General features: G+C 33.6%; 49 protein-coding genes and 2 tRNA genes (1 of these 51 running past the window's edge). 25 read left to right on the top strand and 26 right to left on the bottom strand.

The window, feature by feature from the left end; all coding sequences use genetic code 11:
- Positions 1–338 precede the first annotated feature (338 nt).
- Positions 339–411 (bottom strand) — tRNA-Gln (locus KW502_RS08560).
- 152 nt (positions 412–563) lie between these two features.
- On the opposite strand from KW502_RS08560, the gene KW502_RS08565 reads away from it, so the two are divergent.
- Both KW502_RS08565 and KW502_RS08570 read left to right on the top strand, forming a co-directional pair.
- A complete protein-coding gene (locus tag KW502_RS08565; protein ID WP_219040140.1) occupies positions 564–3,893 on the top strand; it encodes a glycosyltransferase family 117 protein in 3,330 nt (1,109 codons plus the stop codon).
- 5 nt (positions 3,894–3,898) lie between these two features.
- Entirely contained in the window at positions 3,899–4,543 is a 645-nt protein-coding gene (locus tag KW502_RS08570) for a polysaccharide deacetylase family protein (RefSeq protein ID WP_219040141.1), read from the top strand.
- On the opposite strand, the gene KW502_RS08575 is transcribed toward KW502_RS08570, so the two are convergent.
- Entirely contained in the window at positions 4,503–4,811 is a 309-nt protein-coding gene (locus KW502_RS08575; protein ID WP_219040142.1) for a thioredoxin family protein, read from the bottom strand. The two genes, KW502_RS08570 and KW502_RS08575, sit on opposite strands and share 41 nt — an antisense overlap.
- A 104-nt stretch (positions 4,812–4,915) precedes the next feature.
- Positions 4,916–6,133 carry a metallophosphoesterase gene (locus KW502_RS08580; protein ID WP_219040143.1) on the bottom strand — a complete coding sequence of 406 codons (1,218 nt, stop codon included), beginning with the start codon at positions 6,131–6,133 and terminating at the stop codon, positions 4,916–4,918.
- A gap of 162 nt (positions 6,134–6,295) precedes the next feature.
- Here KW502_RS08580 and KW502_RS08585 point away from each other — a divergent pair, with 162 nt between their 5' ends.
- The 17 genes from KW502_RS08585 to KW502_RS08665 all read left to right on the top strand — a co-directional run bounded on the left by KW502_RS08585 (position 6,296) and on the right by KW502_RS08665 (position 29,468).
- Positions 6,296–6,667, top strand: coding sequence for a hypothetical protein (locus tag KW502_RS08585; protein ID WP_219040144.1), 372 nt, complete (start codon positions 6,296–6,298; stop codon positions 6,665–6,667).
- 85 nt (positions 6,668–6,752) lie between these two features.
- A complete protein-coding gene (gene polA, locus KW502_RS08590) occupies positions 6,753–9,596 on the top strand; it encodes a DNA polymerase I (RefSeq protein ID WP_219040145.1) in 2,844 nt (947 codons plus the stop codon).
- Positions 9,597–9,722: 126 nt separating this feature from the next.
- Positions 9,723–10,352 (top strand): hypothetical protein, encoded by a 630-nt coding sequence (locus KW502_RS08595; RefSeq protein ID WP_219040146.1) that lies wholly within the window; start codon positions 9,723–9,725, stop codon positions 10,350–10,352.
- Between the two features lie 171 nt (positions 10,353–10,523).
- Entirely contained in the window at positions 10,524–10,979 is a 456-nt protein-coding gene (gene rplM / locus KW502_RS08600; protein WP_219040147.1) for a 50S ribosomal protein L13, read from the top strand.
- Positions 10,980–11,366, top strand: a complete 387-nt coding sequence (gene rpsI / locus KW502_RS08605; protein ID WP_219040148.1) for a 30S ribosomal protein S9 — start codon at positions 10,980–10,982, stop codon at positions 11,364–11,366.
- Positions 11,367–11,527: 161 nt separating this feature from the next.
- Positions 11,528–12,406, top strand: coding sequence for a 30S ribosomal protein S2 (gene rpsB / locus KW502_RS08610; RefSeq protein ID WP_219040149.1), 879 nt, complete (start codon positions 11,528–11,530; stop codon positions 12,404–12,406).
- A gap of 99 nt (positions 12,407–12,505) precedes the next feature.
- A complete protein-coding gene (tsf, locus tag KW502_RS08615; RefSeq protein WP_219040150.1) occupies positions 12,506–13,471 on the top strand; it encodes a translation elongation factor Ts in 966 nt (321 codons plus the stop codon).
- Positions 13,472–13,900: 429 nt separating this feature from the next.
- Complete coding sequence (locus KW502_RS08620) at positions 13,901–14,800, top strand: ABC transporter ATP-binding protein (RefSeq protein WP_255554183.1); 900 nt, start codon at positions 13,901–13,903, stop codon at positions 14,798–14,800.
- 4 nt (positions 14,801–14,804) lie between these two features.
- On the top strand, positions 14,805–18,458 hold the full coding sequence (locus KW502_RS08625; protein WP_219040151.1) for an ABC transporter permease/M1 family aminopeptidase: 3,654 nt from the start codon (positions 14,805–14,807) through the stop codon (positions 18,456–18,458).
- A gap of 94 nt (positions 18,459–18,552) precedes the next feature.
- Positions 18,553–19,260, top strand: coding sequence for a UMP kinase (pyrH, locus tag KW502_RS08630; RefSeq protein WP_219040152.1), 708 nt, complete (start codon positions 18,553–18,555; stop codon positions 19,258–19,260).
- 37 nt (positions 19,261–19,297) lie between these two features.
- Positions 19,298–19,852 (top strand): ribosome recycling factor, encoded by a 555-nt coding sequence (frr, locus tag KW502_RS08635; protein WP_219040153.1) that lies wholly within the window; start codon positions 19,298–19,300, stop codon positions 19,850–19,852.
- 87 nt (positions 19,853–19,939) lie between these two features.
- Positions 19,940–22,390 (top strand): DUF5686 family protein, encoded by a 2,451-nt coding sequence (locus KW502_RS08640; protein WP_219040154.1) that lies wholly within the window; start codon positions 19,940–19,942, stop codon positions 22,388–22,390.
- A gap of 61 nt (positions 22,391–22,451) precedes the next feature.
- Positions 22,452–24,854 (top strand): efflux RND transporter permease subunit, encoded by a 2,403-nt coding sequence (locus tag KW502_RS08645; protein WP_219040155.1) that lies wholly within the window; start codon positions 22,452–22,454, stop codon positions 24,852–24,854.
- An 82-nt stretch (positions 24,855–24,936) separates the two neighbouring features.
- A complete protein-coding gene (gene asnS, locus KW502_RS08650; RefSeq protein ID WP_219040156.1) occupies positions 24,937–26,379 on the top strand; it encodes an asparagine--tRNA ligase in 1,443 nt (480 codons plus the stop codon).
- 92 nt (positions 26,380–26,471) lie between these two features.
- Positions 26,472–27,323, top strand: coding sequence for an RluA family pseudouridine synthase (locus KW502_RS08655; RefSeq protein WP_219040157.1), 852 nt, complete (start codon positions 26,472–26,474; stop codon positions 27,321–27,323).
- Positions 27,324–27,395: 72 nt separating this feature from the next.
- Positions 27,396–28,853, top strand: coding sequence for an RNA polymerase factor sigma-54 (rpoN, locus tag KW502_RS08660; RefSeq protein ID WP_219040158.1), 1,458 nt, complete (start codon positions 27,396–27,398; stop codon positions 28,851–28,853).
- Entirely contained in the window at positions 28,854–29,468 is a 615-nt protein-coding gene (locus tag KW502_RS08665) for a hypothetical protein (protein WP_219040159.1), read from the top strand.
- Here the strand turns inward: KW502_RS08665 and KW502_RS08670 are convergent.
- The 8 genes from KW502_RS08670 to KW502_RS08705 all read right to left on the bottom strand — a co-directional run bounded on the left by KW502_RS08670 (position 29,463) and on the right by KW502_RS08705 (position 34,697).
- Positions 29,463–30,185: a porin family protein gene (locus tag KW502_RS08670; RefSeq protein WP_219040160.1), complete on the bottom strand. Its 723-nt coding sequence runs from the start codon at positions 30,183–30,185 to the stop codon at positions 29,463–29,465. The two genes, KW502_RS08665 and KW502_RS08670, sit on opposite strands and share 6 nt — an antisense overlap.
- Positions 30,186–30,273: 88 nt before the next feature.
- The gene (locus KW502_RS08675; protein ID WP_219040161.1) at positions 30,274–30,756 is read right to left on the bottom strand and encodes an ExbD/TolR family protein; all 483 of its coding nucleotides are present in this window, start codon (positions 30,754–30,756) and stop codon (positions 30,274–30,276) included.
- Positions 30,757–30,778: 22 nt separating this feature from the next.
- Entirely contained in the window at positions 30,779–31,381 is a 603-nt protein-coding gene (locus KW502_RS08680; RefSeq protein ID WP_219040162.1) for an ExbD/TolR family protein, read from the bottom strand.
- A 7-nt stretch (positions 31,382–31,388) separates the two neighbouring features.
- The gene (locus tag KW502_RS08685; protein WP_219040163.1) at positions 31,389–31,826 is read right to left on the bottom strand and encodes a hypothetical protein; all 438 of its coding nucleotides are present in this window, start codon (positions 31,824–31,826) and stop codon (positions 31,389–31,391) included.
- 19 nt (positions 31,827–31,845) lie between these two features.
- Positions 31,846–32,640, bottom strand: coding sequence for a MotA/TolQ/ExbB proton channel family protein (locus KW502_RS08690; protein WP_219040164.1), 795 nt, complete (start codon positions 32,638–32,640; stop codon positions 31,846–31,848).
- Between the two features lie 77 nt (positions 32,641–32,717).
- Positions 32,718–32,805, bottom strand: a tRNA-Ser gene (locus KW502_RS08695).
- A gap of 84 nt (positions 32,806–32,889) precedes the next feature.
- Complete coding sequence (locus tag KW502_RS08700; RefSeq protein WP_219040165.1) at positions 32,890–33,921, bottom strand: asparaginase; 1,032 nt, start codon at positions 33,919–33,921, stop codon at positions 32,890–32,892.
- 5 nt (positions 33,922–33,926) lie between these two features.
- Positions 33,927–34,697 carry a TatD family hydrolase gene (locus tag KW502_RS08705; RefSeq protein WP_219040166.1) on the bottom strand — a complete coding sequence of 257 codons (771 nt, stop codon included), beginning with the start codon at positions 34,695–34,697 and terminating at the stop codon, positions 33,927–33,929.
- A gap of 120 nt (positions 34,698–34,817) precedes the next feature.
- On the opposite strand from KW502_RS08705, the gene KW502_RS08710 reads away from it, so the two are divergent.
- Positions 34,818–35,255 (top strand): retropepsin-like aspartic protease, encoded by a 438-nt coding sequence (locus KW502_RS08710; RefSeq protein WP_219040167.1) that lies wholly within the window; start codon positions 34,818–34,820, stop codon positions 35,253–35,255.
- Positions 35,256–35,348: 93 nt separating this feature from the next.
- Here the strand turns inward: KW502_RS08710 and odhB are convergent, their stop codons facing one another.
- The 3 genes from odhB to KW502_RS08725 form a co-directional block, all read right to left on the bottom strand.
- Complete coding sequence (gene odhB / locus KW502_RS08715; RefSeq protein WP_219040168.1) at positions 35,349–36,611, bottom strand: 2-oxoglutarate dehydrogenase complex dihydrolipoyllysine-residue succinyltransferase; 1,263 nt, start codon at positions 36,609–36,611, stop codon at positions 35,349–35,351.
- 33 nt (positions 36,612–36,644) lie between these two features.
- Entirely contained in the window at positions 36,645–39,434 is a 2,790-nt protein-coding gene (locus KW502_RS08720; RefSeq protein ID WP_219040169.1) for a 2-oxoglutarate dehydrogenase E1 component, read from the bottom strand.
- A gap of 159 nt (positions 39,435–39,593) precedes the next feature.
- Positions 39,594–40,568: a polyprenyl synthetase family protein gene (locus KW502_RS08725; RefSeq protein WP_219040170.1), complete on the bottom strand. Its 975-nt coding sequence runs from the start codon at positions 40,566–40,568 to the stop codon at positions 39,594–39,596.
- A gap of 136 nt (positions 40,569–40,704) precedes the next feature.
- Between KW502_RS08725 and KW502_RS08730 the strand changes: the two genes are divergently transcribed.
- From KW502_RS08730 to KW502_RS08745, 4 genes are read left to right on the top strand one after another with little or no spacing between them, the layout of a single operon-like run.
- On the top strand, positions 40,705–41,310 hold the full coding sequence (locus KW502_RS08730; RefSeq protein ID WP_219040171.1) for a TetR/AcrR family transcriptional regulator: 606 nt from the start codon (positions 40,705–40,707) through the stop codon (positions 41,308–41,310).
- Entirely contained in the window at positions 41,307–42,677 is a 1,371-nt protein-coding gene (locus KW502_RS08735; RefSeq protein WP_219040172.1) for a TolC family protein, read from the top strand. Before KW502_RS08730 ends, KW502_RS08735 begins: the two co-directional genes overlap by 4 nt.
- A 3-nt stretch (positions 42,678–42,680) precedes the next feature.
- Entirely contained in the window at positions 42,681–43,850 is a 1,170-nt protein-coding gene (locus tag KW502_RS08740; protein ID WP_219040173.1) for an efflux RND transporter periplasmic adaptor subunit, read from the top strand.
- A complete protein-coding gene (locus tag KW502_RS08745; protein ID WP_219040174.1) occupies positions 43,840–47,307 on the top strand; it encodes an efflux RND transporter permease subunit in 3,468 nt (1,155 codons plus the stop codon). The genes KW502_RS08740 and KW502_RS08745 overlap by 11 nt, the downstream gene beginning before the upstream one ends.
- 82 nt (positions 47,308–47,389) lie before the next feature.
- On the opposite strand, the gene KW502_RS08750 is transcribed toward KW502_RS08745, so the two are convergent.
- From KW502_RS08750 to KW502_RS08800, 11 genes are all read right to left on the bottom strand, one after another.
- Positions 47,390–48,334 carry a DUF3078 domain-containing protein gene (locus tag KW502_RS08750; RefSeq protein WP_219040175.1) on the bottom strand — a complete coding sequence of 315 codons (945 nt, stop codon included), beginning with the start codon at positions 48,332–48,334 and terminating at the stop codon, positions 47,390–47,392.
- Between the two features lie 83 nt (positions 48,335–48,417).
- A complete protein-coding gene (locus KW502_RS08755) occupies positions 48,418–48,927 on the bottom strand; it encodes a DUF2480 family protein (protein ID WP_219040176.1) in 510 nt (169 codons plus the stop codon).
- Positions 48,928–48,973: 46 nt separating this feature from the next.
- Entirely contained in the window at positions 48,974–49,300 is a 327-nt protein-coding gene (locus tag KW502_RS08760; RefSeq protein ID WP_219040177.1) for an SUF system Fe-S cluster assembly protein, read from the bottom strand.
- A 3-nt stretch (positions 49,301–49,303) separates the two neighbouring features.
- A complete protein-coding gene (locus tag KW502_RS08765) occupies positions 49,304–49,729 on the bottom strand; it encodes a SufE family protein (protein ID WP_255554184.1) in 426 nt (141 codons plus the stop codon).
- Position 49,730: 1 nt separating this feature from the next.
- Positions 49,731–50,144, bottom strand: a complete 414-nt coding sequence (locus tag KW502_RS08770) for an META domain-containing protein (RefSeq protein WP_219040178.1) — start codon at positions 50,142–50,144, stop codon at positions 49,731–49,733.
- A gap of 52 nt (positions 50,145–50,196) precedes the next feature.
- Positions 50,197–51,420, bottom strand: coding sequence for an aminotransferase class V-fold PLP-dependent enzyme (locus KW502_RS08775; RefSeq protein ID WP_255554185.1), 1,224 nt, complete (start codon positions 51,418–51,420; stop codon positions 50,197–50,199).
- 53 nt (positions 51,421–51,473) lie between these two features.
- Positions 51,474–52,787, bottom strand: coding sequence for a Fe-S cluster assembly protein SufD (gene sufD, locus KW502_RS08780; protein ID WP_219040179.1), 1,314 nt, complete (start codon positions 52,785–52,787; stop codon positions 51,474–51,476).
- Between the two features lie 45 nt (positions 52,788–52,832).
- Positions 52,833–53,588: a Fe-S cluster assembly ATPase SufC gene (sufC, locus tag KW502_RS08785; protein WP_219040180.1), complete on the bottom strand. Its 756-nt coding sequence runs from the start codon at positions 53,586–53,588 to the stop codon at positions 52,833–52,835.
- Between the two features lie 14 nt (positions 53,589–53,602).
- Positions 53,603–54,010 carry a hypothetical protein gene (locus KW502_RS08790; RefSeq protein WP_219040181.1) on the bottom strand — a complete coding sequence of 136 codons (408 nt, stop codon included), beginning with the start codon at positions 54,008–54,010 and terminating at the stop codon, positions 53,603–53,605.
- 16 nt (positions 54,011–54,026) lie between these two features.
- Positions 54,027–55,475 carry a Fe-S cluster assembly protein SufB gene (sufB, locus tag KW502_RS08795; RefSeq protein WP_219040182.1) on the bottom strand — a complete coding sequence of 483 codons (1,449 nt, stop codon included), beginning with the start codon at positions 55,473–55,475 and terminating at the stop codon, positions 54,027–54,029.
- A gap of 19 nt (positions 55,476–55,494) precedes the next feature.
- Positions 55,495–55,824 (bottom strand): HesB/IscA family protein, encoded by a 330-nt coding sequence (locus KW502_RS08800; protein WP_219040183.1) that lies wholly within the window; start codon positions 55,822–55,824, stop codon positions 55,495–55,497.
- 304 nt (positions 55,825–56,128) lie between these two features.
- Here KW502_RS08800 and thiL point away from each other — a divergent pair, with 304 nt between their 5' ends.
- Positions 56,129–57,187 carry a thiamine-phosphate kinase gene (gene thiL / locus KW502_RS08805; protein WP_219040184.1) on the top strand — a complete coding sequence of 353 codons (1,059 nt, stop codon included), beginning with the start codon at positions 56,129–56,131 and terminating at the stop codon, positions 57,185–57,187.
- Between the two features lie 273 nt (positions 57,188–57,460).
- Here thiL and KW502_RS08810 read toward each other — a convergent pair whose 3' ends face one another.
- Positions 57,461–57,671 carry the final stretch of a hypothetical protein gene (locus tag KW502_RS08810; protein WP_219040185.1) on the bottom strand. The gene runs 446 nt beyond the window's last position, so only the last 211 of its 657 coding nucleotides appear in the window; its start codon lies beyond the right edge, outside the window — the gene reads right to left on this strand; its stop codon occupies positions 57,461–57,463.

A 57,671-nucleotide genomic window follows, 5' to 3' on the forward strand; every position in this document is an offset into this window, starting at 1 on the left:
CCTTTAATGCCAAAGTAAAGGCTTTTAGATCACAATTTAGAGGAGTGAGGAATACCGAATACTTCTTATATCGATTGATTAAATTATATTCTTAAAATCGTAAAAACCCAGATTTTAGACTTGATCCATTATATTCTTAAAATCGTAAAAACCCAGATTTTAGACTTGATCCATAAAAGCATTCAGAAGTCAGTTTAGAGGAGTGAAAAATGTAGAATTTTTCCTGTACAGATTAATCACAATTTTTGCATAAACACAACAATTAGGATTGATCCGATTAAATTACTAAAAGTACTAAAATAAAAAAAACCGAATTGATTTATCAATTCGGTTTTTAGTTGGCCTACTAGGGCTCGAACCTAGACTCTTCTGTACCAAAAACAGACGTGTTGCCAGTTACACCATAGGCCAATAATTATTTCGAGTGCAAATATAAAACAAACTTTCATTCACACAAAAAAAAATAAAAAAAATTTCAAAAAAATTTTCAATACAAAAGCTTGGTCATACATTCGGCATTTATTCTTAAATTCGCTACCATTTAAAGACCTTAATAGCGCTATATGATAAATTTTGATTTTCAGAAGTGGAATAAAATTTTAGGATGGTTTGTTTTCATCATCTCTTTAATTGCTTATATGTGTACTGTAGAACCTACAGCCAGCTTTTGGGATGCAGGTGAGTACATATCGACCGCGTCAAAACTTCAAGTAGGTCACCCACCAGGAGCACCTCTTTTCCAAATGATGGGCGCCTTCTTTTCTATTTTTGCTTCAGATGCAGATCAAATAGCACTTATGGTGAATTTAGTTTCTAGCTTTAGTAGTGCTTTTACCATATTATTTATGTTCTGGTCTATTACCATTTTGGTAAGAAAAATTGCAGGTCAAGAAGAAAGTTTATCAACTTCAAGTAAAATAGCAGTTTTAGGAAGTGGCTTGGTAGGCTCTTTGGCATTTGCTTTTACCGACAGTTTTTGGTTTAGTGCTGTTGAAGCTGAAGTTTATGCCATGGCTAGTTTTTTAATGGCTGTTCTTTTCTATGTAGGTCTACTATGGGAAAGAGATATGTTTAAACCTAGAGGAAACCGCTGGTTAATCTTAATTGCCTTGATTATTGGGTTATCGTTTGGAGTTCATTTTATGGCATTGCTAACTATCCCAGCCATAGGGTTTCTATATTATTTTAAAAATACTGAAAAAATTACAGTTAAAAATTTCATTTTAGCGAATGTTATCGTGGTGGCTATTTTAATGTTTATTTTTAAATTATTACTACCATACAGCTTAACCTTTTTTGCCGTTGCAGAAGTTTTCTTTGTAAATAGCGTAGGGCTTCCTTTTAATTCAGGAACAATAATAGCCGCTTTAGCACTAATTGCTGTATTTTATTTTGGCTTAAACTTCACGAGAAAGAAAAATTACATTCACGCTAACACGTTAATACTTTGCATTCTTTTTATTTTTATAGGGTTTTCAAGTTGGATTATGCTACCTATTCGATCAAATGCAAATACTGTTATTAACGAAAACAGTCCTGATAATGCACGTGAATTATTAGCTTATTACAATAGAGAACAATATCCAGAAACAAAACTGTTTTACGGTCCTCAGTTTACTGATATTTACGGAGGTTTAGATGCGGACAACCCTTATATTGATGATAAACCAAAATATGAAGATGATGAAAAAACAGGGAAATATGTGATTGTAAACGAATGGAAAAATACCAAACAAAATTCTAGCGCAGAGCATAAAACATTTTTACCAAGAATGTGGAGTACAGAACATATTGCCAATTACATGCAATATACTGGCGCTATAGATTTTACCATAAAACCAGAGTACCAAAGTGAACAACAACTTATACAAACGGTTAACGATTTTAGAAATGCATACAACCAAGGCCAAATCTCTAATGAAGATTACGCTAATTTCCTAACGCAATTTGCCCCATATATAAATGTAGAAAAACCCTCTACTGCTTCAAACTTCAAGTATTTATTTGAGTTTCAAATGGGCTATATGTACTGGCGTTATTTTATGTGGAATTTTGTTGGTCGCCAAGACGATATTCAGGGCCATGGAGACATGCATGGAAATTGGATTAGTGGCATAGATTTTATAGACGAAATTTTCAGGTTTTCTCAAGACAACCTTCCTAGTGATGTAAAAAACAATAAAGGAAGAAACACCTACTTCTTCTTACCGCTTATTTTAGGGCTAATTGGTTTCTTTTTCCACCTTAATAGAGATAATAAAAACTTCTGGGTCTTACTGGTCTTTTTCTTATTTACTGGTATTGCCTTAAAGATATATTTAAACGAACGACCTTTTGAACCTAGAGAACGTGATTATGCCTTAGTAGGTTCATTTTACGTGTTTGCCATTTGGATAGGTTTCGGGGTTTACGCGCTTTTTGAAGCACTCAAGAAATACCTAACTCCTAAAATATTAGCGCCTCTAGTAACCGTAGTTTGTTTACTTGCGGTTCCTGGTGTTTTAATCGCCAATAACTGGGACGATCATGACCGCTCAAATAAAAGAACAGCCACTTCAATGGCAAAAATGTACTTAGATTCTGTAGATGAAAACGCTATTTTATTCACCATTGGAGATAACGATACTTTTGCGTTATGGTATGCGCAAGAAATTGAAGGTTACCGTACTGATGTACGAGTTATTAACACTTCGTTATTTGCTACAGATTGGTATATCGATCAAATGAAGCGAGCTGCTTACGAAAGCCCTGCTGTTAAAACCTCTTTAGAGCATAGAAATTATAGTTATGGCACCAACGATTATGTACGTTATTATAAAGACCCTAGAGTAAAAGATACAATGTTGGTCGATAACTGGATTAAATACATAAAAAGTGACAACCCTAGTACTAAAGTAGAGATGCAAAACAACCAAAGCATTAATACCTTTCCTACAAAAAATATAAGGCTTCCAGTGAGCGCTACCAATGCAATTAAAAGTGGTATCGTAAAAGAAAAAGACAGAGATAAAATTGCACCTTATATAGATATTACTATTAATGGTGACGCCATTTATAAAAACCGACTTTTAATGTTAGACGTTGTCGCTAATACCGATTGGAAACGACCTATCTATTTTACCGGCGGAAGCTTTAATGACTCTGACTATTTATGGATGAAAGATTACCTTCAGCTAGATGGCGTTTGTTATAAATTAGTTCCTATAAAAACCAAAATAGATCCAAGAAACCCATACAATATGGGAAGAATAGATGCAGATAAAATGTATGATATTGTAATGAATTGGGATTGGGGAAATTCTGGAAATGATAATTTATATTACGATCCAGAAACTCGCAAAAACTCTATCACCTATCGCGGAAATTTAGCGAGATTAGTAGAAGAACTCATTGCAGAAAGAGACACCATAAGAACGAAAAAAATATTAGACTTAGGCATGGAAAAAATGCCAGTAGATAAATTTGGCTATTACACCTTAGTAGAACCATTTATTAGCGGATATTATGAAATTGGTGAAATTGATAAGGCTAGAAAAATCTGGGAAGAAGTAGCTACTAAATATCACGAAAACTTAGACTATTTCAGTAAATTACCTTTAAGAGATCAATATAGATTAGGAGATGAAATTATCACTAATATTGAGCGTTACAGAAGCCTGGTCGATATTCTAATTATTCAGCAAGATGAAAAACTGATGAAAGCTAAAGCTGAAGAGTTTAATAATTACCTGAAAAAATTTAAACATTTCTATGATAGCGAAGAAGGTTTTGACAGTGAAGAACCGCTAGAAAATGCTTTAGAGCAAAACAACCCCGATATAGATGGTTTAAATAACGAATTAAGACAACCAAGCACCATAAATGACAGCAGTAGTCTACCTCCAAACCAATAAGTTTTATGAAGTGGTTTAATCGTAGTGTTTTCCTCTTAAAAAAATTATACCCAAAAAGAGTTTGGTCTATAAAAACATCATCAAAAGTAATTTATCTTACTTTTGATGATGGACCAATCCCTGAAGTCACTCCTTGGGTGCTAAAGATGCTCACTAAATATAATGCCAAAGCTACGTTCTTTTGTATTGGCGAAAATGTTGAAAAAAATCGTGGTATTTTCAATCAAGTAAAAGCTAATGGTCACAGTATTGGCAATCACACCTATAATCATTTAAATAGCAAAAAAAACAATACTAAGAATTACCTCAACAACATTAAACTCTTTGAAGATCTTAAACTAAAAACGAATCTTTTTAGACCACCATACGGAAATTGCAAAACCTCTGAAGCTAGACAACTTTTAAATAGAGGGTATAAAATTATAATGTGGAGTGTGATTAGCGAAGATTACGATAAAGATGTGAATCCACAGCAATGTTTACAAACAGTTACATCACTTTCTAAAGCCGGAAGCATTATTGTTTTTCATGATAGCTTAAAAGCAGAAAAAAACCTTCGGTATACACTACCAAAGGTCTTAGAATATTATAGTAAAAAAGGATTTACATTTAAAGCTCTTCCTGTAAATGCTGCTGCATTAAAGCGGTAAGTGTTTCAGAATTTTCAACACCACTTTTTCTCCAAATCATTTCTCCCTTTTTATAAAGTACCAACGTAGGTAATACTTTTACACGAAGCGCCTGAGCTAAACGCTGATTTTTTTCTACATCAATTTTAATCACTTTACCTTTATTTCTTACCGCATGAGATACCTCTTTTAAAACCTCATGCATATCTACAGTATTTGTATTTCTGTAGGCATTAAAACTTAAAAGAACAGGAAATTCCTGATCGATGATCTCTCCAAATTTTGACATATCTTTTTTATTCTAATAAAAATAATTAAGCTAAGATTTTCCTACAAACAATTAAGAATTTATTAAGATTCAAGAAAATAATGAAAATCTATAAACTGATCTATTTAAGATTTCTTCTTTAACTTAATGACTGTAATTTCTGGCCAAATCCCTACCCTTCCTGGGTAGCCTAAATAACCAAAACCTCTATTTACGTTAATATAATTACCAAATTCTTTATAAATTCCTGCCCAGTTCTTGTAACGATATTTTATTGGACTCCATTTAATCCATCCTGGTATCTCAATCCCAAATTGCATTCCGTGGGTATGTCCGCTTAACGTCAGTTGATATTTTTTAGGATCGTTTTTTAGCTTTTCTTGCCAGTAAGAAGGATCGTGGCTTAGCATTATTTTAAAATCTTTTGATGAAAGCCCTTCCGAAGCCTTATCTGCATCACCGTGTTTTACAAAACCGCCAGCTCCCCAATTTTCTACTCCCACAATCGCAAGCTGGTCATCACCTCTTTCTAATATTTTATGTTCATTAAGCAATAAATTCCACCCCATTTCTCTTTGAAGTTCTTTAAGTTGCAAAAGGTTTTCTGCTTTTGCCTTATTACTTTCCCAATCTACATAATCACCATAATCGTGATTTCCTAAAATAGAATATACACCATCTTTTGCCGTTAAAGTTGAAAAAAGCGCCTTCCAATCGTTCATTTCGGTAGCCATATTATTCACCAAATCACCGGTAAAGAAAATCATATCACTTTTCTGTTCATTAACCAAATTTACAGCATATTCAATTTCAGGATGGCTATCAAAACTTCCGCTATGCACATCACTTATTTGGGTAATTTGATAACCGTCAAAAGCATCAGGTAAATCATCAAACTCTAATTCGTATTTTAACACTTGAAAATTATACTTCCCTTTATACATACCGTATAGTAAAGAAGCAAATGGAATAGCGGCAATACCTAATGCTATTTTACTCACAAAGCCTCTTCGCGACGGGATCATCTTTTCAGCTTGATTATCAGTTATTTTTCTCACTCCGCCAATCACCAACCTAACTAAATCTTCCCCAAACAAGAAAAGCACCAATATAATCTTAGCAGAAAGTACCGATAGTAAAAATCCGAACGCATAACTTTTTGATACAGAAAGCACTCTACCTTCTCCACTTTGTAAAAACTGAAAAAGAAAATTACCCAACACCAATACAGAAATACCTAAATACAAGTAATGTACCCAGCTTATTTTAGTTATTGTTTTTATAGCTTGAAAAGCATAAATATCAACTAAGACATAAATGACAATAAAAATTATCCAGCGCATCGTTTATTTTTGCGCAAAGATAATTCTCTTTTTAGGTTTATATAAGTAATCAATAGTTTTAACGCAATTTGTTTATTTAACGCTCTACTCAAAACAACTAATCGCATTTCTTATATAGCTAAATGAAAAGTTTAATTATTTTTGAAATAAATGTTATTTTACATGTATCGAATAAAAAATAAATACACTTGTATTCTCATTGTTTTATGTTTCGCCTTAGTTACATCTTGCCAAAAAGAAGAAGAAGCTTTTGAAGGGATTTGGGAGAATTCTGGCTATTATGGTACTTTAAGATTAGAGATTAATAAAGAAGGAGATCATTACTCTGTGTTACATAGCCACATTCCTCCTAAGAAAGACCACGCCCATGATCATGAACACAGCGACGAGAAGAAAAACACCAAGATAAATGCTCGTGAAGAAAATCAAGTTTTACTTTTAGAAGTAGATGGCAAGCAACAAAAAGCTATACTTTCTAAAGATAAAACTTACCTTACCGCTTTTGACAGAAAATATTATAAAAAAATTAATTAGAAAATTAAAGTTTGAGCAATTCACACGAATCACTTTTCAACTTAATTGAATCTAACCAATTGTTTAAAATTAGAAAACCCATTATATGACTCCACAAAAAAGATTGTTTCTTCTCGATGCTTATGCACTTATTTTTAGAGGTTATTACGCACTTATCAAAAACCCGAGAATAAATTCTAAAGGCCAAGACACTTCTGCCATTATGGGTTTTATGAATTCTCTATTTGATGTCATTAAAAGGGAAAATCCAGATCATTTAGCCGTTTGTTTTGATAAAGGTGGTAGCCATGCCAGAAAAGAATTATTTGAAGATTACAAAGGCAATCGTGATGAAACGCCAGACGTAATTAGACAATCAATACCAATTATTCAAGACATTATTAAAGCCATGCACATCCCGTGTGTAGAGCTTGAAGGTTTAGAGGCAGATGATATTATTGGAACATTAGCCAAGCAAGCCGAAAAAGAAAACTACCAAGTATTTATGGTAACGCCAGATAAAGATTTTGCGCAATTAGTTTCTGAAAATATTTTTATGTATCGCCCCGCAAGAATGGGTAACGGCATTGAAGTTTGGGGAATCCCAGAAGTGCAAAAACGATTTGGGGTAGAACGTCCCGAACAGGTGATTGATTACCTAGGGATGATGGGAGATGCGTCAGATAACATTCCTGGCTTACCAGGTGTTGGCGATAAAACCGCTAAAAAATTTATCGCACAGTTTGACAGTATGGAAGGTTTGCTCGAAAATACAGATCAGCTCAAAGGTAAGATGAAAGAAAAAATCATTGAAAATGCCGAACTAGGAATACTTTCAAAAAAACTGGCTACGATTTTCATTGATTGTGATGTTACTTTCGACGAAGAAAAATATGAGCTATCAAAACCTGATGCCGAAAAAGTAATTGAAATTTTTAAAGAACTAGAGTTTAGAAGACTAACCGAGCAGTTCATGAAAATGTTTAATGAAGGTGAAAGTTCTGGCAAAGGCTTAACCACTCCTTCTGCCAAAAATGCTAAGAAAACCGAACAACCTACCGCAGGAGCAGGGCAATTTTCGCTTTTTGGTAACGATACCGATAGTGCTAATATTTCCGCAGAAAATATACAAGGCTATTTAAGTTTAGATAAAATTTCTCATTTATACCAACATATTCAACCAGGTATGGCGACTGAGCTTTTTCTGAAAAAATTAATGAAGCAAACTTCAGTTTGTTTCGATACAGAAACCACTAGTTTAAATACACATCAAGCGCAATTAGTAGGAATCGCTTTTAGCTGGGAGAAAGGTAAAGGTTACTACTTCCCTATTCCAGAAGATGCTGAAAAAGCTCAAGAAACGGTAGAGCTACTACGCCCATTTTTTGAGGCTGAAGAAATAGAAAAAATAGGTCAGAACCTTAAATACGATATTAAAGTGATGGGCAATTACGATATCGAAGTAAAAGGTCCGTTGTTTGATACGATGCTAGCGCATTATATTATCAATCCCGATATGCGCCACAATATGGATGTTTTGGCAGAAACTTACCTCAACTACCAACCCGTCCCTATTGAAAAACTAATTGGTAAGAAAGGTAAAAACCAAAAAACCATGCGTGACGTTGCTTTAGAAGAGCAAACCGAATACGCCGTAGAAGACGCCGACATCACTCTTCAACTAAAACATTTTTTTTCAGAAGAATTAAAGGACGCTAACAACGAAAAGTTATTTAATGAAATTGAAGTTCCGCTACTCCGAGTGTTGGCAGAAATGGAAATGGAAGGGATTCGCCTCGACAAAGACTTTCTAAAAACACTTTCTAATGCGTTAGAAAAAGATATTCTTCAACTAGAAAAAACGATTTATAAAGAAGCCGGAGAAGAATTCAATATTGGCTCACCTAAACAATTGGGCGAAATTCTTTTTGGGAAATTAGCTTTGGTTGAAAAACCTAAAAAAACAAAAACAGGACAATATTCTACCGCAGAAGATGTACTTTCTTATTTAGCCAACGATCACCAAATTGTTGCTGATGTACTTACGTGGCGTGGACTCGTAAAACTAAAAAACACTTATGTCGATGCCTTGCCAGAACAAATTGAAGCAAAAACTGGACGCATACATACCGATTATATGCAAACGGTAGCAGCCACAGGAAGGTTAAGTTCTAACAATCCTAACTTACAAAACATTCCGATTAGAACCGAGCGTGGCCGCGAAGTTCGAAAGGCTTTTATTCCGCGTGATGAAAATTATGTGTTACTCGCTGCCGATTATTCTCAAATAGAATTAAGAATTATTGCTGCTTTAAGTAAAGAAGAAACCATGATGAAAGCTTTTAAAGATGGTGAAGATATTCATGCGACTACTGCGGCAAAAGTATTTGATGTTCCGCTAGAAGAAGTAACTCGCGAACAACGTAGCAATGCAAAAACAGTAAACTTCGGAATTATTTATGGGGTTTCTGCTTTTGGCCTGAGCAATCAAACCGATTTAAGCAGAGCTGAATCTAAAGAACTTATCGAAACCTATTACAAAACCTACCCAAAACTTCGTGATTATATGGATGAACAGGTAGAGTTTGCTAGAGAAAATGGTTATGTTTCTACCGTAATGGGAAGACGCCGTTACCTTAAAGATATTAACGCAGGAAACGCTATGGTTAGAAGTGGCGCCGAACGTAATGCTGTAAATGCTCCCATACAAGGTAGCGCGGCAGATATTATTAAAGTGGCGATGATTAACATTCAGAAAAAATTAAAAGCTGGTAATTATAAATCGAAAATGCTACTTCAAGTACATGATGAATTGGTTTTTGATGTTCATAAAGATGAATTAGAAGAATTAAAACCGATGATACAGTCTGAAATGGAAAACGCCTTTACGATGGATGTTCCGTTAGATGTAGAATTAGGTGTGGGACAAAATTGGTTAGAAGCGCACTAAGATTTTCTAGCCTTTAGCTACGAGCTTTTAGCGCTTATAACTTTTAAAAAATTTCACAGAATGCTATTTTATTCATCCTGAACTTTGTTCAGTACTTCATCTAAATTATTTTAAACTAAAAAAATTATGAAATTTAGTCCTGAATTCAAAGAAGCTGTTCTTCATTTATCTGAAAAGGAAAAAGATAAGCTGCTAATTCGTTTACTGAAGAAAGATGAAAATCTTGTCAATCGGCTTTATTTTGAATTGATAGACGACCAAACGGTTGATGACCATCGTTTAAAATTAGAAGCGCATGTTACTGAAAGAGCTAAAGAAATTACCGGTTATGCAAAATCACTCAATCACTTAAAAATGATCACGCGTTATTTAAGCGGAGAGATTAGTGAACACGTAAGAATTAGAAAAGATAAGTATGGTGAGGTTTCTCTAAATATTTTAATGCTGAATACACTGCTTCAACACAGTAAAAAACTTTATAAGAAATCTAGTGCAAGGCAAGCGGTAAAATTCAATTTATATGTAATCCAAAGAACTTACAGAACTTTAATTCTTATCACTAAAATGCATGAAGATTTGCATATGGAATTCGAAGATAGCTTAACTGAATTAGGCAATTTAATTGGCAATGAACCTAGCTTAATGAATATAGCGATGCAAAACGGACTCGATGTAAACTGGCTTACTCAAAACGAAATTCCTGAAGACATAGACCAGCATCATAAAGATTTAAAAGCGCAAGGATTTTTGAAGTGAATAAACTACTATAAAAAATCATAAATAAAGGACACAAACAGCTGGATAAGAGAACAGTTACTCAAAAAGCATATACATTAGCTTGCTAACTAAATTTATAATCGTACATTTGCAGCCCGTTTCTCATTTTGGGAAAGGGAATGGAATGTTTAATAATTAAAATTTTTTAGTGTGGACACATTAAGTTACAAAACAGTATCTGCTAACAAAAAGACCGTGAATAAAGAATGGGTCGTGTTAGATGCTGAAGGACAATCGCTTGGTCGTCTATCTTCAATAGCTGCAAAGTTTATTAGAGGTAAATACAAGCCAGACTACACCCCGCACGTTGATTGTGGAGATAACGTAATTGTTATTAATGCAGAAAAAATCAACTTAACTGGTAAAAAATGGGACGAGAAAGAATACATCCGTCACACAGGTTTCCCAGGAGGGCAAAGAAGCTTAACAGCAAATGAATTATTCGGTAAAGATCCAGCAAGACTTATCGAGAAATCTGTAAAAGGAATGCTACCTAAGAATAAATTAGGAGCTGCTCTTTTCAAAAACTTAAAGGTTTATGTAGGTTCAGAACATGATCATGAAGCGCAAAAGCCTAAATCTATTAACCTAAACGAACTTGTGTAAATGGAGACAATTCACAAAATTGGTCGTAGAAAGACTGCAGTAGCTCGTGTTTATATTTCTGAAGGAAAAGGAAATATTACCGTAAACAAAAAAGAGCTTAACAATTACTTCACTACAGGTACACTTCAGTACAAAGTTAACCAACCTTTAATGTTAACTGGTAATGAAGGTAACTTTGATTTAAATGTAAGAGTTCACGGTGGTGGTATTACAGGACAAGCAGAAGCTGTACGTCTTGCTATCGCTAGAGCAATGTGCGAATTAGATGAAGAAAACAGATTAGCACTTAAACCAGAAGGTTTACTTACTAGAGATCCAAGAATGGTTGAACGTAAGAAATTTGGTCAGAAGAAAGCTCGTAAGAAATTTCAATTCTCTAAACGTTAAGAGGTATTGGAAGAGTATTCTTTCAAAAATTAATAATCTTAAAAAGTATTGTTGTTATTCATTAGTCACTAATGAAGTTAGTTTAGCATCTAAATAAACAAGGCCGATACATCGCCACTTGTTTATTGCGCTATCTCAACAGAACGTAAACTATTACAAAAATGGCAAATAAAGTAGAAGTTAAAGAATTACTTGATGCAGGTGTACATTTTGGACACTTGACAAGAAGATGGAATCCAAATATGGCTCCTTACATTTATATGGAGCGTAATGGTATTCACATCATCAACTTATATAAAAGTGCTGCAAAAATGCAAGAAGCCGCAGAGGCACTTAGCAAAATCGCAGCCAGCGGTAGAAAAATATTATTTGTAGCTACCAAAAAACAAGCTAAAGAAATTGTTTCTGAAGAAGCAGCTAAAGCAAACATGCCTTACATCACCGAACGTTGGCCTGGTGGAATGTTAACCAACTTTGTTACCATTCGTAAAGCTGTTAAAAAAATGGCTGCCGTAGACCGTATGAAGAAAGACGGTACATTTAACTCTCTTTCTAAAAAAGAGCGTCTTCAAGTAGACCGTATGAGAGCTAAGTTAGAAAAAAACTTAGGTTCTATTTCAGATATGACTCGTTTACCAGGAGCATTATTCGTAGTAGATATTACACGTGAACACATTGCTATTAAAGAAGCTCAAAAATTAAACATTCCAATTTTTGCTATGGTTGATACGAATTCCGACCCAAGAGAGGTAGATTACGTTATTCCAGCAAACGATGATGCTTCTAAATCGATCAAGAAAGTAATGTCTTACGTTTCTGATTCTATCGTTGAAGGCTTAACAGAAAGAAAAGCAGACAAAGCTGCTAAGAAAGATCAAAAAGCCGCTCCTAAAAAAGAAGAAAAAGCTGCAGAACCAAAAGCAGAAGTTCCTTCTAAAGACGCTGAAGATCAAAAAGCAATGAAAGAAGCTAAAAATGACGTTACATTAGAATCTAAAAGTGAAACTTTAGAAAAAGCTGATTCTAAAGACGACAAATAAGATAACAATTTTATAAATTTAATGATAAGTCGTTTAGCTCTTTTATTCTTAAAATCGTAAGCTAAACGACTTATTTTTTTAACCATAAAAACAAATAACATGGCAAAGATTTCTGCTGCTGAAGTAAATAAATTAAGAAAGGCTACCGGAGCCGGAATGATGGACTGTAAAAAAGCTTTAGTTGAGGCTGAAGGTGATTTTGACGGTGCTATCGAAGTACTACGTAAAAAAGGTCAAAAAGTTGCTGCTAAAAGAGCAGATAGAGAATCTTCTGAAGGTGCTGCTGTAGCAAAAATAAATGCAGATCAAACCAAAGGAGTAGCAATCGTTTTAGGTTGTGAAACTGATTTTGTTGGTAAAAACGAAAACTTTATAAAGTTAGCTAACGAATTAGGAGATTTAGCATTAAACTATAATTCCAAAGAAGAATTTTTAGCTGCAGATTTTGGAGGAATGACCGTTGCAGATAAATTAGTAGAACAAACAGGAGTAATTGGTGAAAAATTAGACATCAATGCTTTTGAAACTGTAAACGCTGCATTTGTAGGTGAATATGTACACATCAATAAAATTGCTGCAATTGTAGGTTTCTCTGCAAAACCAGATAACGCAGAAACTTTAGGAAAAGATGTAGCTATGCAAATTGCTTCTATGGGAGCAAGTTCTCTATCTTACAAAGATTTAGACCCAGCATTTGTTGCTTCTGAAACTGAAGCTAGAATTGCTGAAATTGAAAAAGAAAATATTGAGCTTGGACGTTTAGGTAAAACGAAAAAGAACGTTCCTCAATATATCTCTATGTCGCAAATAACTCCAGAAGTTAAGGCTAAAGCAGAAGAAGATGCTAAAGCAGAATTACAAGCGGAAGGAAAACCAGAAAAAATCTGGGATAAAATTTTACCAGGAAAAATGGAACGTTTCTTATCTGACAATACAACTTTAGATAAAGAATTATGTCTATTAGACCAGACTTTTATTAAAGACGAAAAGAAAAATGTAGCAGATTACGTAGCCTCTTACGGAGATGTAACCATTACAGAATTTAAAAGAGTAGCTTTAGGATAGTCTTAAAACTTGAAAAAAAAAAGCTTGCAGCATTTATTGTTGCAAGCTTTTTTTTTGTCTAAAATCAAAATTTTGTTCTGATGTGATGAATTAAATAGTTTTATTTAAACTGAATCTTCACGTTCGTAAAGTAACATACAACAGATTCTAAATCTCAAAGCATCAATATTTCTTAAGATGATATTGTCATCTGTTTCCGTTTATAAAATAAAAAGCCTTCTATATTATATTTATTTGGAATCAAATTATCACATTAACACTTATTAGAAAATTTCACCAAACATAATTTATAATTTTACGCTTAAATCTTCCAAAATATAAAAATATTACACAAAACTGTAACAAAAAACATACCATGAAGTCTAACCAACAATACAAATAACTTCTTAGTTATATTTTTTTAAGAGTAAACGACCTAAATAAAATATTATGATTGAGCTCAACCTTACACAAGTTTCTAAAACATACCCTAATGGCGTAAAAGCTTTGGATAATATAAATTTAAATATCAAAGCAGGAATGTTTGGTTTACTTGGCCCTAATGGCGCAGGAAAATCTACCTTAATGAGAACCATAGCCACTCTCCAAGAGCCCGATGCTGGAAAACTCTTTCTAGAAGATATTAATATTTTAAAAAATAAAATGAAGTTGCGTCAAGTGCTAGGTTACCTACCGCAGCAATTTGGTGTATACTCAAAAATGTCTGCTGAAAAATTACTGTATTACTTTGCAGATCTAAAAGGCATCGCTTCTGCTTCAGAAAAAAAGAAAATGGTAGCTTATGCATTAGAAGTAACCAACCTTACCGAAGTAAAGCATAAACACGTAGCGGGGTATTCTGGAGGAATGAAACAGCGATTTGGCATTGCTCAATTATTGCTCAACAACCCAAAACTTATTATTGTAGATGAACCAACAGCAGGTCTTGACCCCGCAGAGCGACATCGATTTTTAAACGTTCTTCGAGAAATAGGAACCAATAATATTGTGATTCTTTCTACCCATATTGTTGACGATGTAAAAGAGTTATGTACCGATATGGCAATTTTAAACGGAGGCAAAATTCTAAGTAAAATGTCGCCAACAACTGCGGTTCAAAATTTAGAAGGTAAAATTTGGACTACCATTACCGATCGTGATGGTGAAGTAGAATTGGCTAAAAACTATAACGTAATTTCTTCTAGCTTTAATCAAGATAACAGCTTAAACGTACGTGTATTCTCAGAAGTAAAACCGCATGAAAATTTCACCCTTGCTACAGCAGATTTAAATGATGTATACTTTGTTCACCTTAAAGAAAATGAAGACGCTACAACTTTAAAAGCTTAAGCTTATGTTTGGTAAAATACTAAAATTTGAAATTGCATATTGGTTTAAAAGCCCGTTGTGGTATATTTATGCAGCAGTTGTATTTTTCGTTTCTGTATTAATCACTGCGCTTGCTGTTGGAGTTTTCGACAGCAATACGGTAACGGTTACAGGTACCACAAAAATTAATTCGCCATTAGCATTAACCGGACTTCTTTCGGTTTTTACTTTTTTAATATACTTTTTGATTCCTTCGATTATTGGGAGCTCCATATATAAAGATTATAAATCTGAAATGTATCAGGTACTATTTTCTTATCCATTTAGTAAAGCACAATACTTACTAGCTAAATTTGTAAGTAGCTTTTTAATGACACTCCTAATCGTATTTTTTGCAATATTAGGTATTATAATGGGCTGCTATTTACCAGGTGCCAATCAAGACATGATTTTAGAATTTAATATTCTAAATTACCTGCAACCCTTTTTACTTATCGTAATCCCTAATATATTATTTTTCGGTACAGTTGTCTTTGGAGTAGTAACGTTTTCAAGAAACATATTTATCGGGTTTATTACAGTGTTAATCTTAATCGTCATACAAGGCATTGCGAGTTCGTATTTGGGAGATTTAGACACGAAGACTTTGGCGGCATTATTAGACCCGCTAGGAACTTCTGCGATTTCTTTTGAAACAGAATATTGGACGGTAGAAGAACAAAACAATAATTTCATTCCATTTTCAGGCTATATTCTCTACAACCGTATATTATGGTCATCAATCAGTTTACTGCTTTTTTTCGGCATTTTCAGTGCGTTTAAATTCAATCACAATCCGCTAAGCCTAAATCTATTTAAAAGGGAAAGCCAACGTGTGACTAAACGAAATTTTGGCGGGTATAAGATACACCGGACTCCTAAAGTTCAACTAAATTTCTCAAAGCTTAAACTTATAAAGAACGTTTGGGGTTTTACCTCTTTCGAATTAAAATATATTTTAAGGAATTGGGCTTTTATCTCAATTTTTGCCGTAGGGATTCTTATGGTTATCTTACGATTATCATTAGGATATCAAATACAAGGCACCGATACGTTACCAGTTACCCGAATTATGATTAGCCTAAGTAGAGGAGGAATAGGTCTCTTTCTAGCGGTGCTTATATTTTTATTTTCAGGAATGCTTATTCATCGTGGTAACATTTCTAAAATGAATCAACTTATAGAAACCACCGCACAACCTACGTGGGTGTTTATGGCTTCTAAGTTTTTAGCCATTCTGCAAATGATTGCTATTATCTTCTTTTCGGTAATCGCGGTTTGTATAGGCATGCAAATTTATCAAGGTTTTTACGATTTTCAAGTTGGTCTGTATTTGTTTGATTACTTTTTAATTCAGTTTCCTAATTGGATTGTGTATACCATGCTTGCATTTTTTGCACACAGTCTAATTAAAAATTACATTGTAGGTTTTATAAGCCTTTTAACCTTTACCATTTTTATTGGTTTTTTCCCACAATTTGGAATAGAACAAAATATTTTTAGGTTCAATCAACTTATGAGCGTATCTTTTTCTGATATGAATGGCTACGGTCACGGCTTAGCCATCTTCTATATTTATAAAATTTACTGGGGCCTTTTTGGCATCGCGTTACTCATTGTAGGCTCACTTTTTTACCAACGCGGTCTCACTACAGGAATAAATAGTAGATTATCACAGGCAAAAGAGCGTTTTTCTAATCGACGCAAATTACTATTAGCGACAAGCCTTTTACTATTTGTTGGCCTAGGCAGCTATATTTATTATGTAGATAATATTGAAAACGAACGCTACTCAGGAAAAGAGATAGAAGAAAAACGGGCGAAGTATGAAAAAGAATTTCGTCACTATTCATACATGGAAGTTCCTAGAATCATTGGTACTCAAATAGATTTAGCACTTTATCCTGAAGAAAGAGACTATGAAGTAAATGGCATTTTTCAATTAAAAAATAAATCTGAAAAGGCCATCGATTCGATTTTAATACAAATTAGCGACGATCTTGTAACATATGATTTCGACGTGCCTACACAAGTAAGTTTAGTTAATGATGAATTCGATTTTGAAGTGATTCATTTCAAAAAACCCATAGCTCCAGGGCAAGAAATTAACTTCAGTTTTAAAATGAAGAATGAAGAAAACTCTTGGCTCAGAGATAACTCTCCAGTACTTCATAATGGCACATTTTTAAATAATAGTATGCTTCCTAGTTTTGGTTACAGCGAAAATTATGAGATTAGCACTGAGGAAATAAGAGAAAAATACGATCTACCTCATAAAGAGCGACTGGCATCACCACACGACTCTACGGCGCTAGGCAACACTTACATATCAACTACCGCAGATTGGATAGATTTTGAGGCTACTATAAGTACAAGTCCAGAGCAAATAGCAATTGCACCTGGTTATTTACAAAAAGAATGGACAGAAAACGGCAGACGTTACTTTCACTACAAAATGGAAGATAAGATGCTGAATTTCTATAACATCATGTCTGCGGAATATGAAGTAATTGCTGAAGAACACGAAGGCATCGATATTCAAATTTTTTATCATAAAAATCACGATTATAACTTAGAAAGAATGATGGATGGCGCCAAGAAATCGCTTTCTTATTACCAGAAAAATTACAGTCCGTACCAGTTTAACCAGTTGCGCATTCTAGAATTTCCTTCTACTTACGGATCGTTTGCACAATCGTTTGCCAATACGGTTCCTTTTTCTGAAGGTATAGGTTTTGTTGCCAATGTAGATGAAGAAAATGATGGTGTAGATTACCCATTTACGGTAACAGCACATGAGGTAGCCCACCAATGGTGGGCACATCAGGTAATTGGTGCCGATGTACAAGGCTCGACCTTAATGTCTGAAAGTCTATCTGAATATTCCGCATTAAAAGTTCTCGAACAGCGCTATGGTGAAAAGAAAATGCGACGATTTTTAAAAGATGCTTTAGACAAATATTTAAGCGGAAGAAGTCTTGAGACCCATCAAGAAGAGCCATTAATTTATAATAAAAACAAACCTTACATTCATTACAATAAGGGATCGTTAGTTTTGTACGCTTTGAGCGATTATATAGGCACTAAAAAATTTAATGCGATGCTATCTAATTACATTGATGAAGTAGCTTTTCAAGACGCACCTTACACTACCTCTTTAGAATTTACAAAACATCTCAAAAAAGCAACCCCAGATTCATTACACTATTTAATTCGAGACATGATCAAAACCATCACCCTCTATAATAATAAAATGGTAGATTATGAGGTCAAAGAACTAGACAATGGCAAATTCAAAATAAAACTTACGGCACTAGTTTCTAAATACCGCACTACTGATTATGGTGAAAAGAATTACGAAAACTATGAAAATTGCGAAATTACCTATACCGAAAATGATCACGAAGAAAGTGCAATCGTTCATTCGCTTCCTTTAAAAGATTATATTGAAGTGGGAGTTTTTACTGAAGACGAAAATGGTAACGAAGAGGTTTTATACCTTAAAAAACACAAGATCACAGAAATTTATAATGAATTTTCTATTGAAGTAGAAAAACAACCAACCTCAGTAGGCATTGATCCTTATAACAAGCTAATTGATAGAAATTCTAACGACAACAGAATGCATGTAGACCTTTAAATAAATCAATTTTCACAGATGAACATCGAATTTTAGTACATTACTTTCTTAAATTAAGAATATCGCTATATTTGCACAACTCTATACATAAGCTATGCAATACAAAAGAATTCTTTTAAAACTATCTGGAGAAGCACTAATGGGTGAACGCCAATACGGTATAGACCCAGATCGATTAGCAGATTACGCTAAAGAAATAAAAACAGTAACAGATCAAGGAATTCAGGTAGCCATCGTTATAGGTGGTGGTAATATTTTTAGAGGAGTTGCAGGAGCAAGCAAAGGCATGGATCGTGTACAAGGTGATCACATGGGTATGTTAGCTACGGTTATTAATGGGTTAGCGCTACAAAGCGCATGTGAAGACGCAGGGATAGAAACCCGTTTACAATCTGCAGTTAAAATTAACGAAGTAGCAGAACCTTTTATTAGAAGAAAAGCACTTCGCCATTTAGAAAAAGGAAGAGTCGTTATTTTTGGAGGCGGTACAGGAAACCCCTACTTCACCACAGATTCTGCAGCTGTTTTAAGAGCAATTGAAATTGAAGCTGATGTGATTTTAAAAGGAACTCGTGTAGACGGAATTTACACTTCAGATCCTGAAAAAAACAGAGAAGCCACAAAGTTCGATTTTATTAGTTTTGATGATGTGCTAAGAAAAGGGCTTAAAGTGATGGATACAACCGCTTTTACGTTAAGTCAAGAAAACGAGTTACCAATTATTGTCTTTGATATGAATAAAGATGGAAACTTATTAAAAGTTGTTTCTGGAGAAAACATTGGTACCAAGGTTAATCTATAAGAAAAATAAAAAAACAGGTTTTTTAAAATTCAACGCTATGGATGAAGAATTAAAATTTATTATAGACTCTGCAGAAGAATCTATGGAAAAAGCAATATCGCATTTAGAAAGACAATTGGCTAATATTAGAGCAGGTAAAGCAAGCCCTAGTATGGTGCAAGGAGTTATGGTAGAATATTACGGCTCAAATACACCGCTTAACCAAGTAGGTAACGTAAACACACCAGACGCAAGAACTATTTCGATTCAGCCATTCGAACGGTCATTAATTCCAGAAATTGTAAAAGCAATACAAGCGGCAAACCTTGGGTTTAACCCGATGAACAATAGTGATAGTGTTATTATAAATGTACCACCATTAACAGAAGAGCGTCGTAAAGAATTAGCAAAACAAGCTAAAGCAGAAGCAGAAGATGCTAAGGTTGGCGTTAGAAACGATAGAAAATCTGCCAACAACGATATCAAGAAAGCAGATGTTTCTGAAGATGAAAAGAAAAATGCAGAAGTTGATATTCAAAAACTTACAGACAAGCATATTGCTAAAATAGAAAGCATATTAGAAGTGAAAGAAAAAGAGATCATGACTGTTTAAATTAAGATCTTTTATTAAATTTTAATTAAAGCGACAGTTACTGTCGCTTTTTTTCATTTCCTTAGGCTAAACTATAAACAATCACTAATGACTAAACCTCAAGTTGGTTTAATTTTATTGTTCTTTCTGTGCATTATTACATTTACTTCTAATGCACAACAAATGATTAATGGTGTTGTTAAAAATGCTGTTAACGGAGAATATTTACCTTACGCCTCTGTAGTTTTAAAACCTTCTAACGAAAGTTTTTTAAGCAAAGTAGACGGTTCTTTTGAAATAGAAATTTCAGAAACTACAAAAAGTTTTCAGATTAGTTATATTGGGTATAATACTAAAAATGTAGTTATCACCAACGCCGATTTTTATCAAATTCAACTACAACCCAATCCTGAACAATTAGCAGAAGTTCATATTCAATCTGAAACTAATAAAGCAGAGGCAATTATTAAAAGAGCTATTGCTCATAAGCCGCAAAACAATCCAAAAGAAAAATTTAAAAGCTACCAATATAAAACTTACAACAAGTTTATCATTGATAACGAAAAATCTGCCTTAAACCTAAGAGCAGATTCTACCAAAAATAGAGTAAAAGCAATTTTAGAAGATGGTCGCAATTATCTTTCTGAGAAAAGCAGCCTCATTGAATATGACGTTAAAAAAGGAGAAAAAGAAACAATTACCGCTACTAGAACAGCTGGTTTCAAAGAACCTGTTTATGAGCTTTTAGCCACTAATGTGCAATCTAATAGCTGGTACGAAAAGTATTATGTAATCTACGGCGCCCAGTACAGCTCTCCGTTATCAGACAAAGCGCTAAAAAATTATAACTATAAAATTTTAGACACCACAAGCCTAGAAGGTCGTGCCGCTTATGCTATTTTATTTCAAGCTAAAAAGAAAAGTAACATTGCTACCTTAGAAGGCTTACTGTATATAGATACTTTAAATTTCGGAATTCAAAAAGCTATTGGGCAATTAAAAGGTAAAGCTAACTTAGAAGCGGTTCAAGAATTTTCTTACTACCCAGAAAAAGACATTTGGTTTCCTAAGAAAAACACCGTTACCATAAAACCTGGCTCTATAGATAAAGATATTTCAATTTTTGGAGGAAACGTAGCCATTGGTAGGCTTCCTGAAAAAAATAAAGAAAACGAAAAACTATATTTAAAATCAATAAGTACCTATCAAGAGGTTAAATTTAATCGGCCCGTTCACTTTAAAAAGAGCAGTAGTAAAATTACTTTGCTTCCCAATGCTATAAAAACATCAGACAGTACTTGGCAAGAATTGAGAACTATACCTTTTACTAATCGAGACCAGCAAACATTTCAAAAAGTTGATAGCATTATAAAAAAAGAAAACCTAAATAGGAAAATTGAAGTTATACAGCATTTTAATAACGGGTATTATCCGTTAGGTTTTTTCGATTTTGATTTAAGAACTCTTATTAAATACAATCAATATGAAGGTTTAAGGTTAGGGCTTGGTGGTGTAACCAACGAGAAACTTTCTTCTAAATTTAGGCTGCAGGGTTATGGTGTTTATGGTTTTAAAGATCATACTTTTAAGTATAGTATTGGAGGCGGAATTTCTCTAAAAAAAGAATCAGGAACGTGGCTAAACTTTTTATATACCGATGATATTGCAGAAGTAGGAAGCTTCCAATACCTTACCGATGCCCGCGTTTATTCTCTCTTTGAACCTAGATTGGTAAACATTAATTATTACTACAAATACAAAAAAACTAACTTTAGTCTTCAACATCGTTTTACGCCAAAATTACTGAGTGAATTTCAAGTTTCAAGAAATGAAATCTCTCAAACTAAAGGTTACTTTTACGAAACCCAAGGCAACAATTATAGCGATTACACCATTTCTAAAGCTACAGCATCTTTTAGATGGTCACCATTTAGTGATTATTTAAAATCTACAGAAAGAAATATTGAAGTTAAAGAAGGATTTCCACAGCTTTCTTTTCAAGCCACCCAAGCCTTTAAAAATGTATTAGGTAGTGATTTCAACTTTACAAAACTTGGTGCTAAAATAAATTACACTTACGAGCGTCTTAACCAAACAAGCACAGAAGTTATTCTAGAAGGCAATTATGGTTTTGGAGAAATTCCTTTAAACCATAGTTTTCACGCTTACCCCAACAACCCTCAAAAAGAAAAAATTATGCAACGTTTTTCTGTAGCGGGAAGAAGAACTTTTGAAACTATGTATTTTAGTGAATTTTTTAGCGATCGTTTAGCAAACATTCAAGTTAAACATTTTTTAAAACGGTGGGATTTAGGTAAATATTCTAATCCGCAATTAGTTTTAATTACTCGCCACGCCATCGGTAACATGAGTGACCAAAATAAACATTACGGTATCAAATTCAACACTTTAGAACATGGTTATTCAGAATCTGGATTCGAAATCAATAATATTGTCACTGGTTTTGGTTTAAATTTTGCTTATCGCTATGGAGCCTACCATTTACCAAAATTTGAAGATAACATCGCTTTTAAGTTTACATTTTATTTCAAGCTTTAATTTAATTTTTCAATAGTTTATTAGTAAGCATTTTATACCTTTGCGCCCGTAATTTTTTGATATGTCTAAGATTTTTAGTTTCGGGTTTTGGAACACCATCGCAGGGGTTATTCTAAGAAACCGAACCCTTATATTGATTCTCATTGCTGGAATCACCATTTTTTTAGGGACCCAATGGAAAAACATGCGCTTCTCTTATACAGAAGCTAATTTACTCCCAGACCACCACGAAGTTAACCAAGAATATCAAAAATTCTTAAATCAGTTTGGTGAAGAAGGTAATGTTCTTTTAATAGCCACTAACGACCCTACACTTTTTACTCCTGAAAAATTTAATGCTTGGAATCGCTTAGCTGAAAAATTAGATTCTTTTCCAGAAGTAGATTATACCATAGGAATTGGCAAACTTAAAAAGCTTCAAAAATTCACCAATCCATCACGTTTTGAATTGGTAGATTTAGTTAAAGAAGAACGTGTTAATCAACAACAAGCTTCTAACTACAAAAAAGTTCTCTTTGATAGTTTACCTTTTTACGAAGGCTTAGTATATAGTAAAAACTCCAACACCGTCCAAACTGCGGTTTATATAAAAAAAGACATTGTAAACTCTAAAAGAAGAAAAATCTTTATTTTAGATGTAATTCAACCTCTACTTCAAGATTTCGAGAAAAAGAATGACATTGAGCTTCATGTTTCAGGAATGCCCTACATCAGAACCTTAAACTCTCAAAATATTATTGATGAAATTGGGCTTTTTGTAGGTGGCGCTTTACTGGTTACCTCTTTAATTTTCTTTTTCTTTTTTAGATCGTTTAGAGCCACACTTATTTCTATGTTCACCGTTATTATTGGTGTAATGTGGTCTTTTGGATTCTTAGGGTTAATGCATTATGAAATTACTGTACTAACCGCGATTATTCCGCCATTAATTATTGTTATTGGCATACCCAACTGTATTTTCTTGATTAATAAATACCAACAAGAAATAAAAAATCATGGCAATAAAGCCAAATCATTACAACGAGTAATCACCAAAGTAGGAAACGCTACCTTGATGACTAACGTAACTACAGCTTCTGGTTTTGCCACATTTATCATTACAGAAAGTACGCTATTAAAAGAATTTGGTATTGTAGCTTCTATTAATATTCTTGCCATTTTTGTACTTAGCCTATTAATTATTCCTATTATTTATAGCTATATGCCTAGACCAAATGAAAAGCATTTGCGTCACTTAGGAAAAACTTGGATTGAAGGCTTTGTAGATTGGATTCAGCAAACGGTAAAAAACAGAAGAATTACCATTTATATATGTGCTGTGGTATTTCTTGCAGTAAGTATTATTGGTATTTATCAGATTAAAGTTTCAGGAAGCTTGTTAGAAGATATGCCAAAAGATGCTGAATTCTTCAAAGACATCGAATTTTTTGAAAATGAATTTGATGGAATTATGCCGCTAGAAATTCTTATCAATACCAACAGAAAAAAAGGAGTATTAAAACTCTCTACGCTAAAAAAAATGCAGCGATTAGAAGATTTAATTCTAGATGCTCCAGAACTTTCTCAACCAGTTTCTGTAGTCAACCTTGTTAAATATTCTAAGCAAGCTTACTATAACGGTAATCCTAAATATTACCAGCTCCCTACATCGCAAGAACGAAATTTTATTTTTCCATATTTAAAGTCATTATCAGATGGCACCAGTGATCAATTAAATGCTTACGTAGATTCTACAGGGCAATTTGCAAGAATGACTGTTTTTATGAAAGATGTAGGAACTGAAGAAATGGAACGCATTGAAGCCAACCTCTGGCCTAAAATTCACGAAATTTTCCCAAAAGATCGCTATGAAGTAACAATGACGGGGAAGGCTTTAGTCTTTCAAAAAGGAACCAATTACTTGGTAAAAAACTTAGTAATGTCACTCACTTTAGCGATTGTATTGATTGCTATTTTTATGGCCTGGATGTTCCGTTCATTTAGAATGATTATCATTTCATTGGTACCTAACTTACTTCCGCTCTTAATTACCGCTGGTATGATGGGCTTTTTAGGTATTCCTATTAAACCATCCACCATTTTAGTATTCAGTATCGCCTTTGGTATCTCGGTAGATGACACCATACACTTTTTAGCAAAATACCGACAAGAATTAAAAGCTAATAATTGGAAGATTAAAAAATCGGTATATCCCGCATTGCGCGAAACCACAGTAAGTATGTTTTACACATCTATTGTATTATTTTTCGGATTTTCGGTATTTATGATTAGTAGTTTTGGAGGTACGAAAGCTTTAGGTGGTTTAGTTTCTGCAACGTTATTGTTTGCGATGCTTTCAAACTTGTTATTATTACCATCGTTATTACTTTCTTTAGAAAAAAATATCGCCAATAAGAAAACGCTTAAGGAGCCTCATTTACAGATCTTATCTGATGATGAGGATTTAGAGGAAGAGAAAGAGTAATTTCAAAAAGTGCTGAAATTATAATGACTTATTTTTTAAGCTATGTCGAAAAATTTATATTTGCCTTTCAAATAAAATAAAAATGAAACATACTAAAATTGCTGAATTATTAAAAAGCGACCACTTTTTACAAGATTTTACCGCTAAAGGTTGGGTTCGCGCCTTTAGAAGTAATCGTTTTATTGCTTTAAACGACGGTTCTACCATCAATAATTTGCAATGTGTGTTAGATTTTGAAAACACTCCGGAAGAAATTCTTAACGAAATTAATATCGGAGCAGCCATCTCGGTAACCGGAACTTTAAAAGAAAGTGAAGGTAAAGGGCAGCGCGTAGAAATTGAAGTTAAAAACATCGAAATTCTAGGGAAAGCCAATCCAGAAGAAGTAAAGAAAACCATTCTTTCGCCTAAGCGCCACACCTTAGAAAAATTAAGAGAACAAGCACATTTACGCGTGCGTACCAATACATTTAGCGCGGTAATGCGTGTACGCTCACAATTGTCGTTTGCGGTGCATCAATATTTTAATCAAAACGGTTTTAATTACGTAAACACGCCAATTATTACCGGTAGTGATGCTGAAGGTGCTGGAGAAATGTTTAAAGTCACTAATTTCGATTTAAACAATGCTCCTAAAAACGAAGACGGTTCGATTAATTATAAAGAAGATTTCTTCGGAAAAGAAGCCAATCTTACGGTAAGCGGACAATTAGAAGGAGAAACTTACGCCTTAGGTTTAGGACAAATTTATACCTTCGGGCCTACCTTTAGAGCTGAAAACTCCAACACTTCTCGTCACTTAGCAGAGTTTTGGATGATCGAGCCTGAAGTTGCTTTCTGCGACTTAGACGGTAATATGGATCTTGCTGAAGATTTTATCAAGCACGTGATCAATCACGTATTAGAAAATTGCGATGATGATCTAGCCTTTTTAGAAGATCGTGTTATTCAAGAAGATAAATCTAAACCTCAGGCAGATCGTGCGCCAATGGCATTGCGAGAAAAACTTCGATTTATTGTAGACAATAACTTTAAACGTGTTAGTTATACCGAAGCGATCGATATTTTAAAGAACTCTAAACCTAATAAAAAGAAAAAATTTAATTACATAATAGAAGAATGGGGCGCAGATTTACAAAGTGAACACGAACGTTATTTAGTAGAAAAACACTTTAATTGTCCAGTAATTTTATTTGATTATCCGGCCAACATCAAAGCATTCTATATGCGTTTAAATGAAGACGGTAAAACAGTTCGTGCGATGGACATTCTTTTTCCTGGTATTGGAGAAATTGTTGGTGGTTCACAACGAGAAGAACGTTTAGATGTACTTCAAACCAAAATGCAAGAATTAGGAGTAGATGAGAAAGAATTATGGTGGTATTTAGACACTCGAAGATTTGGAACTTGCGTACATAGTGGTTTTGGTTTAGGCTTTGAGCGCTTAGTATTATTCGCTACTGGAATGACAAATATTCGCGACGTAATACCTTACCCAAGAACACCTAAAAACGCCGAATTTTAATCTATTTTTTTTATAACTTTAAAGGTTGTCTGTACTGTTTTAAATTAAACAATAGACAACCTTTTTTTTGGTTTAAACTCTAAAACTTTAATTTGAAAATAATAGAAAAACACCAAGTTCCAGAAATTAAAGAACCAATTAGATTACAAGAATATGCGGCTTCAGTTTTTAAGACGCTTTCTACACGTAGCGGAATTAAAAAAGCAATCAAAAAAGAGCTTATTCTATTAAACGGAAAAACAGCGAATACTGGCGATTGGATAGTAGAAGGACAAGTTTTAGAATTACTACAAGAAGAACTTCTGCAGAAAAAAATATTTCAACTAAAACTGAAAGTACTATTTGAAGATGAATACCTCGCAGTTATCGAAAAACCTTCAGGTTATCCTACCAACGGAAACTACTTTAAAACCATTGAAAACGCACTTCCTTTCAACTTAGAAACCTCTTCAGAAAAAGATGCGCTTCCCTACCCAATTCCTGTTCATCGTTTAGACAATCCTACTAGCGGACTACTACTTGCTGCTAAAACTAAAAATGTTCAAGTAAAATTGAATCAAGCTTTTGAAGAAAAGGAAATTCAGAAATCGTACTTAGCAATTGTTTCTGGTGAAATTTCAGAAAATGGAATTTTCAATACTCCTATCGATGAGAAAACAGCCGAAACTAAATTTCAGCTTAAAGAAATAATTCAGAAGAATGATAAAACTTATTCTTTAGTCGAATTATTTCCAACAACTGGAAGAACACATCAAATAAGAATTCATCTAAGTAAAAACGGAAATCCAATTGTAGGAGATGAAACTTACGGTTCTTCAGAAAAAATAAAAGGTATTTTACTAGAGGCTCACGCACTTACTTTTACCCATCCTATCACCAAAGCACCAATCCATTTAGAGAATACTTTTCCGAAGAAATTTGAAAAGTATTTAAAAAAGTTGTAGAAGCTTAACAAAATTTTGGTAACAATTGTCGTGCCAGTTTTGTTAATTTTGTAATAAGTAATACATCAAGCCATGCTAAAGCAACAATTAAACTTTAAGTTATCACAGAAGCTCTCTCCGCAGCAAATTCAGCTCATGAAGCTTATTCAATTGCCTACGCAAGCTTTTGAGCAACGAGTAAAACAAGAGCTAGAAGACAATCCTGCTTTAGATAGTGGTAAAGAAAAATCTGAAGAATACGAATTTGAAGATGAATTCAAGAACGATGAGCCCGCTAACGACTCAGAAGTAATTGAAACAGAAATCAATGTCGATGAGTATTTGAGTGATGATGAAATACCGAATTATCGTTTACAAGCAAATAATTACAGCAAAGACGACGATGAAAAGACAGTTCCATATGCTTCGGGCACCAGCTTTTCTCAGCATCTAAAAACGCAGTTGCAAACTTTTCGCCTTAAAGAAGATGAAATGAAAATTGCTGAATTTTTAGTCGGCAGTGTAGACGAAAGCGGTTATATACGTAGAGATGTGCCTGATATTGTTGATGATTTGGCATTTACACAAAATGTTTATACAGATGAAGAAAGTGTAGAGCGCATTTTTAAAATTGTACATCAATTAGACCCTGCAGGTGTAGGAGCAAGAAGTTTACAGGAGTGTTTGCTCATTCAATTAAAAAGAAAAAATCAGACCGCAAGTGTAGAATTGGCTACAGACATGCTTGAAAAAGCTTTTGATCAATTTACAAAAAAGCATTATACCAAATTACTTTCTAAATTTGATATTACCGAAGATCAGCTGCGTGCTGGTATAGAAGAAATCGAACATCTTAATCCAAAACCTGGAGGTTCTTACGCAGGCAATTTAAGGCCTGTAGAACACGTTACGCCAGATTTTACAATAAAGATTAAAGACGGCGAGCTAGAACTCTCTCTAAACGGTAGAAATGCACCACAAATGCATGTATCCAGAGAATATAATAACATGCTCAAAGGCTACAAAGAGTCTAAGAAAAAAACCAAAGAACAAAAAGATGCAGTGATGTTTATTAAACAAAAACTAGATTCTGCAAAATGGTTTATAGAAGCAATAAGACAGCGACAAGAAACCTTATTTGTAACGATGAGTGCAATTATGCATCATCAGCACGAATACTTTTTAACTGGCGATGAACGTGATTTAAGACCCATGATCTTAAAAGATATTGCTGAAGAAATAGAGATGGATGTTTCTACGGTTTCTCGAGTTGCTAATAGTAAATATGTAGATACACCTTACGGAACTAAGCTTATTAAAGAATTCTTTTCTGAATCGATGAAAAACGATCAGGGAGAAGATGTTTCAACTAGAGAAATTAAAAAAATCTTAGAAATCACGGTAGGAGAAGAAGACAAGAAAAAACCTCTAACCGATGATAAGCTTGCTAAAATATTAAAAGAAAAAGGCTATCCTATTGCTAGAAGAACAGTGGCTAAATATAGAGAACAATTAGACATCTCTGTGGCTAGATTACGTAAAGAAATTTAAATGAAGTGGTTTATCAGATTGGCATCTTATATCTTTCATCCGTTATGGATGCCAATATTGGGGAGTATCGCTTACTTTGTTATTTCCCCGAGATTTTTACCCAACTCTATTATCAAAGCTAAATTACTAGCCATAGCAATTCTTACAATTTTTATACCTATTGTTTTTTATTTTCTACTGAAGAATTTAGGTTTAGTAAAAAATATAAGATTACCAAAAGCTAAAGAAAGGTGTTTACCTATGGTCTTTTTTTGTTTAATTCTCTTAACGGTACTTAATTTTGTTTTGGCTGCAGAAGAGTTTGCAGTATTACATTACTTCTTTACGGGAATTTTATATTCAAGTTTTATAGCATTTTTAATGAATATATTTAAATATAAAGTTAGCCTTCATATGATGGGTATTGCAGGAGTGACTTGCTTTATTACATATATTAGCATCATATATAGCACAAATCTAATTTGTTTAATTGCCTTTTTATTCTTTAGCATAGGCTGGACAGCGAGTTCAAGAATTCAACAAAAAGCTCACCATTTAAATGAATTAATTATAGGTTTAATCGTTGGGATATTACCGCAGGTATCATTTCTAATGATAGAGCATTTCTTTTTATAAAATATAAAATGTAAGGCCCATTTTTAATGGATGAAGCCCAATTTCACGATTGTTTTCAGAATTCTTCGCATCAAATAAAGGGTTTAAGCTGTAATAAAAATGAAAATTAAAAGTATTGTAACCAAAAGTAAACATGAGTCCGTAGCGCCATCTATTTAATTCTTTCAGTTTTGTTTGTGTCACGTTATTACCCTCTCCTTCATATTTAGATTTGAAATGGTATAAATAACTCGCTTTTACACCAGCATAAACTCGCCAAAATTTATACGAATCTGGGGTACTATTTCTCCACCTAAACTCTAAGGGAAATTCTAGTAGATAGGTACTAAACCTATTTTTAGTATAATCGTTATTATCATCTAAGATAAAGAAATCGCTTTCATCATTGCTATTTTCTGTGATAAGCAAGTTCTGACCATAAGAGTTTACAGACCATCCCAACCCAGGAGCAATAGCTATAGTTCTAGATTTATTAATGGGAAAATCTCTTAAATAACCTAATTGCAAACCACCTGAAAAACCTGATTGATCTAGACCTTTAGGCCGATTTAGTAATAAATTAAAAGTAAAACCAAAATAAAACTGATCTTCTCGATACAAACTATCAACTTTAGTAGTACCTACCACAATAGAATCATTTTCAACTTTAGTTTCTTTCTGAGCAGATAGAAAAAAACTAAATGTAAAACATGAAAAAATGGTCAAGAAATATTTCATACGTAAAAGGTAAATAAAATCGTTTTATAAATAAAAAAACATCCAACCTAAGGTTGGATGTTTTTTAAGTGAACAACAAATATAATTTCTATTGCATATTCTGAGCAGCATCACCTTTTCTTGTCGTATAATTAATACGGTAGGCTTCTGCTCTTCTTAACTCATATTTAATGTCTGAAACTAACCCCATGTTAGTTTCTCCATCAACTTTTAATGAAGTAGTTAATTTACTTTTTAATTCTTCACGTTTAGATTCTCTTTCTTCAATAATAAATTGTTTGATATCACTGACATCTGCAAATTTATCATTTAACTGAACTCTAGCTTCTGTTCCATACTGTCTTTGGTAACGCGCGCTTGGTTTACCTGCATAAACATACATTACTAAATCTTTCTTTTGCAATTTTTCTACTTGATCTGCATAAGGAAGATCGTTCTGAATCATAAGCGTATTTTCACGCATAACAGTAGCAACCATAAAGAAGAATAAAAGCATGAATACAATATCTGGCAACGATGCCGTTGATATTGCCGGTAAATCTCCACTCTTTTTCTTTTTAAATTTAGACATAATTTATCGTTATTAGTCTTGGTTATTTACTTTCTTTAGGTTCTGCTTCTGAAAGTTTCAGAGGGAACATATCTCTAATAGTTCCTATTCTATCTTCTAATAGCTCTTTATTTCCATTATACTGAGCATCATTAAAGTTAGCTTCCATTTCAGTAAAACTCATTCCAAACAGTCTGTTTGCTTCTCTATTTCTTAAGAAGTTATAAGCTGCAACAAGTTCATTTTGAATAGCGATATACATAGAGTAATCTGTCTCTCTTGTATTCTCTAATAAAATTACTGCTTTGTTTGGATTATCTGATGAAGCCGGATCTCCTTTACCTTGACAGTATTCACAACCTTGCCCTCCATTATCTAAGAAATCGATAGCTGCTTGACGTAGGTCACTTAGCTCCATCTCTTTTTCTTCTACTAACAGATCATTTTGTTGATTAATTAAAACCTGAAAAATGTTCTTTTTCTTTAATGGTGGTGGATCTTGTGGTTCTTCTTGAATTGGCGGCAATTTTCTATTAAGACCTGCATCGGTCTCAATAGTAGTTGTTACCAAGAAGAAGATTAACAGCAAGAAAGCGATGTCTGCCATCGATCCTGCATTAACTTCTGGTGCACTTCTTTTTGCCATAATTAATTTATTTTGCTAATTTTTTTACTCCAGAGAAAACCATTGCTCCAATAGCTATCGCTGCAAGTATGTAAAAAATTATAAGACCTGCTCCTACCCATTGCGAGCCATTTGCAGATAGCATTTCGCCACTGTTCATTTCGGTTTCTACTCCGTTAGCAAGCAAATAACCTGCCAAAACAATTACAGCAAAAACACCAATAGACATTAAGGTCTTTTTAATGTTTCCGTTAATTAAATCTTTAATCACAGAAACACCTACCAAAATTAAAATAGCGAAAATCACAAAATATGATAAGTACATTAAAGGTACCAGCACGCTACTTTGTAAATCTGCTGAGTTTGCTATAGCATCGTCACCAGTAATTACTACTCTTGCTAAAAGCACAAGACCAATAACACCTATAACCAATGCTAAATATTTTAAAACTTTATGTAAAGTCATAATTAGTTATGATATTAAATTACTTTCTTCTTTTGTAGTCTACTAAGATGTCAATTAAAGTAATTGATGCATCTTCCATATCGTTAACGATACTATCAATTTTAGCGATAATATAGTTATAGAAAATTTGAAGGATAATAGCTACAATAAGACCAAATACAGTTGTTAAAAGTGCTACTTTAATACCTCCAGCTACCAATGATGGTTGCATATCACCTGCTGCTTGAATTTTATCAAATGCTTCAATCATACCGATTACAGTACCCATGAAACCAAGCATCGGTGCAAGTGCAATAAATAAAGACACCCAAGAAACGTTTTTCTCTAATTGTCCCATTTGAACACCTCCATAAGCCACTACTGCTTTTTCTGCAGCCTCTAAGCTTTCATCTGCTCTATCTAAACCTTGATAGTAAATAGAAGCTACAGGACCTTTTGTATCTCTACAAACATCTTTTGCTGCATCTATACCACCACTATTTAAAGCATCCTCTACTCTTTGTGCTAATTTTTTAGAATTAGTGGTAGATAAGTTTAAAAATATGATACGCTCAATTGCGATAGCTAGACCAAGAATTAAACATAAAAGTACAATCCCCATAAAAGCAGGACCTCCTTCTATAAAACGTCTTTTTAATTCTTGATGAAAACTCACGTTTTCTTCTGTAGCTTCGTCTGCAGTACCAGCATTTTCGTCTTGAACGATGTAACTAGTTACTGAAGCGAAATCGTTAACACTATTAGTCGCTTTTGCATTAAGGCCACTGAAGACCATAATTGTAGCGATTCCCAGAATAGAAAATAATCTTTTCATTACTTGTTGTCTTAATTTAATTAGTTAAAGGGTTAAATATATAAAAATTATTACTCATTAAAAATCTAAATTTCTAGCAGAGAGGAAGGGATTCGAACCCTCGATACGCTTTTGACGTATACACACTTTCCAGGCGTGCGCCTTCGACCACTCGGCCACCTCTCTATTAACGCTAAAATTACCTAATATTTCATTAGGGGTGGCAAATAACAAAAAAAAAATATCCCATTCAAGCCTTGTACGTTAATTTTATGACATTTCTCCACGCAAAGAGGTTTCGAAGATGGTTTTAAACACTTTATCTGATAATTTTTTAGGCAATAAATACATAAGTTTAGCTACTGCAGCCTCTGTAGTGATGTCTTTTCCAGAAACAACGCCTATAGATTTTAAAACTGTACTGGTTTCATAATGTCCCATAACAACACTTCCTCCCACACATTGGGTAACATTAATCACTTTAATTCCTTTTTGAATTGCTTTTTTAATAATATCTGTAAACCATTTTTCATTACACGCATTACCACTACCGTAAGTTTCTAATACAATTCCTTTAATATTTTCAAGATTTGTGAGATGCAAAAGTGTACGTTCATTAATACCCGGAAAAAGTTTAATAATCATAATATTATTCTCTAATTGCTTGTGAACATAAAATTTCTTTCTTCCATGAACACGTTTCAGCAAGTATTCATTCACCTGCAGTTCTACTCCAGATATTGAGAGTGGCGGATAATTAGGAGAATCAAAAGCTTGAAAATGCGTTGCACTTACTTTAGATGTTCTGTTGGCGCGATATAATTTATATTCAAAATACAAACCAACTTCTCTAATTACGCTTTTTCCATTTTTCTTTAATCCAGCTAACTGAATAGATGTAATTAAATTCTCTTTTGCATCTGTTCTTAAATCTCCAATAGGTAATTGCGAACCGGTATAAATAATAGGTTTATTTAAATTCTCTAACATAAAACTTAAAGCTGAAGCGGCATAAGCCATGGTATCACTCCCGTGAAGCACAACAAAACCATCGTACTGCTTATAATTTTCTTCAATAATTTCAGCAATCATTAAGTAGTATTCTGGATTCATATTTGAAGAATCTATAGGCTCATCAAAACTCAAAGTTTCAATATGATGCTCAAGATGTTTTAGCTCTGGAATACTTTGTAATAACTCATCAAAATTAAAAGCTTTTAGAGCTCCAGTTTCATAATCTTTAATCATACCAATAGTACCACCGGTATAAATCAAAAGAATATTAGAGATATTATCTTGCATAAATTTTATTTTATATTGAAAATTTCTAATGCATTTTGAGTAGTCACTTCGGCTATTTCTTCTATAGAAATATCATAAACCTCTGCTAATTTTTCAGCTACCTTAAGTACGTAAGCACTTTCATTTCTTTTTCCTCTAAATGGTGTGGGTGCCAAATATGGCGAATCTGTTTCTAAAACGATGTGTTTTAGCGGAATTTCATTTAAAAACTGATCTATTTTACCATTCTTAAAGGTGACCACTCCACCAATACCTAATTTCATTCCATAAGAAATCGCTTGTCTTGCTTGCGCTAAAGTTCCTGTGAAACAATGAAAAATTCCGAATAAATCTTCTGCTTTTTCTTCTTCTAAAATTTCAAAAACTTCATCAAAAGCATTTCTGCAATGTATAACGATTGGCAATTTATATTTTTTCGCCCATTTTATTTGCCTTCTAAATGCATCTTGCTGAATAGCTAGAGTAGACTGATCCCAATATAAATCGATACCAATTTCTCCTATGGCGTAAAATTTTCTTCTCGCCAATTCTACTTCAATATGTTTTAATTCTGTTTCGTAATTTCCTTTAACCGATGTAGGATGCAATCCCATCATTAAATACATATGCTCTGGAAAGGCCTTTTCTAAATCGTACATTGCCTGAGTCGTTTCAGAATCTATTGCAGGAATGTAAAATTTTTCAACGCCTTCTTCAATAGCGCGTTCTATCATTTCTATTCGATTTTCTTCAAAAGCATCGCTATATAAATGAGTATGTGTATCTATTAATTTCATTAAATTTCAATTTATAATTACTAAGTCACAAAATTTTAATCTTATCTTCATCAAAATAAAGCTTTTCGATTTCGCAAAACTAATTTAAATTCTTCGTCTATCTTTGTTGAAAAAAGAAGAATGTCTAGCTTACGAAAATTTTTAACAGAGAAAGGTTACCAAAAAATTAAACTCACCACTACGGCAACCAATCATTTTGAGTTAGCAGCAGAAATTAATGGCGTAAAAGGAAATTTTATTTTAGACACCGGAGCATCTAGCTCTTGTGTTGGAAAAGATGTGGTAGAGCATTTTGAGCTTTTCGCTGAAGATAGTGACGTACGGGCAGCTGGAGCTGGCGCAACTAATATGCTCACGCAGGTTTCTACTAAAAATAAAATTAAGATTAAAGACTGGAAAAAGAAAAAAATAGATTTAGTGGTTTTCGATTTAAGCCATGTGAATCAAGCTTTAGCAGATCATAAAGCCGAAAAAGTTCATGGAATTATCGGTGCCGATATTCTAAAAAAAGGTAAAGCTGTGATTGATTATAAATCGAAAGCTTTATTTTTAAAATAAGACTCCGTAATTGTAATTACGATCTACAATGCAAAAATAAAAAAGCCTTGATCTCTCAATCAAGGCTTTTTATATAGAAATACGTTTATGTTTTTATAATTCTAAGGCTCTGTTGATATCACCATCCATCAATAATTCTACTGGACTTTCTAGCGCTTCTTTGATTGCTACTAAGAAACCTACAGATTCTTTACCATCAATAATTCTATGGTCATAAGAAAGTGCTAAGTACATCATTGGTCTAACCTCAACTTTACCTTCAATGGCTACCGGACGCTCAATAATATTGTGCATTCCTAAAATACCACTTTGAGGAGGGTTAATAATTGGAGTTGAAAGCATAGATCCAAATACTCCTCCGTTAGAAATTGTAAAGGTACCACCAGTCATTTCATCTACCGTCATTTTACCATCTCTAGCTTTAATTGCTAAACGTTTAACTTCAGACTCAACACCTCTAAAACTTAAGTTTTCAGCATTTCTAATTACAGGCACCATTAATCCTTTTGGACCTGAAACTGCAATACTAATATCTTTATAATCGTAAGTAATCATTTCTTTACCGTCTATCATACTGTTTACAGCAGGATATTCATTTAAAGCTTTGATTACTGCTTTAGTAAAGAAAGACATAAACCCTAAACTTACACTGTGTTTAGATTTAAAATCTTCTTTGTATTTTTTTCTAAGTTCGAAAATAGCCGACATATCTACCTCATTAAAGGTTGTTAACATGGCGGTTTCGTTCTTTGCACTTACCAAACGCTCTGCTACTTTACGACGTAACATCGACATTTTTTTACGTGACTCGCTACGGCTTCCTGTTCCTGGAGACCCCATAGAAGGCTTAGCTTTTACAGCATCATCTTGCGTGATTCTACCATTCTTACCCGTACCTTTTACATCTTTAGCGTCCATATCTTTTTCTGCTAAAGTCTTTTTAGCTGCTGGAGAAGGAGTTCCTGATGCGTAATTTTTATCGTCTTGTTTTTGGGCTGGCGTAGATGGTTTTGAAGGTTCTTCAGTTTTAGCTTCTGCTTTTTTACTGTTATCTTCCTCAGCTTTGTCTTGACGTTCTGCTTCATCTTTTTCAGCAGATTTACCACCTCCTGGTTTTTCTGCTTCAGTATCAATTAAGCAAACCACTTCTCCAACTTGTACAGCATCGCCTTCTTCAGCTTTCAAAGTAATAATTCCACTTGCTTCTGCTGGCAATTCTAGTGTTGCTTTATCACTATCTACCTCTGCAATAGCTTGATCTTTCTCTACATAATCACCATCTTCTACAAGCCATTCTGCTATTTCAACTTCTGTAATTGATTCCCCTGGTGAAGGGACTTTCATTTCTAAAGCCATAATTTAAATAATTTCGGTATCGTATTTCTAAAATTAGTCATTTAATGTTTTATCGAACACACTATCGATCACTCTTTGGTGTCTTCGCTTATATCTTACAGCACTACCCGCTGCTGGAGCTCCGTAGAATCTTCTACTACAAACTCTAAACTCTCTCATTTCTTTTAAATGAAGTAATAAGTGAGAATAAGCCCCCATATTTCTTGGCTCTTCTTGTGCCCAGACCAAATCGTCTGCATTTTCATATTTATTGATAATTTCTGAAATTCTACTTGTAGGAATTGGAAACAACTGCTCTAATCTAACTAAAGCGACATCATCTCGTTTTTCTTCTTCTTTTCTTTCTAATAAATCATAGTAGAATTTACCTGTACAAAACACCAATGTTTTTACTTTTTTAGCTTCTGCACTAGGATCATCAAGTAAAGTTTGAAAACTTCCTTCTGCTAATTCTTCTTTAGTTGAAATTACCTTAGAATGTCTCAATAAACTTTTAGGAGTAAAAACGATTAACGGTTTTCTAAATTCTACTTTTACTTGTCTTCTCAACAAGTGGAAGAAGTTTGCTGGCGTAGTCACATCGACCACATACATATTATCTTTTGCACAAAGCTGAAGGTAACGCTCCATTCTTGCTGAAGAATGTTCTGCCCCTTGACCTTCATAACCATGTGGTAAGAACATTACCAGACCGTTTTGCAATTTCCATTTATCTTCTGCCGCAGAAATATACTGATCTAACATAATTTGCGCTCCATTACTAAAGTCTCCAAATTGTGCCTCCCAAATGGATAGTGTTTTAGGGTTTGCCATCGCATAACCATAGTCAAAACCTACTACACCGTATTCTGAAAGTAAAGAATTATAAATATATAAATGTCCTTGCTCGTCTGCTATTTGATTGTGAAGAACAACCTCTTCTTCACTTTCTTCTACTTTTAATACTGCGTGACGGTGAGAGAAGGTACCGCGCTCTACATCTTGACCAGTCATTCTAACATTATGGCCTTCTTTTAGTAAAGTACCATAAGCTAAAAGCTCTGCCATTCCCCAATCTAATTTATTGGTCTCGAAATACATTTTATTTCTATTCCCAATAAGCTTTGCTACCTTTCTTAAAAATTTCTTTCCGTCTGGTAGATTGGTAATTTTTTCGGCAACCTCAGACAATTCATCTATAGCGACTGTTGTATCAACAGTTTCCATCATATCACTTTCAGTACCATAAGTAAAACCTTCCCATTCATCCTGCATAATTGGAGTGATTTGGGTTGTTTCTTCCTTACGTGAACTTTCTAAGCTCTCTTCTAAATCGTCTTTATATTTCTTTTCTAATTCTTTTACATAATCTTTATTGATAAGACCATCTTTCACCAATTTTTCAGCATAAATATCTCTTGTATTATCATGCTTAGCAATTGCCTTATAAAGTTTAGGCTGAGTAAAACGAGGTTCATCACCTTCATTATGACCATACTTTCTATAGCCTAATAAATCGATAAACACATCTCTACCAAACTCCATTCTGAAATCTAACGCAAAAAGCATAGCGTGCACTACGGCTTCAGCATCATCTGCATTAACGTGTAATACTGGCGACAAGGTTACTTTTGCTACATCTGTACAATAAGTTGAAGACCTTGCGTCTAAATAGTTAGTTGTAAAACCAATTTGATTATTTACAACAACGTGAATAGTACCCTCTGTACGGTAGCCATCTAACTGAGACATTTGTACGGTTTCATAAACCACGCCTTGACCTGCGATTGCCGCATCACCATGAACAATAATAGGCAATACATTTTTAGGAGAACCTAGATAATGCCCATCTTGTTTAGCCCTAGCAATACCTTGCACAACAGGCCCTACTGTTTCTAAGTGAGAAGGGTTAGGCGCTATATTTAAGTTGATTTGCTTACCACTATCGGTAGTGCGACAAGACGTCCACCCTAAATGGTATTTCACATCACCATCAAAAACTTCTTGTTCGTAATCTTTACCATCAAACTCACTAAAAATATCTTTAGCGCTTTTACCAAATATATTTGTCAAGGTATTTAAACGACCACGGTGTGCCATTCCCATCACAAACTCTTTTACACCTTTGTCTGCAGCAGCCTCAATTAAAGAATCAAGCGCTGGTATTAAACTTTCTCCTCCTTCTAGAGAAAAACGTTTTTGACCTACATATTTGGTGTGTAAAAAACTTTCAAACGCAACAGCATCATTTAATTTTTTTAAAATCTGCTTTTTCTTATCTTCTGAAAATTTTGGATGATTTTCATTAATATTCAGGCGCTTTTGTATCCACTGAATTTCTTCTGGTTTCCGAATATACATATACTCGATACCAATAGATTCACAGTAAATATTTTTAAGATGCTGAATTATATTTTTTAAGGAAGCAGTACCAATCCCCAAAATTTCACCTGCTGAAAACTCTGTCTCTAAATCAGATTGTTCTAATCCAAAATTTTCAATATCGAGTGTCGGCTCATATTTGCGCCTCTCTCTAACTGGGTTTGTTCTTGTAAAAAGATGGCCTCTTGTACGATAACCATCTATTAATTGAACCACCTGAAATTCTTTTAAGACATTATCAGGAATATTTACCACAGTTCCGTTTCCTGGCTCTTTGATAGATTGATTTGAAGAAGAAGAAACCTCTTCATTTTCAACCACACTCAAACCTTTACCAAAATCGAAGCCTTGAAAAAAGGCTCTCCAACTTGGTTCAACACTATCTGGAAACTGTAGATATTGATCGTATAGCTCTGCGAAATATGCGGTGTGTGCCGCATTTAGAAATGAAAATTGATCCATAAATAGGAATATACACTTGTGTTTTTAAAACATAATCAAAAATACAATTTTTACGAGATATAGCCTGTATTTAATTATAAATTTATATTATAATTAAGATGCTTTTTATCTATGCGAAATCGAATTCATGCAAATTTAACACTTTTTAACAATTGATTACTAAATCGTTCTCGTTAATAAGGATTCTCCCAACTCTTTTAAAAGCTTTTTTTGCTCTTCTTTAATAGCTAGATTTTCTAAAATTTCAAAAGCTTGCTGTGTATAGTTAAAGATTTCATCTTGGGTACTTTTTGCAGCTCCACTGGTTTCGAAAAGATGCTTCACGGTTTCAATTTTTTGCTCTGCATCTGAAGGAAAAATAGTATAAAGATGTCTTAATTGATCTGCATCTTCTTCACTAGAATGCTCTAATGCTTTTAAATAGAGAAATGTTTTTTTGTTTTCTATAATATCACCTCCAACTCTTTTTCCGAAATTTTCAGGATTACCAAAGGCGTCTAAATAATCGTCTTGTAACTGAAAAGCAATACCTATTAAACGCCCATATTCATATACTTCTTTTTGAAGTTGAGAGGAAGCCTCAGCAACAATTGCTCCCATTTCTAAGGAAGCTCCAACTAAAACTGCAGTTTTATACTCAATCATTTTTAAGTAATCTTGAATACTCACATCTTCTCGCGTTTCAAAATCGATATCGTACTGCTGACCTTCACAAACCTCGATTGCCGTTCTACTGAATAATTTTGCTAAATCTTTAAATTGATGAACGCTATAATTTTCAAATAATTGATAGGCTTTAATCAACATCGCATCTCCAGAAAGAATACCAGTATTTAAATCCCATTTTTCATGCACTGTTTTTTGCCCTCTTCTTAACGGTGCATCATCCATAATATCATCATGAACGAGTGAAAAATTATGAAAAACTTCAATAGCCAATGCTGCATCGAGCGCTTTTTTATAAGAAACGCCAAAAGCTTCTGTAGAAAGTAAAACCAAAACTGGTCTTAGTCTTTTACCTCCTAATTTTAAAATATAAGAAATAGGAGCATATAAATTCTCAGGCTCTTTAATTAACATTTTACTTTCTAGGTAATTTAAAAACTCTTCTCTGTAGAAAGAAACATCGCTCATAGTTGTCAAAATTTTCGACTAAAATACCATAATTCAACGATTTTAAAACGTCTACTATAGGTTAATATATTTTTAAGCAAAAAACTAAAGAAACTTTTTTTGTATTCAAAGTTTCCGAGTACTTTTGCGCTCAATTATGAAAGAGCAAATTTTAGATACCGCAGCAGAAATGTTTTTAAGCCTTGGGTTTAAAAGCGTGACGATGGATGATATTGCAGAAAAATTAAGTATTTCCAAAAAAACGATTTATAGTCATTTCCCTAATAAAGAAAAACTTATTGAGTCATGTGCTGTTCAGCTTTTTAATTCTATTAGTGCAAGAATAGACATGATTATTGCAGAACACCACAACCCAATTGATGAATTACTTATGATTCATGAATTCATTTTAAAACAACTAAAAAAAGAGAAAGCTTCACCTCAATTTCAACTTTACAAATACTACCCTAAGGTAGATGATGTCTTAAAAGAAAGAAAGATTGAACGCATGAAACTATGCATAGGAAACAATTTAAAAAGAGGCATAAAAGAAGGTCTTTACCGTGAAAATATAGATTTAGAAATTGTACAAAATTTTTACTTTATGACTATTGAAGGTATTAAGCATAGCGACTTCTTCCCTATGGATAAATATGACATTCCTTATTTAGTAACTCATTTTTTAGATTATCACTTTAGAGCGATTGCCTCTCAAAAAGGATTAGAATACATCAATAATTTAAATTATAACTGCCAATCATGAAAATATACTTAAGTTATTTTCTTTTATTTTTAGGTATTTGCGCACAAGCCCAAGAAGCATTACCGCTCAAAGAAAACTACACCTTCAGCTTAGAAGAAGCGATTAACTTTGCACTAGATAGTAGCTACACCGCTATAAATGCAAAACGTGACATTGCTGCTGCCGCTAAGAAAAAATGGGAAACCACCGCAGATGGGTTGCCACAAATTAGCGCTGGTATAGATTACCAAAACAACCTAAAACAGCCGGTACAATTATTACCTGGAGAGATTGGCGGAGGAGCACCTGGAACTTTTATACCTGTACAATTTGGTACTAAACAAAATATGACGGCTACTGCTACGGCAAATCAGTTGTTATTTGACGGTTCTTATATTGTTGCAGTAAAAGCAGCAAAGACATTCGAAAAGTACACCACAACTAATGCAAAAAGAACAGCTTTAGATATTAGGCAAGATGTAATTGACGCCTATGGAAATGTTTTATTAGCAGAAGAAAGTGCTAGCATTCTAGCAAAAAATAAGGCCAACCTAGAAGACAATTTAGAAGAAACTAAAAAAACTTTTGAAAACGGACTTCAAGAAGAAGAGAGTGTAGAGCAATTACAAATTACATTCTTACAAATTAGTAATGAGCTTAATAATGCTAAACGCTTAATTGCCATTTCTAGAGATGCTCTAAAATTAACTTTAGGAATTCCGTTAAAAATGGAAATTAATCTGTTAGACACTTTAGAAAATTTAGTAGAAGAAAATATTAGCCTAAGCCTAATGAACACTACTATTAATGTTGAAGAGAATCTAGATTATCAATTAGCAAAAGTGCAAATTGAACAAAGCGAACACGAGCTTAATTTGCAAAAAGCAAAAGCATTGCCTACGCTTTCTACCTTTTTAAATTACGGTACAACTGGGAACAGCCAAAAATTCACTTTTTTAAACGATAATCAACAATGGTTTCAATCTTCAATTTGGGGTGTAAGTTTAAGCATTCCTATTTTTAGTTCTTTAAAAAGAAGCGCGCAAACCGCACAAGCAAGAATCGCTTTAGACCAAGCATTAACGCAATTTGAGCAATCAAAAGCACAAATTAGATTAGGCATGACAAGAGCAAAAAATGATTATCAATACGCCATAGAAAAATACAATACTTCCAAGCAAAATTTACAATTAGCAGAACGTATTGAAAATAAAAATCAAATTAAATATGCTGAAGGTATTGCCAGTAGTTTTGAACTTAGACAAGCGCAAACACAGCTTTACGACGCTCAACAAGAGCTTTTACAATCTATGCTCGAAGTACTAAATTCTAAAGCAGCTTTAGAGACTATTTTAAACACACCTAATCTTAACTTTACCAATAACTAAGTCATGAAAAAGTTTATACTCCTTTCTTTCTTAAGCCTAAGCCTAGTTGCTTGTGGCGATAAAGAAAAATCTGTAAAAGATATTATAGAAACTGGAAAACTCTCTGAAATAAGAGCTAAGAAATCTGAAATTACGACCGAGCAAAACGAATTAAAAGATAAAATTGAACAGTTAAATGAGGCTATTGAGAGGCTCGATAAAAATAAATCTAAAGCTTTAGTGACTGTAGAAACCTTAAAGGACACCATTTTTAAACACTATGTAGAAGTACAAGGTGATGTAAAGACAGATCAAAACATTATTATTTATCCTGAATTTTCAGGCATACTTACTAACATTTTTGTGAAAGAGGGACAAAAAGTAAGCAAAGGACAACAATTAGCAAAAATTGATGATGGCGGTATGGGCAGTCAACTAGCACAATCTGAATCTCAGTTAGCGTTAGCCAAAACCACTTTCGAGCGACAAGAGCGTTTATGGAAGCAAGACATTGGATCTGAAATTCAGTATCTAGAAGCGAAAACCAATTATGAGGCGATGGAAAATTCAGTAAATCAATTAAGAACTCAACTTTCTAAAACCATTATTAGAGCTCCATTTTCAGGAACTATCGATCAGGTAATTGCAGATCAAGGACAAGTAGTAAATCCAGGACAAGATCAAATCTTTCGTTTAGTAAACCTTAATGAAATGTATGTAACTGCAGAAATACCAGAAACTTATTTAGGTAAAATTAACAAAGGCAGCGAAGTACTTGTAAACTTAAATTCTATTGGTAAAGAGTTTGAGGGTAACATTCAACAAGTTTCAGATTATATTAATCCCAACAACAGAAGTTTTAAAGTAAGAGTTTCTATTCCTAATGAGAATGGCGCCATTAAACCTAACCTTATTGCTACCGTTAAACTTAATGATTACACAGCTAAAAATACAGTGGTAATCCCTAAAAGTATTTTACAAGAAAATGCAGAAGGAGAAAGCGTAGCTTTCACCGTAAAAAAAGATACAGATAGTACTGGTGTAGCAGAAAGAAGAATTATAAAAACAGGACTAAGTTACCACGACAAAATTGAAGTTTTAGAGGGTTTAGAAAATGGTGAAGCCATCATTATCGAAGGAGCAAGATCTACAAGAGAAGGACAAAAAGTAAAAATTAGCGAAGATGTCAGATAAAAACACCCAACAAGAATTCTCGATTTCCTCTTGGGCAATTAGCAACCACATGACTGTTTATGTCATTATTGCAATTGTATTGCTTGGCGGATTATTGTCATACTACAGTATGCCACGAGAAGCCTTTCCTGAAATTATTGAAACCAAGATCTATGTAAGTTCTATAAACCCTGGTAACTCTGCAGAAGATGTAGAAAAATTTATTACAGAGCCACTAGAAGAAGAATTTAATGATGTAGCTGGCGTGCGCGAAATCACTTCTACCACCTTACAAGATTACTCTATTGTAATAGTAGAGTTTGAAGAAGATATTGAAGTAGCCACGGCTAAACAAAAAATTAAAGACAAAGTAGACCTAGTAAAGGCAGAAACTACTTGGCCCAATTTAGATAATGGAGCCAAGGTAGAACCTAATGTTTTTGATTTAAACCTTTCTGAAGAGCAACCAATTCTTAACGTTAATCTTACTGGAGATTATCCTATTCAGCAATTAAAAGATTATGCCGAATATCTTCAAGATAAAATAGAATTACTACCTCAAATTAAAGAAGCAACTATTCGTGGTGCCGAAGAAAAAGAAGTAGAAATTGCGGTAGATGTTTACAAAATGACCGCTTCTAAAATTAGCTTCAATGATATTGTTAACGCGATTAGCTATGAGAACAAAACGATTTCTGGTGGTAATGTCACTGAAAACGGAATTCAAAAAAACATTCGAGTAATAGGAGAAATTGAAGACCCTGAAGAACTTGAAGAAATTGTAGTGAAAAGCGAAGGCGGGGTTACTTATTTAAGAGACATCGCAGAAATTAACTTTCAAGAAAAAGACGCTACTACTTTTGCTAGAGAATACGGAGACCCCGTGGTTATGCTCGACATAAAAAAACGAGCAGGGAAAAACATGATTGAAGCGGTACAACAGATTAAAGAAATTATTGAGACCGAAAAAGAAGAATACTTTCCCAATAAATTGCACATTTCAGTTACTAACGACCAATCTATAAAAACTGAAAATCAAGTAAATGATTTGGTTAATAATATTATTTTCGGTGTAATTCTCGTGGTAGGCGTTTTAATGTTCTTTTTAGGCTTTAGAAATGCTCTTTTCGTAGGTATTGCTATTCCGTTATCGATGTTGCTCTCTTACATTATTTTGAGCGCTTTAGGCTTCACCTTAAATACTATGGTGCTTTTTGCTTTAGTAATGGGACTGGGAATGTTAGTTGATAATGGGATTGTTGTAGTTGAAAATGTTTACACATTAATGAGTGAAGGTATGCCAAGAATGAAGGCTGCCAAACAAGGTTTAGGAGAAATTGCTTGGCCAATTATTGCCTCGACAGCCACCACTCTGGCAGCATTTTTTCCGTTAGGATTATGGCCAGGGACAATTGGTAAATTTATGGTTATTTTCCCCATGACCTTATCAATCGTATTATTCTCTTCTCTATTTGTAGCATTAATTATCAACTCTATGCTTACTTCTCGATTCATGAAAGTGGAAGAAGAAGATATGAAAAGAAAAAAAGCTATTGTCGTAAGTATTGTTCTTGGAGTACTTGGTGTGATTATATTAATCGCTGGTCTAGTTCTAGAAATAGGTTTTTTCAGAGGTCTTGGTAACTTAATGTTACTTGCCGTAATAATGCTTTGGGTATATAGATTATTCTTAAAAAGAGCCGTATATTATTTTCAATATAAAGCTTTAAAAAAGTTGGAAAACTTTTATGAGCGTTTCTTAAAATATTCACTTAAAGGTAAAAAGGCTTACGTATTTTTATTTGGTACATTTTTACTACTCATTTTAAGTTTTGTATTAGTAGGCATAGCTCAGCCTAATGTTTTGTTTTTTCCTGAAAATGAACCTAACCAAATTATCACTTACATTGAATATCCTGAAGCTACCGATATTGAAAAAACCAATGAACTAACTAAAAGAATAGAAGAAAAAGTTTTTGGCGCCATTGAAAAATACAATGACAATGGCTATAACTATATGGTAGAATCTGCTATTTCACAAGTAGGGCAAGGAGCTGGAAATCCTCAGACTGACGGTGGCCAACAAAATGAAATGCCACATAAAGGAAAAATTACGCTTTCGATGCGAGAGTTTAACGACAGGCGTGGTGTAAAAAGTTCAACTGTGTTAAAAGAAGTGCGTGAGGCCGTTCAAGGTTTCCCTGGAGCTTCTGTGATTGTAGAGAAAGATGCAGCAGGACCGCCCGCTGGCTACCCAATTAATATTGAAATTAAAGGTGAAGATTACGACCAGATGCTTGCTGAAGCTCAGAAAATGAGATCTTTCATGCAAAACTTAAATATTGATGGAATTGAAGAACTTAAAATTGATGTCAATAAATCAAAGCCAGAACTTAATGTAAGAGTAGACCGTAAGAAAGCGGGGAGACTCGGAATAAATACCTCTACCGTAGGACAGACTTTGCGTAGAGCAATTTATGGAGAAGAAGTTTCTACCTATAAAGAAGGTGACGATGATTACGAGATTAACGTTAGGTTTAACGAAGAGTTTAGGTATAATGAAAATGCTATTTTTAATCAGCCTATTACCTTTAAAAATCAAAACTCAGGAGAGATTATGCAAATACCTATCTCTGCCATGGTTAATAAGAAACAAACTGCTTCATTTAGCTCTATTAAACGTAAAGACTTAAAACGAGTAATTACAATTTACTCAAATGTATTAGGAGATTATAACGGTAACGCCATCGTTCAGCAATTAAAAAGTGAATTAAAAAATTATGAGTTACCTAAAAAAATGAGTTTTAGCTTTACAGGAGAACAAGAAAAACAGCAAGAAAACATGGCGTTTCTTTTAAAAGCTTTAATGATTGCTTTAGGTGGAATTCTACTCATCTTAGTCGCTCAGTTTAACTCTATTTCTAAACCAATTATTATCTTAGTTGCCGTATTATTAAGCTTAGGTGGAGTATTTTTTGGCTTGGTAATTTTTAAAATGGATTTCGTTATCATTATGACGATGATGGGTATTATATCTCTCGCCGGAATCGTGGTAAACAATGCGATTGTATTGATTGATTACACCCAAATTCTTATCGACAGAAAAAAGGATGAATTAGGTTTAAATGAAGAAGATCTACTAACCAAGCAACAATATTTTGAGGTAATTGTAGCTGGAGGAAAGTCTAGGTTAAGACCGGTTTTATTAACCGCTATTACCACGGTTCTAGGATTAATACCATTGGCAGTCGGATTAAATATAGATTTCTTTTCTTTATTTATAGATTACAGTCCTAAAATTTATATTGGAGGAGATAATGTAATTTTCTGGGGACCTTTAGCTTGGACGGTTATCTTCGGTTTAACCTTTGCAACATTCTTAACATTGGTAATTGTACCGGTTATGTTTTACTTGAGTAATCGTGGAAAAGTTAAGTTTAGACAAAAAAGAGGAAAAGAACTTCAACCTAATGCTTAATGCAATTAATTTTTAAATTGAAATACAAAAAAGGCTTTCTGTTCATTCAGAAAGCCTTTTTCATTTAGAGGTAATTCTATTTTTATTCTTCTTGCGGATTAATCTTATAAGTAAAACCAACTCCTAACACTTCTCTTACCTGAAATGCTCTAACTGCATTATCATCATACACGGTTTGAAAAATAAAGTTAGCAGAAAGATAATCGTTCACTTTCATATTTAATTTTCCTGTATAATCTAAATCTACATTTTGAGGATCTTCTAAATAATTAGAATACAGATTAATCATATTTTCGAAAGAAACATTTTCAACAACATCAAACTTAGCATAAGCACTTACAGAAGCACCAAATTCAAAACGCATAGATTCGCCTTGGTCTACGCCAAAATAATCTCCGTCTTCATAGCCAGGTAAAGTCGTAAATTGATCGTCAACGAAAATAAAACGGGCAGTTGCTGGAGCAATATTCACTTTAAAATTATCATTCTTTTTCCATAACATTCCAGGACCTACTTGTAAATACCCTGGAGACATAAAATGAGTTGTTTCTGTTCTTACAACTTCTGTACCTACTACATTGCCGGTAGTTACGTCGATAACATCTTGTTCTGAATACTTATAACCTTTTGCAAACTGGGTTCTAAAGTTAGCAAATACAGAATAGTACCAATTAGAGTCACTAATCTCCCAACCTGCTACAGAATTTAATTCTAAACGGTCATTGGTTTTTCTTGTAAAATCTTGATCTTTTACTTTTGTTAATCCAAAATCTCCTAAAAAAGTATTATCCCAAGTAAAATTATCTTTGTTATAATTAAGGTTATAACTAATGGTAGCGTTACCTGCGTAATTAGAAGTACCTCCTCCTTGCCATTCGGCATTAAAAGCAGCTTGATTAAAAAGCAGTGAGAAAGTTCCTGTACCAATCCAGCCTTCCTTAGGCTTATCGTCTTCTTGCTCACTCTCTTGTGCAAAAATTACTTGACTACACAATATTGCCAAGCTTAAAAGTAATAATTTCTTCATAATGCAATTTTCAGTTTTAAAAATTGCCTACAAAGGTAAATTTTTTCAAGAGTTAGTTGTCAAAGAAATAATAAATTGAAGTTTTATTTTTTCTTTTTAAAGAGAGGAACTGAAGAACAAGCCTCGCCAAACATAATCGTTTTAACTACGGGTTGAAGTTTTTGTACTACTTGTAGGTAAGCATTATCTGGGACTGGTTTTTTTGAACACCCCTTTACAATTACTGGTAAGTCTCTAAATTTCTCAAAATCTATCGTATTAATCACTTCTTGATAGATGCTAATTTCTAATTGCTGAAGGTCTCCTAAAATTATTTTTTGGGCGTAAGGTTGAAGTTGAGTGGTGATAAGCATATATGCCCAAGCAGGCACAATAGCATCTGAAGAACAGGTAAGTGCTATAAATTGATTTTGATGTACTGACCAATTATAATTTTTCACATCTTCTCGAAAGTCTTTTTCACGTAGCACAAAGCCTTCATAAAGCCAGTCTTTTATATCAAAAAGTACTCGTTCACCTTCTGGATAGTATTCTTCTAAATTAAAGGTAACCAATTTGCTATTGGCAACTCTATTGATTATTTCTTCAGCCATAATTTAACTACTTAAAAGCCGAAAAATAATTTTTTCGGCTTTTATATTATAACATTCCTAATTCTAATTTCGCTTCTTCACTCATTAAATCTTGCGTCCAAGGCGGATCGAAAGTTAACTCTAACTCTACATCATTAACCTTATTTAATGACTTTACTTTTTCTTCTACCTCTTTTGGAAGTGTTTCTGCCACCGGACAGTTAGGTGTAGTTAAGGTCATTAATATTTTTACATCATAATCTTCATTTACAAAAACATCGTAAATAAGACCTAATTCGTAAATATCTACTGGGATTTCTGGATCGTAAATGGTTTTAAGCACCTTTACAATCTTCTCTCCTAATTCTTCTGTATTTATTTCTTCTGCGCTCATCGCTTATTGTACTTTGGTTTGGTATGCCAAAGCATACATTTTTAATTGTTTAATCATACTTACCAATCCGTTGGCACGTGTTGGTGACAAATGTTCTTTCAAACCAATTTCATCTATAAATTGAGTATCTGCATCTAAGATTGCTTGAGGCTTTTGGTTTGAAAATGCCCTAATTAAAATAGCAATTATTCCTTTGGTAATAATCGCATCGCTATCTGCCGTAAAAACTACTTTATCATCTTGCATATCGGCATGAACCCAAACTCTACTTTGGCAACCTTTAATGATATTTTCTTCAGTTTTGTATTGCTCGTCGATTAACGGAAGTGATTTTCCCAGCTCAATCATATATTCGTAACGCTGCATCCAATCGTCAAACATTTCGAATTCTTCTACAATCTCTTCCTGTATTTCTTTTATATTACTCAAACTAATTTTTCTTTTTTGCTTCGATTATCACTTTGCCTTCTTCATTTTTCAACAAAAGCTTTTCTGATGAAAGCTCATATATTTCAGTTTGCTGAAGCGTTTCTAAAAAACGGTTTTCTAACTGCATTTTTTCTTCGCACATCATACGCGTAGATCCTATATTACCGAATTCTACTTTATTTTCTTTTGATGTTTTTAAGCTTCCATAGTACTGATTACAACCTGAAAAGCCGTTAACTTTATTTTCTTCAATATTAAAGTTTAAGGTTAACTTGTACTTTTCAATATTATTTTCACCAATTTTTTCAACCAAATATTCACTAGTCATTAATGTTTTAGTTGAATTATCTGCTACATCCTTACAACTAGATATACTTAAAGCAGCAAAAAACAAAACAAATAATTTTAATTTCATAGTTGAAGGAATTTATTAATTAGCGAAAATTATAAACTTACAATTTTCACTCTTAAGATAACATGATTTTAGCTCTTTTCACTGCTTGTACAAAAGCATCTATTTCTTCTTTAGTGTTATAAAAACTAAAAGATGCTCTTACCGTTCCTGGTATTTTATAAAAATCCATAATAGGTTGCGCACAATGATGACCAGTTCTTACGGCGATTCCTAATTTATCGATAATTGTACCAATATCGTAAGGATGAATTCCTTCAAAATTAAAAGAAATAACTGCTGTTTTTTCTGAAGATGTTCCGTAAATTTTAAGATCACCTAAGGCTAACAATTGCTCGGTAGCATAGGTTAAGAGTTCGTGCTCGTAAGCGGCAATATGATCAAAACCTATTTCGTTTAAATAATCGATGGCTTTGCCAAAAGCGATTCCTCCACAAATATTTGGCGTTCCCGCTTCAAATTTATGAGGTAAACCGGCGTAAGTTGTTTTCTCGAAAGTTACTTGATCGATCATCTCTCCCCCTCCTTGATAAGGCGGAAGTTTGTTAAGCCAATCTTCTTTTCCGTAGAGCACTCCAACCCCTGTAGGACCGCACATCTTGTGACCAGAAACTACATAAAAATCTACATCTAAAGCTTGCACGTCTGCTTTAATATGCGGCGCAGCTTGCGCTCCATCGATTAACACCGCTGCTCCTTTTTGATGCGCTTTGGTAATTATTTTTTCAATATTATTTACCGTTCCCAAAGCATTAGAAACGTGGTTTACAAAAACTAGTTTTGTATTTTCTGAAAGTAATTCTTCGTAAGCCTCTAAATCTAACTCACCCGATTCTGTCATCGGAATCACTTTTAAGGTGGCTCCTGTTTTTTCACAAAGCATTTGCCAAGGAACAATATTAGAATGATGCTCTAATGCAGAAACAATCACCTCGTCTTTAGCTGTTAATACTGAAGCAAAGCCACTTGCTACTAAATTGATACCGTGAGTGGTTCCTGAAGTAAAAATGATTTCTTCTTTCTTTGCGGCATTAAAATGCGCTCGCAAAGTTTCACGGGCTTCTTCATAAGCATCGGTAGCTTCTTGAGAAAGACTGTGCACGCCACGATGAATATTAGCATTATAACTTTCATAATATTCAACAATCGCATCTATCACCACTTTTGGAGTTTGTGATGTCGCTGCATTATCTAAATATACTAAAGGATGACCATTTACTTTTCGTGAGAGTATGGGGAAATCTGCCCGTATTTTTTCTATATCTATTGTATGACTCATAAATGAGTTTTATTGATGAATAAGTTAACCCAAAGTAAATTTGTTAAGCTTGCTTACAAATCGAAACCTAAATTTACATTTAATTTATTCGCGATAAGTTTATTAATTCTCTGCTGTAATTCAGGTATTTTCACACTTGACAAAACATTGTTTGCGAAAGCATACATAAGTAACGCGCGCGCCTCTTTTTCTGGAATACCTCTAGATTTTAAGTAGAACATGGCGTCTTCATCTAACTGACCAATGGTACAACCGTGACTACACTTTACATCATCTGCAAATATCTCTAATTGAGGTTTAGAATTAATGGTCGCTTTATCGCTTACCAAGATATTGTTATTACTTTGGAAAGCATTTGTTTTCTGAGCTTCTTTCTCTACCACAACCTTTCCGTTAAAAACACCTACAGATTTATCGTCGTAAATTCCTTTATAATCTTGGTGACTTTCACAATTTGGTTCAATATGATGTACCAACGTATTATGATCTACATGTTGTTTATCTTCAATAATGGTAACTCCCTTCATCGTAGAATCGATATGTTCTCCTTTTTGAAAAAATTGAAGGTTGTTTCTAGTTAATTTACCACCAAAAGAAAACGTATGTATTGAACAATTACTATCGTCTTTTTGCTCCACATAAGTATTGTCAATCAAAGAAGCGCTAGATTTATCATTCTGAATTTTATAATAATCTAAGATGGCTCTTTTTTCAGCATAGATTTCTGTAACCGAATTTGTCAATACTGCATTATCGGTTAAACTTTGGTGACGCTCAATAATTTGAACGTTTGAATTTTCACCCAAAATCACCAAATTTCTTGGCTGTAACATCAAAGCAGATTCATTTCCTGTTGAAAAATTAAGAATCTGAATTGGTTTGTCTGCGACAGTATTTTTGGGAATATTAATAAATGCTCCTTCTCTAGAGAAAGCAGTATTTAAACTGTTTAGTGATGTTTTAGGAGCTATTTTATTAAAATATTTTTCGATGATTGGTTTATATTTGTCTTTACTTAAAGCTGAAGACATTAAACATGCATCGATTTTATCGTGGGTAGTTTGCGATAAATGAGAAGAATAGATTCCATCAATAAATACAATCGTATACGCATCTATATCGTGAATAAAATATTTCTTCACATCTTTATACTCAATGGCATCTTCTTTTTTAGGGAAAAGACTGTAATCTTCTTTTAAAATAGATTTTAAAGAAGTGTATTTCCAATCTTCATCTTTACGGGTTGGGAAACCAGTAGCTTCAAAATTTTTCATTGCTTCACTCCTCGTATTGTGAACCTTGGTGTTGACATCTACGTGCTCTTCAAAAGCAAAGAATGAAGAAATTAATTTATCTTTTAATTCCATGTGTTTTGTTGTTTTGGGTTAAAGTGATTTTTGAGAATTGAGTGCTTATACAGCTTTCATCTCTTCTTTAATCCAATCGTAACCATGCTCTTCTAATTTATAAGCGAGTTCTTTACCACCAGATTTTACGATTTTACCTTCAAGTAAAACGTGTACATAATCGGGAACGATATAATCTAATAGACGTTGGTAGTGTGTAATTACTAATACCGCATTATCTTTTGTTCTTAGTTTATTTACTCCGTTAGAAACGATTCTTAGCGCATCGATATCTAAACCAGAATCTGTTTCATCTAAAATTGCAAGCTTTGGCTCTAACATTGCCATTTGGAAAATCTCGTTACGCTTTTTCTCTCCTCCTGAAAACCCTTCGTTTAACGATCTAGATAAAAATTTTCTATCCATATCTAACAATTCAGATTTTTCTCTAATTTTTTTCAGCATATCTTTTGCTGGCATATCTTCTAAACCTTGTGCTTTACGATTTTCGTTAATTGCAGTTTTCATAAAGTTGGTTACAGAAACACCAGGAATTTCAACTGGGTATTGAAAAGATAAGAATAGACCTTTATGAGCTCGCTCGTCTGCTTCTAATTCTGAAATTTCTTGGTTTTCAAATATAATTTCACCAGAGGTTTGCTCATATTCTTCTTTTCCTGCAACTACATTAGCCAAGGTACTTTTACCTGAACCATTAGGGCCCATAATTGCGTGAACTTCTCCGGCATTAATCTCTAAATTAATTCCTTTTAAAATTTCTTTATCTTCAACACTCGCGTGTAAATTCTTTATCTTTAGCATATCTTTTTCTTCTTTTATTCTCCTTTAACTTTAATGGCCGGTTCTGAGGTTGGCTCAGATACCTTTATTATATTTTTAATTTCAACGATTTTTTCCCAACCGTCTTTATTAGGATTCTCTTTTATTTTCCCTTTTAAAATAACAGGAATCATATCATAATCTTCTCTTTTAAACTCTTCTACTTGACTAGCCAATTTTTTAGCCATTTCATCGAGTTCTACTCCGTAAATAAAATCATCTCCTTTAAGTACCGCAGCATCTTCCGTATAAATATACTCACCGCTAAGAACTACTTCACCATCAGAAGAAATTGTTTCTACTTTCTCAACAACTTTATCGTTATCTGATGCTTTCTTTTCTTCATCTTTACAGCTTATACTAACTATTGAAACTGCTAAAAGTGTAATGATAATTTTTTTCATATGATATTCTATTCTATTAACCTACTGATCCTTCTAATGATATTTCTAATAATTTTTGAGCTTCCACCGCAAATTCCATAGGAAGTTTATTTAATACTTCTTTACTAAATCCATTTACAATAAGCGCAATTGCTTTTTCAGTATCGATACCGCGTTGGTTACAATAAAAAATTTGATCTTCTCCAATTTTACTGGTGGTTGCCTCGTGCTCAATTTTAGCTGTTTTGTTTTTAGCCTCAATATATGGGAAGGTATGCGCTCCACACTCATTCCCCATTAATAAAGAATCACACTGCGAGAAGTTCCTTGCGTTTTCTGCTCTTCCGTTAATTTGAACTAAACCACGGTAAGAATTCTGAGATTTCCCAGCAGAAATACCTTTAGAAATAATGGTACTCTTTGTGTTTTTACCTAGGTGAATCATTTTAGTTCCTGTATCTGCCTGTTGGTAATTATTAGTTACCGCAATAGAATAAAATTCTCCTACCGAGTTATCTCCTTTTAAAATACAAGAAGGATACTTCCACGTTACAGCAGACCCTGTTTCTACTTGCGTCCAAGAAATTTTAGCATTTTTCTCACAAAGCCCTCTTTTGGTAACAAAATTAAAAACTCCACCTTTCCCATCTTTGCTTCCAGGAAACCAGTTTTGTACCGTACTATATTTAATTTCGGCATCATCTAGCGCTACTAATTCTACTACCGCTGCGTGCAATTGATTTTCATCTCGCATTGGTGCGGTACAACCTTCTAAGTAACTCACATAGCTCTCTTCGTCTGCAATTACTAAGGTTCTTTCGAACTGACCGGTACCCGCTTGATTTATTCTAAAATATGTTGATAGCTCCATTGGGCAACGAACACCTTTTGGAATGTAACAAAAAGAACCATCACTAAATACTGCTGAATTTAATGCTGCATAGAAATTATCTTTTTGCGGAACCACAGTACCTAAATATTTTTTCACTAATTCTGGATGTTCTTTGATCGCTTCTGAAATAGAACAAAAAATAATTCCTTTTTCTGCTAATGTTTTTTTGAAAGTTGTAGTTACAGAAACAGAATCCATCACCACATCTACAGCAACACCAGCAAGCATTTTTTGTTCATCTAAAGAAATTCCAAGTTTTTTAAATGTATCTAATAACTCTGGATCTACTTCATCTAGACTATCGTATTTCGGCTTTTTATTGGGAGCCGAGTAATAAGAAATATTTTGAAAATCGGGTTTAGGATAATTTACATTTGCCCAATCTGGCTCTTCCATTTCTTGCCAAATACGAAAAGCCTCCAGACGCCAATTGGTCATCCATTCTGGCTCTTCTTTCTTTTTAGAAATAGCTCTTACAATATCTTCATTTAAACCAACTGGAAAGGTTTCAGATTCTATATCTGTGTAAAAACCATATTCATATTCTTTGGTTTCTAACTCTTTCTTTAAGTCGTCTTCTGTAAATTTATTCATTACTTAATTTTCTTCTTTATTAAAGTGAAAATGATTCACCACAACCACAAGTTCTTTGTGCGTTTGGATTGTTAAAAACAAATCCTTTACCATTTAGGCCACCAGAATATTCTAGTATGGTCCCAACCAAGTATAAAAAACTTTTTTTATCTACCACAATTTTCACTTGGTTAGCTTCAAAAAGCTTATCGCCTTCTATTTGTTCTTTATCAAATTTTAGATCGTAAGAAAGTCCAGAACATCCTCCACTTTTTACTCCTACTCTCACGAAATCTGTAGCCACATCAAAACCTTCTTCAGCCATAAGCTGCCCTAGTTTTGTTTTTGCTTCATTACTAACTTCAATCATAACGCAAATCGTTAATTAATTTAATTTGGCAAATATACCATTTACAACCGTGAATACCATATAGCTAAACATTATTCTAATTTATTTTACAATCAAAAAACATTATACAGCTATAGTTTCAACTTACTATTTTATTGGTCGAAATAAACTTCTATAAATAACTAAAACTTTAGCTTTTCTTCTCTATAATCGCTAAATTTTATCCACAAAAATCTAATCTATAGAGAAAAAATTAAATTTTGAATGAAAATCTTTATTATTAATTAATTTTGCAAGTTGACAAAACAGCATAAAGTCTCAAGATATGTTTGATAATAAAGATAGTAAAACCAATTTATCTGAATTAGGTGAATTTGGACTCATAGATCACCTTACGCGTTATTTTGAAGTAAAAAGAACTTCAACCAATATCGGTATTGGCGACGATGCCGCAGTTTTAAACTTTGAAGGAGATGAAACTGTCGTAACCACAGATTTATTGGTAGAAGGCGTTCATTTCGATTTGTCTTTTATGCCGCTTAAACATTTAGGCTATAAAGCTGTGATGGTAAATCTTTCTGATGTTTATGCGATGAATGCAGAGGCTACGCAAATTACCATTTCTATTGCCGCTTCTAACCGTTTTCCTGTAGAAGCTTTAGAAGAATTATACGCCGGTATTTTATTGGCTTCTAAAAAATATAATGTTGATGTGGTTGGTGGCGACACCACCTCTTCTACTGCAGGGTTAATGATTAGCATCACCGCCTTGGGGAGAGCTAAAAAAGAAAAAATAACCACTCGTAGCGGAGCAAAAGCGAATGATTTATTAGTGGTTTCTGGAGATTTAGGCGCTGCATACATGGGCTTACAGGTGCTAGAACGTGAAAAGCAGGTTTTTAAAGCCAACCCAAATGCACAACCCGACTTAGAAGCTTACAGTTATATTGTTGAGCGTCAACTAAAACCTGAAGCTCGTAAAGATATTCCAGAATTACTAGAAGCGTTAGAAGTGCAACCAACATCGATGATCGATATTAGCGACGGACTTTCTTCTGAAGTGATTCACTTATGTAAAAACTCTAAAGTCGGTGTTAACATTTTCGAAGAAAAAATACCATTAGACCCTACGGTAATTACAGTTTGCGAAGAATTTAATATTGATAGTACGATGGTCGCTTTGAGCGGTGGTGAAGATTATGAACTTTTATTTACAGTAGATCAAAGTGATTATGAAAAAATAAAAGCAAATCCTAACTTAACCATTATTGGTCACATGACCGAAGAACGTGAAGGAATGCACCTCATCACTAGAGCAAATCAAAAAATCCCTATCCAATCTCGTGGTTGGAATTCTTTTGAAGATGCAAATGACGAAGAATAATTTTCTTTAATTTATTATATTGAAAACTCTCGCTATTATGCGAGAGTTTTTATTTGTCTTTTTTTGAAGTTTTAAAAAGTCGGAATAAAATATAAATCGAAAATAGCAATATAATCGTAAAGCCAGTTACAGAAAATACAATTCGCCAAGAAGCGAACTCTTTATAATTTTCTAACATTCTAAACAACTGAAATCCTTGAAAAATATTCAAAAAGCCAAGCGCGATTACTAACGGTATTAATCTTTTTTTCATTATTCTAATTTAATTGGTTTTTAATTCTTCAACCCCTTAATCGCAGCAAACGCTTGCTCTACCAAATCTTCTTCTACCAAAACAGTAAACTCATTTGTCGTAGAAACGACCTCGTATAAAGCGATATTTTGCCAAGCCAAATGTTTAAAAATTTGATAATATAAACCAGCGACTTTAAAATTATCTTGTGGCAATTGTACACTAATCGCTGCCAAACCTTCCCGCTGAATA

The sequence above is a fragment of the Mesonia aestuariivivens genome (assembly GCF_019311235.1).
GTDB classification, from domain to species: Bacteria; Bacteroidota; Bacteroidia; order Flavobacteriales; family Flavobacteriaceae; genus Mesonia; species Mesonia aestuariivivens.

Coding starts and splice junctions, on each gene's coding strand:
- KW502_RS08565 (WP_219040140.1), top strand. CDS start 564: ATGATAAATTTTGATTTTCAGAAGTGGAATAAAATTTTAGGATGGTTT.
- KW502_RS08570 (WP_219040141.1), top strand. CDS start 3,899: ATGAAGTGGTTTAATCGTAGTGTTTTCCTCTTAAAAAAATTATACCCA.
- KW502_RS08575 (WP_219040142.1), bottom strand. CDS start 4,811: ATGTCAAAATTTGGAGAGATCATCGATCAGGAATTTCCTGTTCTTTTA.
- KW502_RS08580 (WP_219040143.1), bottom strand. CDS start 6,133: ATGCGCTGGATAATTTTTATTGTCATTTATGTCTTAGTTGATATTTAT.
- KW502_RS08585 (WP_219040144.1), top strand. CDS start 6,296: ATGTATCGAATAAAAAATAAATACACTTGTATTCTCATTGTTTTATGT.
- polA (WP_219040145.1), top strand. CDS start 6,753: ATGACTCCACAAAAAAGATTGTTTCTTCTCGATGCTTATGCACTTATT.
- KW502_RS08595 (WP_219040146.1), top strand. CDS start 9,723: ATGAAATTTAGTCCTGAATTCAAAGAAGCTGTTCTTCATTTATCTGAA.
- rpsI (WP_219040148.1), top strand. CDS start 10,980: ATGGAGACAATTCACAAAATTGGTCGTAGAAAGACTGCAGTAGCTCGT.
- rpsB (WP_219040149.1), top strand. CDS start 11,528: ATGGCAAATAAAGTAGAAGTTAAAGAATTACTTGATGCAGGTGTACAT.
- tsf (WP_219040150.1), top strand. CDS start 12,506: ATGGCAAAGATTTCTGCTGCTGAAGTAAATAAATTAAGAAAGGCTACC.
- KW502_RS08620 (WP_255554183.1), top strand. CDS start 13,901: ATGATTGAGCTCAACCTTACACAAGTTTCTAAAACATACCCTAATGGC.
- KW502_RS08625 (WP_219040151.1), top strand. CDS start 14,805: ATGTTTGGTAAAATACTAAAATTTGAAATTGCATATTGGTTTAAAAGC.
- pyrH (WP_219040152.1), top strand. CDS start 18,553: ATGCAATACAAAAGAATTCTTTTAAAACTATCTGGAGAAGCACTAATG.
- frr (WP_219040153.1), top strand. CDS start 19,298: ATGGATGAAGAATTAAAATTTATTATAGACTCTGCAGAAGAATCTATG.
- KW502_RS08640 (WP_219040154.1), top strand. CDS start 19,940: ATGACTAAACCTCAAGTTGGTTTAATTTTATTGTTCTTTCTGTGCATT.
- KW502_RS08645 (WP_219040155.1), top strand. CDS start 22,452: ATGTCTAAGATTTTTAGTTTCGGGTTTTGGAACACCATCGCAGGGGTT.
- asnS (WP_219040156.1), top strand. CDS start 24,937: ATGAAACATACTAAAATTGCTGAATTATTAAAAAGCGACCACTTTTTA.
- rpoN (WP_219040158.1), top strand. CDS start 27,396: ATGCTAAAGCAACAATTAAACTTTAAGTTATCACAGAAGCTCTCTCCG.
- KW502_RS08665 (WP_219040159.1), top strand. CDS start 28,854: ATGAAGTGGTTTATCAGATTGGCATCTTATATCTTTCATCCGTTATGG.
- KW502_RS08670 (WP_219040160.1), bottom strand. CDS start 30,185: ATGAAATATTTCTTGACCATTTTTTCATGTTTTACATTTAGTTTTTTT.
- KW502_RS08675 (WP_219040161.1), bottom strand. CDS start 30,756: ATGTCTAAATTTAAAAAGAAAAAGAGTGGAGATTTACCGGCAATATCA.
- KW502_RS08680 (WP_219040162.1), bottom strand. CDS start 31,381: ATGGCAAAAAGAAGTGCACCAGAAGTTAATGCAGGATCGATGGCAGAC.
- KW502_RS08685 (WP_219040163.1), bottom strand. CDS start 31,826: ATGACTTTACATAAAGTTTTAAAATATTTAGCATTGGTTATAGGTGTT.
- KW502_RS08690 (WP_219040164.1), bottom strand. CDS start 32,640: ATGAAAAGATTATTTTCTATTCTGGGAATCGCTACAATTATGGTCTTC.
- KW502_RS08700 (WP_219040165.1), bottom strand. CDS start 33,921: ATGCAAGATAATATCTCTAATATTCTTTTGATTTATACCGGTGGTACT.
- KW502_RS08705 (WP_219040166.1), bottom strand. CDS start 34,697: ATGAAATTAATAGATACACATACTCATTTATATAGCGATGCTTTTGAA.
- KW502_RS08710 (WP_219040167.1), top strand. CDS start 34,818: ATGTCTAGCTTACGAAAATTTTTAACAGAGAAAGGTTACCAAAAAATT.
- odhB (WP_219040168.1), bottom strand. CDS start 36,611: ATGGCTTTAGAAATGAAAGTCCCTTCACCAGGGGAATCAATTACAGAA.
- KW502_RS08720 (WP_219040169.1), bottom strand. CDS start 39,434: ATGGATCAATTTTCATTTCTAAATGCGGCACACACCGCATATTTCGCA.
- KW502_RS08725 (WP_219040170.1), bottom strand. CDS start 40,568: ATGAGCGATGTTTCTTTCTACAGAGAAGAGTTTTTAAATTACCTAGAA.
- KW502_RS08730 (WP_219040171.1), top strand. CDS start 40,705: ATGAAAGAGCAAATTTTAGATACCGCAGCAGAAATGTTTTTAAGCCTT.
- KW502_RS08735 (WP_219040172.1), top strand. CDS start 41,307: ATGAAAATATACTTAAGTTATTTTCTTTTATTTTTAGGTATTTGCGCA.
- KW502_RS08740 (WP_219040173.1), top strand. CDS start 42,681: ATGAAAAAGTTTATACTCCTTTCTTTCTTAAGCCTAAGCCTAGTTGCT.
- KW502_RS08745 (WP_219040174.1), top strand. CDS start 43,840: ATGTCAGATAAAAACACCCAACAAGAATTCTCGATTTCCTCTTGGGCA.
- KW502_RS08750 (WP_219040175.1), bottom strand. CDS start 48,334: ATGAAGAAATTATTACTTTTAAGCTTGGCAATATTGTGTAGTCAAGTA.
- KW502_RS08755 (WP_219040176.1), bottom strand. CDS start 48,927: ATGGCTGAAGAAATAATCAATAGAGTTGCCAATAGCAAATTGGTTACC.
- KW502_RS08760 (WP_219040177.1), bottom strand. CDS start 49,300: ATGAGCGCAGAAGAAATAAATACAGAAGAATTAGGAGAGAAGATTGTA.
- KW502_RS08770 (WP_219040178.1), bottom strand. CDS start 50,144: ATGAAATTAAAATTATTTGTTTTGTTTTTTGCTGCTTTAAGTATATCT.
- KW502_RS08775 (WP_255554185.1), bottom strand. CDS start 51,420: ATGAGTCATACAATAGATATAGAAAAAATACGGGCAGATTTCCCCATA.
- sufD (WP_219040179.1), bottom strand. CDS start 52,787: ATGGAATTAAAAGATAAATTAATTTCTTCATTCTTTGCTTTTGAAGAG.
- sufC (WP_219040180.1), bottom strand. CDS start 53,588: ATGCTAAAGATAAAGAATTTACACGCGAGTGTTGAAGATAAAGAAATT.
- KW502_RS08790 (WP_219040181.1), bottom strand. CDS start 54,010: ATGAAAAAAATTATCATTACACTTTTAGCAGTTTCAATAGTTAGTATA.
- sufB (WP_219040182.1), bottom strand. CDS start 55,475: ATGAATAAATTTACAGAAGACGACTTAAAGAAAGAGTTAGAAACCAAA.
- KW502_RS08800 (WP_219040183.1), bottom strand. CDS start 55,824: ATGATTGAAGTTAGTAATGAAGCAAAAACAAAACTAGGGCAGCTTATG.
- thiL (WP_219040184.1), top strand. CDS start 56,129: ATGTTTGATAATAAAGATAGTAAAACCAATTTATCTGAATTAGGTGAA.